At 68.4% G+C, this 57671-nt stretch carries 45 protein-coding genes (1 of these 45 cut by a window edge); 16 read left to right on the forward strand and 29 right to left on the reverse strand.

Features of this window, described 5'->3' with window-relative positions:
• The first annotated feature begins 158 nt into the window (after window positions 1-158).
• Window positions 159-1043 carry a LysR substrate-binding domain-containing protein gene (locus ACUTAG_RS02540; protein WP_024069525.1) on the forward strand — a complete coding sequence of 295 codons (885 nt, stop codon included), beginning with the start codon at window positions 159-161 and terminating at the stop codon, window positions 1041-1043.
• A 65-nt stretch (window positions 1044-1108) separates the two neighbouring features.
• On the opposite strand, the gene ACUTAG_RS02545 is transcribed toward ACUTAG_RS02540, so the two are convergent.
• Together ACUTAG_RS02545 and ACUTAG_RS02550 are read right to left on the reverse strand one after the other, a co-directional pair.
• Window positions 1109-1330: a hypothetical protein gene (locus ACUTAG_RS02545; protein ID WP_006383972.1), complete on the reverse strand. Its 222-nt coding sequence runs from the start codon at window positions 1328-1330 to the stop codon at window positions 1109-1111.
• A 176-nt stretch (window positions 1331-1506) separates the two neighbouring features.
• A complete protein-coding gene (locus ACUTAG_RS02550; protein ID WP_446649971.1) occupies window positions 1507-2136 on the reverse strand; it encodes a TetR/AcrR family transcriptional regulator in 630 nt (209 codons plus the stop codon).
• A 132-nt stretch (window positions 2137-2268) separates the two neighbouring features.
• Here ACUTAG_RS02550 and ACUTAG_RS02555 point away from each other — a divergent pair, with 132 nt between their 5' ends.
• Window positions 2269-3552, forward strand: a complete 1284-nt coding sequence (locus ACUTAG_RS02555; protein WP_026384476.1) for an MFS transporter — start codon at window positions 2269-2271, stop codon at window positions 3550-3552.
• Between the two features lie 70 nt (window positions 3553-3622).
• Here ACUTAG_RS02555 and ACUTAG_RS02560 read toward each other — a convergent pair whose 3' ends face one another.
• The 13 genes from ACUTAG_RS02560 to clpS form a co-directional block, all read right to left on the reverse strand.
• On the reverse strand, window positions 3623-4360 hold the full coding sequence (locus tag ACUTAG_RS02560; RefSeq protein ID WP_006383976.1) for an ABC transporter ATP-binding protein: 738 nt from the start codon (window positions 4358-4360) through the stop codon (window positions 3623-3625).
• Entirely contained in the window at window positions 4357-5157 is an 801-nt protein-coding gene (locus ACUTAG_RS02565) for an ABC transporter ATP-binding protein (RefSeq protein ID WP_148318171.1), read from the reverse strand. The genes ACUTAG_RS02560 and ACUTAG_RS02565 overlap by 4 nt, the downstream gene beginning before the upstream one ends.
• Window positions 5154-6242 (reverse strand): ABC transporter permease subunit, encoded by a 1089-nt coding sequence (locus tag ACUTAG_RS02570; protein ID WP_006383978.1) that lies wholly within the window; start codon window positions 6240-6242, stop codon window positions 5154-5156. The genes ACUTAG_RS02565 and ACUTAG_RS02570 overlap by 4 nt, the downstream gene beginning before the upstream one ends.
• Complete coding sequence (locus ACUTAG_RS02575) at window positions 6239-7168, reverse strand: branched-chain amino acid ABC transporter permease (protein WP_006383979.1); 930 nt, start codon at window positions 7166-7168, stop codon at window positions 6239-6241. Before ACUTAG_RS02575 ends, ACUTAG_RS02570 begins: the two co-directional genes overlap by 4 nt.
• A 162-nt stretch (window positions 7169-7330) precedes the next feature.
• The gene (locus ACUTAG_RS02580; protein ID WP_006383980.1) at window positions 7331-8476 is read right to left on the reverse strand and encodes a branched-chain amino acid ABC transporter substrate-binding protein; all 1146 of its coding nucleotides are present in this window, start codon (window positions 8474-8476) and stop codon (window positions 7331-7333) included.
• Between the two features lie 187 nt (window positions 8477-8663).
• The gene (putA, locus tag ACUTAG_RS02585; protein ID WP_148318173.1) at window positions 8664-12485 is read right to left on the reverse strand and encodes a trifunctional transcriptional regulator/proline dehydrogenase/L-glutamate gamma-semialdehyde dehydrogenase; all 3822 of its coding nucleotides are present in this window, start codon (window positions 12483-12485) and stop codon (window positions 8664-8666) included.
• 169 nt (window positions 12486-12654) lie between these two features.
• A complete protein-coding gene (locus ACUTAG_RS02590; protein WP_148318175.1) occupies window positions 12655-13347 on the reverse strand; it encodes a PqiC family protein in 693 nt (230 codons plus the stop codon).
• 4 nt (window positions 13348-13351) lie between these two features.
• Window positions 13352-15016: a PqiB family protein gene (locus tag ACUTAG_RS02595; RefSeq protein ID WP_020928439.1), complete on the reverse strand. Its 1665-nt coding sequence runs from the start codon at window positions 15014-15016 to the stop codon at window positions 13352-13354.
• 56 nt (window positions 15017-15072) lie between these two features.
• On the reverse strand, window positions 15073-16389 hold the full coding sequence (locus ACUTAG_RS02600; protein WP_148318177.1) for a paraquat-inducible protein A: 1317 nt from the start codon (window positions 16387-16389) through the stop codon (window positions 15073-15075).
• 4 nt (window positions 16390-16393) lie between these two features.
• Window positions 16394-18703, reverse strand: a complete 2310-nt coding sequence (gene clpA, locus ACUTAG_RS02605) for an ATP-dependent Clp protease ATP-binding subunit ClpA (protein ID WP_446649972.1) — start codon at window positions 18701-18703, stop codon at window positions 16394-16396.
• Between the two features lie 55 nt (window positions 18704-18758).
• Entirely contained in the window at window positions 18759-20981 is a 2223-nt protein-coding gene (gene pbpC / locus ACUTAG_RS02610; RefSeq protein WP_102964892.1) for a penicillin-binding protein 1C, read from the reverse strand.
• Window positions 20978-26122 (reverse strand): alpha-2-macroglobulin family protein, encoded by a 5145-nt coding sequence (locus tag ACUTAG_RS02615; RefSeq protein WP_262352261.1) that lies wholly within the window; start codon window positions 26120-26122, stop codon window positions 20978-20980. Before ACUTAG_RS02615 ends, pbpC begins: the two co-directional genes overlap by 4 nt.
• A 233-nt stretch (window positions 26123-26355) precedes the next feature.
• Window positions 26356-26670 (reverse strand): ATP-dependent Clp protease adapter ClpS, encoded by a 315-nt coding sequence (gene clpS / locus ACUTAG_RS02620; RefSeq protein ID WP_006383989.1) that lies wholly within the window; start codon window positions 26668-26670, stop codon window positions 26356-26358.
• 226 nt (window positions 26671-26896) lie between these two features.
• On the opposite strand from clpS, the gene ACUTAG_RS02625 reads away from it, so the two are divergent.
• Both ACUTAG_RS02625 and ACUTAG_RS02630 read left to right on the forward strand, forming a co-directional pair.
• Window positions 26897-27142 carry a cold-shock protein gene (locus tag ACUTAG_RS02625; protein ID WP_006220277.1) on the forward strand — a complete coding sequence of 82 codons (246 nt, stop codon included), beginning with the start codon at window positions 26897-26899 and terminating at the stop codon, window positions 27140-27142.
• A gap of 92 nt (window positions 27143-27234) precedes the next feature.
• Window positions 27235-27753, forward strand: a complete 519-nt coding sequence (locus tag ACUTAG_RS02630) for a DUF192 domain-containing protein (protein WP_006383990.1) — start codon at window positions 27235-27237, stop codon at window positions 27751-27753.
• A 117-nt stretch (window positions 27754-27870) separates the two neighbouring features.
• Here the strand turns inward: ACUTAG_RS02630 and pcaF are convergent, their stop codons facing one another.
• From pcaF to xseA, 7 genes are all read right to left on the reverse strand, one after another.
• On the reverse strand, window positions 27871-29076 hold the full coding sequence (pcaF, locus tag ACUTAG_RS02635) for a 3-oxoadipyl-CoA thiolase (protein WP_148318180.1): 1206 nt from the start codon (window positions 29074-29076) through the stop codon (window positions 27871-27873).
• Window positions 29077-29196: 120 nt separating this feature from the next.
• Window positions 29197-30606 (reverse strand): chloride channel protein, encoded by a 1410-nt coding sequence (locus ACUTAG_RS02640; protein WP_058664799.1) that lies wholly within the window; start codon window positions 30604-30606, stop codon window positions 29197-29199.
• A 96-nt stretch (window positions 30607-30702) separates the two neighbouring features.
• On the reverse strand, window positions 30703-32430 hold the full coding sequence (locus tag ACUTAG_RS02645; RefSeq protein ID WP_054482143.1) for a methyl-accepting chemotaxis protein: 1728 nt from the start codon (window positions 32428-32430) through the stop codon (window positions 30703-30705).
• Window positions 32431-32716: 286 nt separating this feature from the next.
• Window positions 32717-33295, reverse strand: coding sequence for a superoxide dismutase [Fe] (sodB, locus tag ACUTAG_RS02650; RefSeq protein WP_006383994.1), 579 nt, complete (start codon window positions 33293-33295; stop codon window positions 32717-32719).
• 129 nt (window positions 33296-33424) lie between these two features.
• Entirely contained in the window at window positions 33425-34075 is a 651-nt protein-coding gene (locus tag ACUTAG_RS02655; RefSeq protein WP_446649973.1) for a hypothetical protein, read from the reverse strand.
• The gene (locus ACUTAG_RS02660) at window positions 34068-36695 is read right to left on the reverse strand and encodes an ankyrin repeat domain-containing protein (RefSeq protein ID WP_446649974.1); all 2628 of its coding nucleotides are present in this window, start codon (window positions 36693-36695) and stop codon (window positions 34068-34070) included. Before ACUTAG_RS02660 ends, ACUTAG_RS02655 begins: the two co-directional genes overlap by 8 nt.
• Window positions 36696-36768: 73 nt before the next feature.
• Complete coding sequence (gene xseA / locus ACUTAG_RS02665; RefSeq protein ID WP_038503967.1) at window positions 36769-38133, reverse strand: exodeoxyribonuclease VII large subunit; 1365 nt, start codon at window positions 38131-38133, stop codon at window positions 36769-36771.
• Between the two features lie 356 nt (window positions 38134-38489).
• Here xseA and ACUTAG_RS02670 point away from each other — a divergent pair, with 356 nt between their 5' ends.
• From ACUTAG_RS02670 to lpxK, 3 genes are read left to right on the forward strand one after another with little or no spacing between them, the layout of a single operon-like run.
• Complete coding sequence (locus ACUTAG_RS02670; RefSeq protein ID WP_020928454.1) at window positions 38490-39107, forward strand: MotA/TolQ/ExbB proton channel family protein; 618 nt, start codon at window positions 38490-38492, stop codon at window positions 39105-39107.
• Window positions 39104-39517 carry an ExbD/TolR family protein gene (locus tag ACUTAG_RS02675; RefSeq protein ID WP_006383999.1) on the forward strand — a complete coding sequence of 138 codons (414 nt, stop codon included), beginning with the start codon at window positions 39104-39106 and terminating at the stop codon, window positions 39515-39517. The genes ACUTAG_RS02670 and ACUTAG_RS02675 overlap by 4 nt, the downstream gene beginning before the upstream one ends.
• Window positions 39514-40563 carry a tetraacyldisaccharide 4'-kinase gene (gene lpxK / locus ACUTAG_RS02680; RefSeq protein WP_047991204.1) on the forward strand — a complete coding sequence of 350 codons (1050 nt, stop codon included), beginning with the start codon at window positions 39514-39516 and terminating at the stop codon, window positions 40561-40563. Before ACUTAG_RS02675 ends, lpxK begins: the two co-directional genes overlap by 4 nt.
• Here the strand turns inward: lpxK and ACUTAG_RS02685 are convergent.
• Window positions 40560-42797, reverse strand: coding sequence for an IgaA/UmoB family intracellular growth attenuator (locus tag ACUTAG_RS02685; RefSeq protein ID WP_058664803.1), 2238 nt, complete (start codon window positions 42795-42797; stop codon window positions 40560-40562). The genes lpxK and ACUTAG_RS02685 overlap by 4 nt on opposite strands.
• Window positions 42798-42992: 195 nt before the next feature.
• On the opposite strand from ACUTAG_RS02685, the gene ACUTAG_RS02690 reads away from it, so the two are divergent.
• The 7 genes from ACUTAG_RS02690 (at window position 42993) to rpsT (ending at window position 49077) form a co-directional block, all read left to right on the forward strand.
• Window positions 42993-43175, forward strand: coding sequence for a Trm112 family protein (locus ACUTAG_RS02690; RefSeq protein WP_006384001.1), 183 nt, complete (start codon window positions 42993-42995; stop codon window positions 43173-43175).
• Window positions 43176-43187: 12 nt separating this feature from the next.
• The gene (kdsB, locus tag ACUTAG_RS02695) at window positions 43188-43952 is read left to right on the forward strand and encodes a 3-deoxy-manno-octulosonate cytidylyltransferase (RefSeq protein ID WP_020928457.1); all 765 of its coding nucleotides are present in this window, start codon (window positions 43188-43190) and stop codon (window positions 43950-43952) included.
• 92 nt (window positions 43953-44044) lie between these two features.
• A complete protein-coding gene (gene adk / locus ACUTAG_RS02700; protein ID WP_020928458.1) occupies window positions 44045-44701 on the forward strand; it encodes an adenylate kinase in 657 nt (218 codons plus the stop codon).
• Between the two features lie 132 nt (window positions 44702-44833).
• Entirely contained in the window at window positions 44834-45592 is a 759-nt protein-coding gene (locus ACUTAG_RS02705) for a 3-hydroxyacyl-CoA dehydrogenase (RefSeq protein WP_148318184.1), read from the forward strand.
• Between the two features lie 112 nt (window positions 45593-45704).
• Window positions 45705-47264, forward strand: coding sequence for a murein biosynthesis integral membrane protein MurJ (gene murJ, locus ACUTAG_RS02710; protein ID WP_148318186.1), 1560 nt, complete (start codon window positions 45705-45707; stop codon window positions 47262-47264).
• A 199-nt stretch (window positions 47265-47463) separates the two neighbouring features.
• A complete protein-coding gene (locus ACUTAG_RS02715; RefSeq protein ID WP_058664804.1) occupies window positions 47464-48435 on the forward strand; it encodes a FecR domain-containing protein in 972 nt (323 codons plus the stop codon).
• Window positions 48436-48813: 378 nt separating this feature from the next.
• Window positions 48814-49077, forward strand: coding sequence for a 30S ribosomal protein S20 (gene rpsT / locus ACUTAG_RS02720; protein WP_006396042.1), 264 nt, complete (start codon window positions 48814-48816; stop codon window positions 49075-49077).
• A 201-nt stretch (window positions 49078-49278) separates the two neighbouring features.
• On the opposite strand, the gene ACUTAG_RS02725 is transcribed toward rpsT, so the two are convergent.
• Entirely contained in the window at window positions 49279-50193 is a 915-nt protein-coding gene (locus tag ACUTAG_RS02725) for a LysR family transcriptional regulator (protein WP_026384464.1), read from the reverse strand.
• 118 nt (window positions 50194-50311) lie between these two features.
• Between ACUTAG_RS02725 and lysA the strand changes: the two genes are divergently transcribed.
• Entirely contained in the window at window positions 50312-51541 is a 1230-nt protein-coding gene (gene lysA, locus ACUTAG_RS02730; RefSeq protein ID WP_148318188.1) for a diaminopimelate decarboxylase, read from the forward strand.
• Between the two features lie 48 nt (window positions 51542-51589).
• On the opposite strand, the gene garL is transcribed toward lysA, so the two are convergent.
• The 5 genes from garL to ACUTAG_RS02755 all read right to left on the reverse strand — a co-directional run bounded on the left by garL (window position 51590) and on the right by ACUTAG_RS02755 (window position 56461).
• Window positions 51590-52357 (reverse strand): 2-dehydro-3-deoxyglucarate aldolase, encoded by a 768-nt coding sequence (garL, locus tag ACUTAG_RS02735; protein WP_020928461.1) that lies wholly within the window; start codon window positions 52355-52357, stop codon window positions 51590-51592.
• A 66-nt stretch (window positions 52358-52423) separates the two neighbouring features.
• Entirely contained in the window at window positions 52424-53419 is a 996-nt protein-coding gene (locus tag ACUTAG_RS02740) for a Bug family tripartite tricarboxylate transporter substrate binding protein (RefSeq protein WP_054505427.1), read from the reverse strand.
• 115 nt (window positions 53420-53534) lie between these two features.
• Entirely contained in the window at window positions 53535-54641 is a 1107-nt protein-coding gene (locus ACUTAG_RS02745; RefSeq protein ID WP_148318190.1) for an Ldh family oxidoreductase, read from the reverse strand.
• Window positions 54642-54697: 56 nt separating this feature from the next.
• Window positions 54698-55411 carry a FadR/GntR family transcriptional regulator gene (locus ACUTAG_RS02750; RefSeq protein WP_148318314.1) on the reverse strand — a complete coding sequence of 238 codons (714 nt, stop codon included), beginning with the start codon at window positions 55409-55411 and terminating at the stop codon, window positions 54698-54700.
• A 120-nt stretch (window positions 55412-55531) separates the two neighbouring features.
• The gene (locus ACUTAG_RS02755) at window positions 55532-56461 is read right to left on the reverse strand and encodes a dihydrodipicolinate synthase family protein (RefSeq protein ID WP_054445285.1); all 930 of its coding nucleotides are present in this window, start codon (window positions 56459-56461) and stop codon (window positions 55532-55534) included.
• Window positions 56462-56690: 229 nt separating this feature from the next.
• Here ACUTAG_RS02755 and ACUTAG_RS02760 point away from each other — a divergent pair, with 229 nt between their 5' ends.
• Window positions 56691-57671 carry the 5' portion of a tripartite tricarboxylate transporter substrate binding protein gene (locus ACUTAG_RS02760; protein WP_020928466.1) on the forward strand. It continues 21 nt past the right edge of the window, so 981 of the gene's 1002 nt are visible here — the first part of the coding sequence; its start codon is at window positions 56691-56693; the stop codon falls past the right edge of the window.

Consider the following 57671-nt stretch of genomic DNA (forward strand, 5'->3'; position numbering starts at 1 on the left):
CAGGCTGCCGGACACGGGTTGCAGGGGTCATCAAAGCGATCCTCTCGGTTTAGTTTTCGTGGCGTCGGAAATTCAAACCGACCGCGCCATGATGGCAACAAGCTCCTATAATCAGAAGCGATGATTTCTGCCCTCATTCTTTAGAAAAACTAAACTCGATGTCCTCCGTCCCGCTCCAGACCCTGCGCACCTTCGTCGAAGTCGGCCAACGCGGCAGCATCAAGGCCGCGGCCCAGGCGCTGCACGTCACCCCGGGCGCGATCAGCCAGCAGATCCGCCTGCTGGAAGACCGCGTCGGCCTGGCGCTGTTCACCCGCGAACGCCAGGGCCTGCGCCTGACGCCGGCCGGCGCCACGCTGCATCCCGCCCTGTTGCAGGCCTTCGCGCAGATCGACCAGGCCATGGCGGCGCTGGAGGCCAGCAAGGGGCAACACACGCTGACCATCAGCACGGTCGCCACCTTCGCCGCCTCGTGGCTGGTGCCGCGGCTGGGCGCGTTCAAGCAATTGCATCCGGGAATCGAGATCCGCGTGGAGGCGACCTCGGCATTGACCGACCTGCGCCGCGACCGGGTCGATGTCGCCCTGCGCCACGGCCTGGGCGACTACCCCGGACTGGAAAGCGTGCGCCTGATGGCGCCGGTGCTGGTGCCCGTGGCCAGTCCGCAACTGGTCGCGCCGGGCGCGATCCGCGAACCCGCCGACTGCCTGGATTACCCGCTATTGCATGACTCGGACCGCGCCGACTGGCCGCTGTGGCTGGCGGCCAGCGGCGTGGCGGCGGATGCCCGCGCCGAACGCGGCAATGCCTTCGAGGATGACTTCCTGCTGATCCGCGCGGCGGAGTCCGGCCAGGGGCTGGCCCTGGTGCCGCAGCAGTACGCGCAGCAGGAGATCGCCGCCGGCCGGCTGGCGCAGGTGCTGGACAAGCCGTGGCCGGCGCGATTCGCCTACTACGCCGTCACCGTGCCGGGCGCGGCCGAACGGCCGGAAGTCAGGGCCTTCCTGGATTGGATCATCGACGCCGCGGCGGGCACGGCCTGAAGGCTGTCGGGCATAAAAAAACGCCAGCGAAAGCTGGCGTTTTTCTCCTGGCGCGGATGCGCCGCTCAACGGTGGGCGGAAATCACAGGATGCTGGCGGCGGCCGGCGTCCATGTCGTGCAGCACTTCACCGATGGCGCCACCGAACCGGCGCATGCGCAGCTTGAGCCGGCGCCAGCCCGAGCGCGAGAACGGCCCGGACAGGGTTTCCGCCTTGATGGCCTCGCGGATCAAGGACTGCTCCAGCGCATCCGACATGCGGGCATTTTTCAACGCGGTATCGCTCATGATTCTCTCCTTGAGAAAGCGCGATGGGGAACAACGCGAATTCATCTTAGATCCGTGGTTGCTGCGTTGCAATAAAATCGCCTAGCATTATTTTTGGCGTTGCGAAATGGGTACAAACACCACCAAATCGGTGCATCGGGCACCGTATCCGGCACTATTATTGTGCATCGCAGCAATCAACGGCGGCCGAGGTGGGCGTCGATCATCAGGTCCGCCATGTCCGCCACCCGGCCAGCCGGCCCGCCTTCGCCGAACAACTGGCTCGACACGAAGGCGCCTTCGATCAGGAGCAGCAAGCCGTCGCCCAGGGCCTGGGCATCGGGCGCGCCCATTTCGGCCGCCATCGCGGTCAGGCGCCGGCGCAGTTCCAGCTTGTGCGCGACGGCGACTTCCCGCGCCGGGTGGCCGGCCTCCGGATACTCGACCGCCGCGTTGGTCAGGCCGCAGCCCCGATAGCCGCTTTGCACCGCCCGCACACTCAGGCCCGACAGGTAAGCGCGCAGTTGCGCCTGCGGATCGCCCGGGTGGGCATCGCAGGCGGCGTTAAAGCGCGCCCAGAATTCGGCGTCGTAGTCGCGCAGATAGGCCGCCGCCAGCTCGTCCTTGGACGAGAAGCTGCGATACAGGCTGGGCTTGGTGACGCCGGCCTGGTTGACGATGGCGTCCACCCCCACCGCGCGGATGCCGTCGCGGTAGAACATCTCGCGCGCCGTCTGGCGGATGCGGTCGGCCGCCAGGGGAGGCTTGGCGGTGGGTGTGGCGGCAGATTTGGCGTCGTTGCCGCCCGCGGGGGATTTGCTGGCCATTCGAAAACTCCTTGCTGAGACCGGCCGTCATACGCCGGCAGCCCTGAAAACCGGCCGTCAGAAAATATCGCTTGACGGCGTTACTGACCGGTACGTACCATTCGCAAACCCAATTACGTACCGGTCAGTAACATGAGTATAGCCCACCCTCCCATCCCCTTCCGCCGCGCGGGACAGAAGTACGCTTTCGTGGTCGTCGGCGTGATCTTCCTGGCGCTCCTGGTCTCGGCCGGCCTGCGCGCATCTCCCAGCGTGCTGCTGGTGCCGCTGGAGCAGAGCTTTGGCTGGAATCGCAGCACCACTTCGTTCTCGGCCGCCGTCGGCATCTTCCTGTATGGACTGGTGGGGCCGTTCGCGGCAGCCGCGATGGAACGCTTCGGCGTGCGCCGCGTGCTGATCGCGGCGCTGTCGGTGATGTCCCTCTCCACCGCCGCCAGCGCCTACATGACCCAGCCGTGGCACCTGCTGCTGACCTGGGGCGTGTTCTCCGGCGTCGGCTCGGGCGCGGTCGCCGTGGTCATGGGCGCCACGGTGGTCAACCGCTGGTTCACGAAGCATCGCGGCCTGATGATGGGCTTGCTGACCGCCAGCACCGCCACCGGCACACTGATCTTCCTGCCCATCCTCGCGGCGCTGGCGTCGTCCGGCGACTGGACCCGGGTGGTCTGGACCGTGGCGGGCGCCGCCGCCGCGCTGGTGCCGGTGGCCTGGTGGCTGGTGCCCGACCGCCCCGCCAGCGTCGGCCTGGTTCCTTTCGGCAGCGACCCGCATGAACCGCCCGCGCCCGCCACGCCGCGCACCGGCATGATCGCCGCCACCTTCGGCGCCCTGTCCCGCGCCGCCCGCACCCGCACCTTCTGGTTCCTGTTCGCCACCTTCTTCATCTGCGGCTTCACCACCAATGGGCTGGTCGGCACGCACCTGATCGCGCTGTGCGGCGACCATGGCATGCCCGAAGTGCAGGCGGCGGGGCTGCTGGCGATCATGGGCATCTTCGACCTGTTCGGCACCACCGCCTCCGGCTGGCTGACTGACCGCTACGATCCGCGCAAGCTGCTGTTCGTCTACTACGGGCTGCGCGGACTGGCGCTGATCTATCTGCCCTATTCCGACTTCTCGTTCTACGGCCTGGCGATCTTCGCGGTGTTCTTCGGCCTGGACTGGATCGCCACCGTGCCGCCCACGCTGCGCCTGGCCACTGAAGCCTTCGGCGACCGCGAGGCGCCCATCGTGTTCGGCTGGATCGTTGCCGGCCACCAGTTGGGCGCGGCCAGCGCGGCCTGGATGGCGGGCGTGGTGCGCGAGTCGCAAGGCAGCTACCTGATGGCCTTCGTCGCGGCCGGCGCCACCGGCCTTATCGCCGCCGTCATCGCCCTGCTGATCGGGCGCGAGCGGGTCGTGGCGCAACCCGCGTAGCCCGCCAGCGCGGCACAAAAAAAGCCCGGCCGCCAGGCCGGGCTTTTTTTGTGCGGCAAGCGGAACGCGGCTACGCCTCTTCCACTTCCCCCAGGTACGCGGCGCGCACCTTGGGATCGTGCAGCATGTCGGCCGCAGGACCGGACAGCGTGATCTCGCCGGATTCCATCACGTAGCCGCGGTGGCTGTTCTCCAGCGCCAGGCGCGCGTTCTGCTCGATCAAGAGGATCGTGACGCCTTCGCTGGCGATGGTGCGCACCACCTCGAAGACCTTCTCGACCATCAGCGGCGCCAGACCCATCGAGGGTTCGTCCAGCAACAACAGCTTCGGACGCGCGATCATCGCGCGGCCCATGGCCACCATCTGCTGCTCGCCGCCCGAGAGCGTGCCGGCCGCCTGCTTGCGGCGTTCGGCCAGGCGCGGGAACAGCGTGAACACGCGGTCGGTGTCCTGCCGCACCTGCGCGGCGTCGCGCCGGATGTAGGCGCCCATCGCCAGGTTTTCCTCGATGGTGAGCTGGCCGAAGATGCCGCGTCCCTCGGGCACCATCACCAAGCCCTGGCGCACCAGCTCGTGCGACTTCTGGCCGCCGATGGACTGGCCGCCGTAGACCACTTCGCCGCCGGCCAGCGGCACCAGGCCGCAGATGGCGCGCAGCGTCGTGCTCTTACCGGCGCCGTTGGCGCCGATCAGGCACACCAGTTCGCCTTCGTCCACGCGCAGGTCGATGCCGCGCACCGCGCGGATGCCGCCGTACGCGACCTGCAGGCCGCGCAGTTCCAGTAGGGGTTTGCTTGCCGTCGTCATGCCGGGCGCTCCTGATGAATCAGCGGATCCTGGGCGGCGCCCGCGCCCAGATACGCTTCAATGACCTTGGGGTCGCGCTGCACCTGGGCGGGTCTGCCCATGGCCAGCACCTTGCCGTATTCCAGCACCAGCACGCGATCGCACAGGCCCATGACCAGCTTCATGTCGTGCTCGATCAGCAGCACCGTGACGCCATCGTCGCGGATCTTCTCGATCAGCTTGCGCAGCACCACGGTTTCCGAGGCGTTCATGCCGGCGGCCGGCTCGTCCAGCGCCAGCAGCTTGGGATCGGTGGCCAAGGCGCGCGCGATTTCCAGGCGGCGCTGGTCGCCATAGGGAAGCGAACGCGCCACGTCGTTGGCGCGGTGGCCGATGCCGACGTAGTCCAGCAGCTCCTGGGCGCGGGCCTCGATGGCCGCTTCCTCGGCGCGCGTGCCGCGGGTGCGGAACACGGCGCCCAGCACGCCGGCGCGGGTGCGCATGTGGCGGCCGATCATGACGTTCTCGATCGCGCTCAGGTTGGCGAACAGACGGATGTTCTGGAAGGTACGCGCCAGGCCGGCGTGCGCCACCTCGTGCGGTTTCTTGCCCGACATCGAGGCGCCGTTGAAGGTGCAGCTGCCGTCTTCCGGGATGTACAGGCCCGTAAGCACGTTGAACAGCGTGGTCTTGCCGGCGCCGTTGGGGCCGATCAGGCCGTAGATCTCGCCCTGCTCGATGTCGAAACTGACGTCCGACAGGGCCTGCAGGCCGCCGAAGCGTTTGCCCAGTCCCTGGGCTTGCAGCAGTTTGCTCATGCCGCGCCTCCCTGCGTCTTGGTGGCCAGCTCGCGCTTGCGCACGGCCGACGGCCACAGGCCGGCGGGACGGAACAGCATCACGCACACCATCGCCAGGCCGAACAGCAGCATGCGGATGCCCTCGGGATCCAGCACCACCGCGCCGAACACCATCTGCTGCACCGGCTCGACCACGGCGCGCAGGAATTCCGGCAACGCGGCCAGGATCAGCGCGCCCAGGATCACGCCCGGGATGTGGCCCATGCCGCCCAGCACCACCATGCACAGGATGGAAATGGACTCCATCAGCGAGAAGCTCTCGGGGCTGACGAAACCCTGCATCGACGCGAACAGCGCGCCCGCCACGCCGCCGAACGAGGCGCCCATGGCGAAGGCCAGCAGCTTGATGTTGCGGGTGTTGATGCCCATGGCCTTGGCGGCGATCTCGTCTTCGCGGATGGCTTCCCAGGCGCGGCCGATGCGCGAGTTCTGCAGCCGCACGCACACCAGGATGATGATCAGCGTCAGCGCCAGCAGCAGGTAGTAGTACTTCTCCGGCCCGGTCACGCGGATGCCCAGCAGGCTCTCGGTGCGGCCAAAGGCGAACTCGCCCACCTTGAAGGTGTCGATGCGGTTGATGCCCTGCGGGCCGTTGGTGATGTTGACCGGCGCGTTCAGGTTGTTCAGGAAGATGCGGATGATCTCGCCGAAGCCCAGCGTCACGATGGCCAGGTAGTCGCCGCGCAATTTCAGCGTCGGCGCCCCCAGCAGCACCCCGAACAGGCACGCCACCGCCAGCGCGATCGGCAGGATCGCCCAGAACGGCAGGTGCAGCCCGAAGTGCGGCGAAGCCAGCAGCGCCCAGGTGTAGGCGCCCACCGCGTAGAACGCGATGTAGCCCAGGTCCAGCAGGCCGGCAAAGCCCACCACGATGTTCAGGCCCAGCGACAGCATCACGTACAGCAGCGCGAAGTTCAGGATGCGGACCCAGCTCTGGCCGGCCATGCCGATCACGAACGGCAGCACCGCCAGCACGATGCCGATCAGCGCGATGCCGATCAGGTTGCGGGTCGACAGCCCGCTGTTTTTCAGGGTGGTGCTCATGCGCGGTCCCCCACACGCTCGCCCAGCAGGCCGGACGGACGGAAAATCAGCACCAGCACCAGCACGAAGAACGCGAACACGTCCTGGTAGTGGCTGCCCAGGAAGCCGCCGGTCAGGTCGCCGATGTAGCCGGCGCCCAGCGATTCGATGATGCCCAGCAGCAGGCCGCCCGCCATGGCGCCGACCAGGTTGCCGATGCCGCCCAGCACCGCGGCCGTGAAGGCCTTCAGGCCCAGCATGAAGCCCATGGTGTACTGCGACACGCCGTAGTAGGTGGCGACCATCATGCCGGCCACCGCGGCCAGCGCCGAGCCGATCAGGAACGCCGCTGAGATCACGGTGTTGATGTTCACGCCCATCAGGCCGGCCACTTCGCGGTTCTGCGCGGTGGCGCGCATGGCGGTGCCCAGGCGCGTCTTGTGCACCACGGCCAGCAACCCGCCCATGATGAGCGCGGCGATCGCGACGATGGCGATCTGCAGCGTGCTCATGCGGGCGCCGAAGATCTCGAACACCTGCGGCGTCAGCACCTGCGGGAAGTTCAGATAGTTGCGGCCCCAGCCCATCATCGCCACGTTCTGCAGGATGATGGACACGCCGATGGCGGTGATCAGGGCGGCCAGGCGCGGCGCGCGGCGCAGCGGCCGGTAGGCCACGCGCTCGGCGGTCCAGCCCACGGCCATGCACAGCGGCACGGACACCAGCAGGCCCAGGCCCAGCACCATGAAGGCGGACGCGGACGGGTCGCCGCCGACCAGCGAGATGGCGATCGTGGTGGCCGCCATCGCGCCGATCATGACGACGTCGCCATGCGCGAAGTTGATCAGCCCGATGATGCCGTACACCATGGTGTAGCCAAGGGCGACCAGGGCGTACACGCTGCCGAGCGTGACGCCGTTAATCAGTTGTTGAATGAAGATATCCATAGGGGCCGTGGAAATAAGCCTGGAAAAATCGCGCGAGGATCGGATGCGGCGCGGCCCCGGGGGCCGCCTTCGCGCAAATCGCCGCCGCGCCGGGCGGCGCGCGCGGGGTCAATCAAGATGGCCAGGCGCGGCGGCGCCGCGTCCTGGCCGGGTCAGGCAGCCTTAGTTGGCCTGGCTGACCATCGTTTCAACCATCTCCCACTTGCCATTCTTGACTTCGTAGATGGTGACCGAGATTTCCTTCAGGTCGCCGTTCTTGTCGTAGGCGATGTGCTCGCTGGTGGCGCCCTTGCGGTTCAGCTTGGCCAGTTCCGGCAGGTACTTCTCGGGCTTGGCCGAACCGGCCGCTTCGATCGCCGCGATCATGTTCCAGGCGCCGTCATAGGCGTACGGCGCGTAGACGCCGGGGGCCTTCTTGAAGCGGGCCTGGTAGCGCTGCTCGAAGTCCTTGCCCGCGGCCATCTTGTCCAGCGGCACGCCGGCCAGCGAGGCGTAGGTGCCGTCGGCGGCGTCGCCGGCCAGCTTGATGAAGGTGTCGCTGCGGGTCATTTCACCCGAGACCAGCGGCGCCTTCAGGCCGAGCGTGGCCAACTGGCGCTTCATCGGGCCGGACTGCGCGTCCAGGCCGCCGTAGAAGATGGCGTCGGGCGCCGAGCCCTTGATGTTGGTCAGGATGGCCGTGAAGTCGTTGGCCTTGTCGGTCGTGTACTCGCGGCGCACCACCTGGCCGCCGGCGGCCTTGACGGCCTTCTCGACCTCGTCGGCCAGGCCCTGGCCGTAGGCGGTACGGTCGTCGATGATGGCGACCTTCTTGGCCTTCAGGCTCTGCACCATGAACTTGCCGACCGCGGCGCCCTGCTGGGTGTCGCTGGTCATCATGCGGAAGGTGGTTTCGTAGCCCTGCTTGGTGTACTCGGGCGAGGTCGCCATGGCGATCTGCGGCAGGCCGGCTTCGTGGTAGACGCGCGAAGCGGGAATCGTGGTGCCCGAGTTGAAGTGGCCCAGGATGCCGACGACGTTCTCGTCGACCAGCTGCTGCGCCACCTGCACGCCCACGCGCGGGTCGGCCTGGTCGTCGCGCGACACCAGCACGAACTTGGCGGGCTGGCCGTCGACCTTCACGCCCTTCTTGTTGGCTTCTTCCAGCGCCAGGTTCAGGCCGTTCTGCATGTCCTCGCCATAGTGCGACTGGGGACCGGTCAGGGGCGCGGCAAAGCCGAACTTGACGTCGGCGGCCTGCGCGGCCGCGGCCATGCCGACGGCGGCGATGCTGGCGGCGACAAGCTTCAAAGTGGTGCGAAACTTCATTGGAATCCTCCGGTATGTCGGATGTGGCTTTGTTATACCTGGGCTTTTGGGCCAGGTGATCTATTTGAGTGCGATTGCCGGGTTGCCACAATCGAACTTCAGGTGCGACCGGATTTTGCTTCCAGTGCAACCTCGCTAGATATTGGAGATAACCCTTGGTTTCCCAAGGGTTACCCCTCGGTCACGCTCAGCCGATGGTCATGAGGCTGGCGTTGCCGCCGGCCGCGGCCGTATTGACGCTGATGGAACGTTCGGTAAGCAGGCGTTCCGGCACATACGCGGCGCCGGCCGCCAACGCGTCCGAGGTCAGCCCATGCACCGCCAGGATCGCGCCCGGACGCTGCGCGATGCGCTGGTTCAGGGCGCGCAGCGTGTCGCCGTCGCCCTCGAACAGCACCGCGTGGTAGTCGGCCTGGTCGACCTCGGCATCGGCCAGGATACCCGCCTGGCCCTGCTGCTCGGCATCCAGCGTGGCCAGCAGCGCCTGCGCCGCCGGCGTGTCGGCGAACCAGGCGTGGTTGCCCGTCAGGCGCGCCGCGGCCCACTGGGCGCGCGCGCCGGCCTCGGTGGCCGCCACGCAGTAGACCGCGCCGCGCGGTTCCACCATATAGGTGTTGGTCTCGCCCGTGGGACCCGGCAGCGCGATGCGCTGCGGCAGCGGCGCCGCCGCGTCCAGCGCCGGCGGCAGGCCCTCGGGCCGCGTGCCCAGCAGGCGGTACATATACAGCGGGCCGCCGGCCTTGGGGCCGGTGCCCGACAGGCACTCGCCGCCGAACGGCTGCACGCCGACCACCGCGCCGACGATGTTGCGGTTGACGTAGACGTTGCCGGCGTGGACCTGGCCGGTCACGTGGGCGATGGTCTCGTCGATGCGGGTATGCACGCCGAAGGTCAGGCCATAGCCGGTGCCGTTGATGGCGTCCAGCAGCCCGTCCAGCTCGTCGCGGGCGTAGCGCACCACGTGCAGCACCGGGCCGAACACCTCGCGCGTCAGCTCGCTGATGTGGTCGATCTCGATGATGGTGGGCGCCACGAACGTGCCGTGGCGGCATTCGCCATTCAGTTCCACCTGGTCCACGCGGTGGCCCGCCGTGCGCATCGCATCGATGTGGCGCTGGATATTGTTGCGCGCCTCCGTATCGATGACCGGACCGACGTCGACCGACAGGCGGTCCGGATTGCCCACGCTGAGCTCGCGCATCGCGCCGCGCAGCATGGTCAGGACGTGATCGGCATTGTCTTCCTGCACGCATAGCACGCGCAGCGCCGAACAGCGCTGGCCGGCCGAATCGAATGCGGAGCTGAGCACGTCGAACACCACCTGCTCGGCCAGCGCCGACGAGTCGACCACCATGGCGTTCTGGCCGCCGGTCTCGGCGATCAGCGGAATGGTGTGGCCGTCGTCGTCCAGCCGATCAGCCAGCGTGCGCGCGATGATGCGCGCCACGTCGGTCGAGCCGGTGAACATCACGCCGCGCACGCCGGGACTGGCCACCAGTTGCGCGCCCACGGTTTCACCGCGGCCCGGCAGCAGTTGCACCGCGCCGCCCGGCACGCCGGCGGCGCGCAGGATCGCCACCGCCTGCGCCGCGATCAGCGGCGTCTGCTCGGCGGGCTTGGCCAGCACGGTGTTGCCGGCGGCCAGCGCGGCCGCGACCTGGCCGGTGAAGATGGCCAGCGGGAAATTCCAGGGGCTGATGCACAGCACCGTGCCCAGCGGGCGGTGCGTGTCGTTGCTGAATTCGCGGTCGGCCTGGTCGGCGTAGTAGCGCAGGAAGTCCACCGCCTCGCGCACTTCGGCGATGGCGTTGGGCAGCGACTTGCCGGCCTCGCGCACGATCAGGCCCAGCAGGGTCTGCATCTGCTCTTCCAGCAACTGGGCGGCGCGGCGCAGGCATTGCGCGCGCTCGGCCACCGGGGTCGACTGCCAGATGGGCGCGGCATTGGCCGCGGCGCGCAGGGCGGCCTCGGCTTCCTCGCCATTGGCCTCGATGACATGGCCGACCACGTCGCGCAGGTTGGCGGGGTTGCGCACCTCGATGGCGCGCGCCGCGTCCCAGGCGCCGTCGCCCTCGCCCAGCATGGGCGCGGCGCGCCAGGGCGTGGCGGCGCTGGCCAGCAGCGCGGCCGACAGCGAGCCCAGGCGGTGTTCGTTGCTCAGGTCCAGGCCCGCGGAGTTGGCGCGCGCGCCCTGTTGCGGATTGCCGTAAAGCTCGCGCGGCAACGGAATCTTCTCGTGCGGCGCGCCCAGCGGCACGATGCGCGAGGCGGCCTCGACCGGATCGGCCACCAGGGTCTCGACCGGAATGCTCTCGTCGCCGATCAGGTTGACGAACGAGGTATTGGCGCCGTTTTCCAGCAGGCGGCGCACCAGGTAGGCCAGCAGCGTTTCGTGCGTGCCGACCGGGGCGTAGATGCGGCACGGACGGTTCAGCTTGCCCTGGGCCAGCGGCCCGACCACTTCGTCATACAGCGGTTCGCCCATGCCGTGCAGGCATTGGAATTCATACTGGCCCGGGTAGTAGTTCTGGCCGGCCAGCTGGTAGATCGCCGACAGCGTGTAGGCGTTGTGGGTGGCGAACTGCGGATACACGGCTTCCGGCGCGCCCAGCAGCTTGCGGGCGCAGGCCAGGTAGGCCACGTCGGTGTAGACCTTGCGGGTGTAGACCGGATAGCCCTCCAGGCCGTCGACCTGGGCGCGCTTGATCTCGCTGTCCCAGTAGGCCCCCTTGACCAGGCGCACCATCACGCGGTGGCGGCTGCGGCGCGCCAGGTCGATGACGTAGTCGATGACGAACGGCGCGCGCTTCTGGTAGGCCTGGATCACGAAGCCGATGCCGTTCCAGCCTTCCAGCTCGGGCGTGAAGCACAGCGCCTCCAGCAGATCCAGCGAGATCTCCAGGCGGTCGGCTTCTTCGGCATCGATGTTCAGGCCGATGTCGTAGCTGCGCGCCAGGATGGTCAGCGCCTTCACGCGCGGCAGCAGCTCGGCCATGACGCGTTCGCGCTGGGCGCGCGAATAGCGCGGATGCAGCGCCGACAGCTTGATGGAGATGCCGGGGCCTTCGTAGATGCCGCGGCCGGCGGCGGCCTTGCCGATGGCGTGGATGGCCTGTTCGTACGAGGCGTAATAGCGCTCGGCGTCCTCGGCCGTGGTGGCCGCTTCGCCCAGCATGTCGTATGAATAGCGGAAGCCGCGGCCTTCCATCTTGCGGTTGTTGGCCAGCGCTTCGGAAATGGTCTGGCCCGACACGAACTGCTCGCCCATCATGCGCATGGCGATGTTCACGCCCTTGCGCACCAGCGGCTCGCCGCCCTTGCCGATCAGGCGCGTAAGCGCCTTGGACAGCGACTGCTCGCTGCTCACGGCCACCAGCTTGCCGGTGATCATCAGGCCCCAGGTGGCGGCGTTGACGAACAATGATTGCGAGCCGCCCATGTGCGACTTCCAGTCGCCGCGCGCGACCTTGTCGCGGATCAGCGCATCGCGCGTGGCGCGGTCGGGAATGCGCAGCAGCGCCTCGGCCAGGCACATCAGCGCCACGCCCTCCTGGCTGGATAGCGAGAATTCCTGGATCAGGCCTTCGACCCCGCCGCCGGTGCGCTTGCCGCGCAGCTTCTTGACCAGGTCAGTGGCCATCGCATGCACTTTTTCCAGGTTCGGCATGCGCGCCTGGCCCAGCAGCAGCGGCACGCATTCCGGCTCGGGGCGGCGGTAGGCGGCGGTAATGGCCGCGCGCAGCACCGATTGCGGCTGCACGTCCTGGCCGAATTCGTAGAACGGCGGCGTGGCGGCGGCCTGGTGTTCGCCCCCCTCGTCATCGCCTCCCTCTTCCCCGCCCAGATGGGACATCTCGGCGGGCAGGTGGCCGCGCTCGATCTTGTCCAGGTAGGCGAGAATCGCCTGCTTGTGCAGCCAGTGCGGCGTGCAGTTGAGTTTGTGCGCGGCGGCCTTCAGGCGATCGCGTAGCGCGTCATCGACCTTGACGCCGAGGGTGGTGCTGGCCATAAGAGATTGCTTCCTGTCGCATGGCAGAGGTCACACCGGGCACGCGAAAGGGGCCCGGCATCGGTAGGACCGTATGCTAGTCAGGTTGCAACCTGGTTTGTATTAAGGTTAACCCTAGGGGTTAACCGTTTGAGATCACGGCAGGTTTTGGCGCCCTGCCCGTCCCCGTTTATGACTTGTCCACATCGGGCAGCGGCGAGCAGCCCAGCATCTGTACCGCGCCGCCGCTATCCGGCGTCTGCCCGCGCATGGCGGACGCCATGGCGCCCGCCAGCGCGGCCACCGCGCGCTGCTGCGCGGAGACCAGCGCCGGTATGCCGGCCTGCGTCACGGTTTCGGTGACGACGCTGCGGCACAGCAGACCCTGGCCCTTGAGGTTTACCGGCCGCACCCGCCAGGTTGCGTCCAGTTGCGCCATGCTGCCCGACACCAGGTCAAACCGCTGCACGTCGGTCTGGACCCGCCACACCGGCGCGGCCGGGCCGGGCTTGACCACCTGCACGTCCAGCGCGCCCAGGTCGTGCTTGAGCGCGTCGGACAGCGCGCCGCGAATCTCGTCACCCAAGGGCGAACTCCAGCGCTCGGAATACATCGCCGCCACGCTGCCGTCGCCCGTGCGCACCATCAATTGCGGCTGATCCGCCTGCGACGCGACGTTGACACCCTGCACTTCCAGCAGGAACGGCGCGGCCGCGCGGGGCACGGCCGGGGGCTTCGGCGCCGGCCCTTGCAGCGTGTAGTAATGCACGGGCGGCGATGAGGCGCAGGCGGCCAGCAGCAGCGGCAGGGCCAGCAACGCCAGGCCGCGGCCAAACGCGCCGGAACGGGAAGTCGGGAGGGGGCGGAAACGGAGTCGGGTCATGGGTTCAGTTCCTGACGGGGCCGGCGCCGGGGATCGGGTCCTGGCCGCGGCCGCGCAGCAGCGATTCGGGATTCGATTGCAGGAAGTCGGCCAGCGCCCGCAGCGAACGGGCGGCGCGGCTCAATTCCTGCATGGCCTTCTCGGCGTTGACCGGCAGCGAGGCATCCGAGGCCAGGAGCGCATTGAGGTTGGCCATGGAGTCGCGCGCCTGCTTGAGCACGCCCTGGGCCTCGGGCGCGACCTGCTTGTCCAGGCGGTTCATCAGCTTGGAGGTGCTGGCCAGCGTGGTGCGCAGGTCCTCGCCGATCTTGTCGAACGGAATCTTGTCGATCTTGGCGACGATGTTGCTGACCTGCTGCTGCAATTGGTCGAGCTGGCCCGGCACGGTCGGGATCATGGCCGGCGTGGTCATCTTGAATTCCACCGGCTTGACGTTGGGGAACTCGTCCAGCACCACGTACAGCTGGCCGGTCAGCAGGTTGGCGGTACGCAACTGGGCGCGCAGGCCATGCTTGATCATGATGCCCAGCAGGCGTCCGCCGGCCTCGTCGCCGTCCTTGATGGCGTGCTCGCGCACCTCGTCGTAGACCCGGCCCAGGCGTTCCGGATACAGCGTGGCGTCCACCAGCGCGAAGAAACGCTTGCTGACGGGATCGAAATCCATGTTGATCTGGGTGACGTTGCCCAGCGTGATGCCCGAGAAGTCGATCGCCGCGCCCACCGCCAGGCCGCGGATCGACTGATCAAAGCGCATGCGTATCGGGAAGGCTTCGCCGTCCGGGTTGGCCTTGGCCGCCGCCTCGGTGGCATACAGCTCGAAGTGCGTATCGGCCGCCGCCGGGGTGTTGGCATCGCGCGCGCTGTAGACCGGCTCGAACGCCACGCCGCCCACCGCCATCGACACCAGCGACTGGGTACGCACCTTCAGGCCTTCGGCGTTGACGCTGAAGTCCACGCCGCTGGCATTCCAGAAACGGGTGCCATTGGTCACGAACTTGTCGTTGGGCGCGTCGACGAATACCTCGACATTGACGGCGTTGCCGGTCTTGTCGAGTTCGTAGCCGATCACGCGGCCCACGTTGATGCGACGGAAATACACCGGCGAACCGATGTCCAGCGACCCCAGGTCCGCCGCCTTGAGCTTGAAGCGCTTGCCGGCGCGGTCATGCGTCACGGCGGGCGGGGTTTCCAGGCCGACGAAATGCAGCTTGGTCGCCTTCTTGGACGAGTCCTTGCCCTCGACCGCATCGACGCCGATGTAGGCGCCGGACAACAAGGTGCCCAGGCCCGACACGCCGCTGACGTCCAGGCGCGGGCGCACCACCCAGAAGTTGGTGCCCTCGCGCGCCAGATCGGCCACATCCTTGGACAGCTCGGCCTGCACCACAACCTTGCTGCGATCGGCGTTGAAACCGATGGACCTGACGGTACCGACGTTCACGTCCTTGTAGCGCAGCTGGGTCTTGCCGACTTCCAGCCCCTCGGCCGTATTGAATTCGATCGACAGGTCGGGGCCGGCCTGCATCCAGGTGCGCACCACCAGCGACAGGCCCATCAGCGCCGCGACGACGGGCACCAGCCAGATCCATGAAATCCGGCTCTTGCGCTTGCGCGAGATCGTGGGTGACGCGTACTTCCCTTCACCAGATCCAGGTGCTTGGTCGGACATCGGTTTTTCCTTTTCTTCTTGAACAACGCCAGGCGGCAGACAGCGCCGCGCCGGACTCAGCCCGCTTCCACGCCAGCGGACGCCGGGCGCCGGCCCGCTGCCGGCTCCGTGGCGTCCAACTCACTCACCGCTTCCAGATCCCAACTGCGGCGCAGGTCGAAGCTCATGGCCGACAGCATGGTCAGGATGACCACCACGCCGAAGGCCGCGGCGCCCGCGCCGGCACTGATTTCCATCAGGCCCTGGAAATCGGCCAGGGCCGCCAGCAGGATCACGACGAACACGTCCAGCATCGACCATTGGCCGATGAATTCGACCATCTGGTACAGCCGCGTGCGCGGGCGCAGGTTGGTGGTGCTGCGCCACTGCTCGGTCAACAATAACAGGATCAGCGCCAGCAACTTGGTCAGCGGCACCGCCACGCTGGCGATGAAGACGATCAGCGCGATGTCCCAGGAGCCCATGTCCCACAGTTCCACCACGCCGCCCAGGATGGTGTGGGCGCTGTCGCCCAGCACCGAACTGACTTTCATCACCGGCAGCACGTTGGCGGGAATATAGAACACCACGGCCGCCAGCAACAGGGCCCAGGTGCGATTCAGGTGATCGGGCTTGCGGTAATGGACCACGGCGTGGCAACGCACGCAGTGGTGTTCTTCCTCGGGATCGGCGTCGCGCGGCACGGCCTGCACCTGGCCACAGACATGACAGCCTGTCAGCACCACGTCGGGGCCGGCCTCGGGCACATGCACCGGCACCACCCCGTCGCTTTCGGCGTAGCGCCACAGCACGTGCGGCGTCAGGCGGCCCAGCATGGTCAGGAAGATAGTGAGCACGCCGAAGGCGAACAGGCCGACGCCGGGCGAAACGGCCGCCATGCCGGCCAGCTTGACCACCGCCACCAGCACGCCGAGCAGGAACACCGGCACCATGCACCATGGCCGCAACAGGCCCAGCAATCGCATCGCGCCCCGGAACGCCGCCGGCTCGACGCCGCGCGACAGCGGGCCCAGCACCCACAGCAACACCGCCAGCTGCACCAGCGGCAGCACGAAGCCCGCCAGCCCGGTCATGATGGCCACGGTGTAATGCCCCTGGCGCCAGGTGATGTCGATGGCATCAAGCAGCGAGGCCTGCTGCACCATGCCCTGCACCGACATTGAGGCGACCGGATAGGCATTGGCCACGCCGAAGATGATCAGCGCGGCGATGGCAAGCGCCAGCCAATTGGACAAAGTAAGCCCGCTGTAGCGCCACAGGGTGGCACCGCAGCGGGCGCAATTGGCGGTCTCGCCAGGTTCGAGCTGATGTCGGCGATAGATGCTTGCGCAGTGCTCGCACTCGATCAGCGGCTGGCTCTCCGCGCTACTCATGGGCCTATTCGACGAGCTCGACTTCCTGCTTGTCGGGCGCGGCCGACGGCGGCTTGCCGTGGTCGTCGAAGTCCAGCGTGACCTTGCCGGCCTCGTCCAGGTCCACGGTGACGGTGCCGCCATCGACGAGCTTGCCGAACAGCAGCTCGTCGGCCAACGCGCGCCGGATGGTGTCCTGGATCAGGCGCTGCATCGGCCGCGCACCCATCAGCGGGTCGAAGCCTTCCTTGGCCAGGTGCTCGCGCAGGGCCGTGGTGAACACGGCTTCGACGCGGCGCTCGTGCAGTTGGTCTTCGAGCTGCATCAGGAACTTGTCGACCACGCGCAGGATGATCTCGCGATCCAGCGGCGCGAACGGGATGATCGCATCCAGCCGGTTGCGGAACTCGGGCGTGAACATGCGGCGGATTTCCGCCATTTCGTCGCCCACCACGCGCGAATTGGCAAAACCGATGGACGGACGGTTCAAGGTCTCGGCGCCCGCGTTGGTCGTCATGATGAGGATGACGTTGCGGAAGTCCGCCTTGCGGCCGTTGTTGTCCGTCAGCGTGCCATGGTCCATGACCTGCAGCAGGATGTTGAAGACGTCCGGATGGGCCTTTTCGATTTCATCGAGCAGCAGCACGCAATGCGGCTGCTTGGTGATGGCCTCGGTCAAGAGACCGCCCTGGTCGAAGCCGACGTATCCCGGCGGCGCGCCGATCAGGCGCGACACCGCATGGCGTTCCATGTACTCGGACATGTCGAAGCGCAGCAGCTCCACGCCCAGCGTGAAGGCCAGCTGGCGCGCGACTTCGGTCTTGCCCACGCCGGTGGGGCCGGAGAACAGGAAGGCGCCGATCGGCTTTTCCGGCTTGCCCAGGCCCGAGCGCGCCATCTTGATGGCGGCCGACAGCGCCTCGATGGCGTTGTCCTGGCCGAACACCACGGTCTTGAGGTCGCGGTCGAGCGTGGCGAGCTTGCTGCGGTCGTCGTTGGAGACGGACTGCGGCGGAATACGCGCGATCTTGGAAACGATGTTCTCGATGTCGACCTTGCCGATCACCTTCTTCTGGCGCGAACGCGGCAACAGGCGCTGCGCGGCGCCGGCCTCGTCGATCACGTCGATGGCCTTGTCCGGCAGGTGGCGGTCGTTGATGAAACGCGCCGACAGCTCGGCGGCGGCGGACAGCGCCGCGGCCGAGTAGCGCACGTTGTGGTGTTCCTCGAAGCGGCTCTTCAGGCCGCGCAGGATCTGCACGGTCTGCTCGACGCTGGGCTCGGCCACGTCGATCTTCTGGAAGCGGCGCGACAGCGCGTGGTCTTTCTCGAAGACCCCGCGGTATTCCGTATACGTGGTGGCGCCGATGCACTTGAGCTGACCCGAGGACAGGGCCGGCTTGAGCAGGTTGGACGCGTCCAGCGTGCCGCCCGACGCCGAGCCGGCGCCGACCAGCGTGTGGATTTCGTCGATGAACAGGATGGCGTCGGGATTGCCGCGGATCTGCTTGAGCACGCCCTTCAGGCGTTGCTCGAAATCGCCGCGGTACTTGGTGCCCGCCAGCAGCGCGCCCATGTCCAGCGCGAACACTTGGGCCGCCTGCAGGATCTCGGGGACCTCGCCGCGCGTGATGCGCCAGGCCAGGCCCTCGGCGATCGCGGTCTTGCCCACGCCGGCCTCGCCGACCAGCAGCGGGTTGTTCTTGCGGCGGCGGCACAACACCTGGATCACGCGTTCGACTTCGTGCTCGCGCCCGATCAGCGGATCGATGCGCCCGGCCAACGCCGCGGCGTTCAGGTCGGTCGCATACTGGTCCAGCGGCGACTGGCGCGATTCGCCCTGTTCTTCACCATTGGTTTGCTGCTCTTTCTGCACGGCGGCGGACTCCACCTGTGGCTGTTTGGTAATGCCATGCGACAGGAAATTCACCACGTCCAGCCGCGTCACGCCCTGCTGTTGCAGGTAGTACACGGCGTGCGAATCCTTTTCGCCGAAAATGGCCACGAGCACGTTCGCGCCGGTGACCGGCTTCTTGCCGGTGCCGCCCGCGGACACGTGCATGATCGCGCGCTGGATGACGCGCTGGAAACCCAGCGTGGGCTGGGTGTCGACTTCCGCGCCGCTGGGGATCACCGGCGTGTTTTCCGAAACGAACTGACGCAGGTTGCGGCGCAGGTCATCCAGGTTGGCGGCGCAGGCGCGCAACACTTCGACGGCGGAAGCGTTATCGAGCAGCGCGAGCAACAGGTGCTCGACGGTAATAAATTCGTGCCGGGCCGAACGGGCCTCGACAAAAGCCATATGCAGGCTGACTTCAAGCTCTTGGGAAATCACGCTTCCTCCGTAACGCATCGAAGCGGGCAAATACACGATTCATATTCTATGCCGATCAGGGCGTAACGCCAGCGATTTCAAAAACCACGCTGTCATGACGGCCTTGCGCGTCCATGACGGTAAGCGTATACCGTCCGTCCCGCGTCAGCACCAGATTAAACGGACGACCCGACGCGGCATGACCCACCACGCGACCATCGAGCATCCACCAAACTTCGCCTTCGGCGCCCTGCACATCCACATCCACCGCTACCTGCGCGCTGCCAGGCACCGGCCGCAATACCGACCCGGTGGCCACGCCCCCCAGGCGCAACGGCCCTTGGGTGGCATCGGCATAGCCGGCGAACGACGGCGGCACCGTGTCATTCAAGGCCCAGGCCGCGCGCTGCTCGGGGCATTCGCCCGACGGCACGCTGCCCAGCCGGTAACCCAGCGGCCAGCAGGTCACGACCGGCTGCACCGTGGCGGGCCGCACGCGCACATGCTGGGCGCCTTCCGGCAGGGCCGCGACGATATCCTGCAGTAGCGGCGCCGCCACATTCGCCCCGAAAAATCCGGGGTTGGGGGTGCCGTCCGGCCGGCCTACCCACACGCCGATCGTCCAGCTGTCGGTCACACCGACCGCCCAGGCATCCCGGAATCCGAAACTCGTCCCGGTTTTCCAGGCCAGTTGCCGCGCCGGGCTGCCCGACTGATAAAAGGGCCGGTCCGGGTGGCCGCCGCCTTCCAGGATGTCACGCACGATCCAGGCCGCGCCAGCACTCATCATACGGGACTCGACCCGGGGCTGCTCCGGCCGCAGGCGCGCTCTCCCGGAAATGCCGCCACGGGCCAGGGCCCGATAAGCGCCCACCAGTTCTTCCAATGTGGTGCCGCCCCCGCCCAAAATCAAGCTCAGATTCGGTTCGGCCCCGGCCGGCAAACGTAACCAGACCCCGCCCGTCAGCATAACCGAGGCGAAACGGGTCGGCCCGACGCGGTCCAGCAGGTCCACGGCCGGCACGTTGAGCGAGCGCTGCAGCGCCTGCGCCACACTGACCGGCCCCGAAAAGGACGCCTGGAAATTGCCCGGCGCGTAGCCGCCGAACGACAACGGCGCGTCGATCAGCAGGCTTTCCGAGTGGATCAGGCCGTCGTCCAGCGCCTGCGCGTACAGGAATGGCTTGAGGGTCGAGCCGGGCGAACGCACGCCGCGCACCATATCCACGTGGGCGTAGCGGGAATCATCGGAAAAATCGGCGGAACCGGCGTAGGCCTTGACCTCCAGCGTGTCGTTGTCCATCACCAGCACCGCCATCGAAACCTTGGGCGGGAGGTTGTCGACCCGATCCAACAACATGCGCTCGACCGCGGCCTGCATGTCCGCATCCAGCGTCGAGGTCAGCAGCGGCGGACGGCTGCCGGGACGGCGCGAACCCGCCTGCGGCCGGCCGGCCTCCTGCAACAGGCGCTGCGCCGCCAGCGGCGCCAGCCAGCGGGCCCGCAGCGGCGGCGCCACTACCTGCTCGATCTTGGCGTCGGCGACCTCGGCCGGCGTCCAGCGGCCCAGCTCCACCATGCGGTCCAGGACCTTGTCGCGCGCCGCCTGCGCGGCCTGGGGATGGCGGTCCGGCCGCAGCCGCGACGGCGCCTGCGGCAAGGCGGTCAGCATGGCGGCCTCGGCCGGACTGAGGTCGCGCGCCGGCTTGCCCAGCCACAGGCGCGACCCCATTTCCACGCCCTCGACGATGCCGCCCATGGGCGCGTGGGTCAGGTACAGCGACAGGATCTCGTCCTTGCTGTAGTGCATTTCCAGCTGCACCGCGCGCCAGGCCTGGCGCAGCTTGGCGCTCATCGAGCGCGACGGCTTGCCGGCCAGTTGCGGGTCGATCAGGCGCGCCACCTGCATCGTCAGGGTCGAACCGCCCGAAACGATGCGGCGGTTGGTGGCCCATTGCCAGCCGGCGCGCGCCAGCGACACCGGGTTGACGCCGGGGTGCCAGTAGAACCAGCGGTCCTCGTAGGTCAGCAGCGTATCGAGATAGTGCGGCGACACCTGGTCAGGCTTGACCGGGTAGCGCCAGATGCCGTCGCGGCTGGGATAGTTGCGCAGCGGCGTGCCGTCGGCGGCGACCACCACGGCCGCGCCGCCGGAGTCGATGGCCGGCAAGGGATAGAGGCGGTCGAGCACGAATAACAACGCGGCCAGCGCTGACAACACGCTGGCCGCGAAGAGTCCGCGCCGCCGCCAGCGGCGGGCGCGCGAGGCGCCCGCCGGCGGGGTGGCGGCGGTGTTCAAGGACGCTGCTTGGCGCTGCGATCGCGGATCTCGACCGTGCTCCATTGCTCGCCTACGCCACGGATCTCGGGCCGGTACATGTCTTCGGCCACGGTCGACGGCACCGCGTAGCGGCCCGGCGTCACGACCCGCACCAGGTAGAACACGTCCACCTTGCCGCGCCCCAGCGAAACCGCCGCAACATAACGATCATCGCGGAATTCGCGGTGCTTGATGTTGGGGTCGGCCATTGCGTCGGCCACGCGGCGCCCGCCGATGCTCCAGTCCTGCATCTCGGGGCTTTGCGACAGGTTCAGGTTCTCGACCTCGAAGCCGGCGGGCACGCGGTCCACCAGCAGGCCATCCGGGATGTTCTGATTGGCGCTGGCCTGGACCCACACCACCAGCATGTCGCCGGTCTGCAGCGTGCCGCCATCCCACGGCTTGCCGTCGGGACGGTACCAGCCGCGCTTGAGCTGGATCACGTCGTTGCGCGGCGCGGGCACCGTGGTCGGGCTGCCCTGGATGTCGTACTCGATGAAGAGCGACTGGCTGCCGGTGTTGAGCAACTGCGTGCCGGCCAGCTCGGCCGCGCTCAGCGACACGGTGCGGTCGGACCTGCCGCCTTCCAGCTCCTTGCGCACGCCGTTGACGGTCAGCGCGGCCTGCCACGGGGTCGACTTGTCGCCGCCGGCGGCGCGCGCGGCCAGCAGCAGGGCCATCTGTTCCTGCGTCGACAGGTACGAACGGTTGCCCATGCGCGCGGCCAGCTGCGTCATCAGGTTCTCGACGCGGTCGTGGCGCAGCTCGTACTGGTTGGCCAGCGCGTACGCCAGCGCGTAGTCGCGCACGGCGCTGCCGTAGTCGCCGAGCCAGTCGTCGTAGTAGCTGTTGGCGCGGCGGGTGATGCCGTATTCGCGCGTCATGGCCAGGTCGAGCGCGCTCTTCATGCGCCCTTCGTCGCCCATCAGCTTGAACGCGGCGGCCAGCTGGATCAGGGGCAGCGGCGAACGCGCGCGGTCCTGGTAGTTGTCGAACAGCTGGCGCACCGTCGACAGCGGCGCCTTCTTGTCACGCGCCAGCGCCAGGGCGGCCGTGGCCAGGCCGGCGAAGCGGCGATGGTCTTCGCGCAGCACGCTCAGCCCGCTGCTGTCCAGGCGGCCCGACTCGAAGTCGCGCTTCAGGTTGGCCGACCAGGTGCCGAACGAACCGCTGCTCTGCTGCACCTGCTCCAGCAGCCACTGGCGCGAACGGTCCAGCGAGGCCTCGGGGATGGTGAAGCCCTTGTCGCGCGCATCCTGCAGGAAGCCCACGGCGTAGGCCGTCAGCCACACGTCGCGCGCCGACGAGCTGCTCCACAGGTTGTAGGAGCCGACGGCGTTGCGCATGCCGGACAGGCGGCCGATGGCGCCAGCCACCTTGGCTTCGCGCTCGGCCTGGGTGCGCGGCTTGAGGCCGAACTGCTTGGCCGCTTCTTCGTCGATCAGCACCCACGGCAGGGTCGCGCTGATGGTCTGCTCGGTGCAACCATAGGGATAGTTGAGCAGGCCTTCGACCACGCGGTTGACGTTGATCGGCGGACGGTTCGAGACCGTCATGCTGACCGTGGTGGAGTCCGGATAGTAGGACGCCACCCACGACGCCTGCGGCGTGTTCGATTCGCCGGGGTTCAGGCGCAGACGGCGCACCTGGCGCTCGGCCGCGTAGGCCGGCTGCACCTGCAGCACCGATTCGCGCACGATGTGGATCGGCTTGGCGCCGCCCTGCCCGTCCACCGTCAGGCGCATCAGGCCCAGGCCATACGAGCCGGTGGTGCTGGCGGTGAAGCGCAGCGTGGTGCGTTGCTTGTCCTTGAGCGTCACGGTGCGGGTGCCGTCGACGATGCCGACCGGATCCAGCGCCTCCAGCTTGACCGTCACCTTCTGGTCGGAGCCGCTCAGATTGGTCACGTCCAGCGCGATGGCGGCCTGGTCGCCCGGGGTGATGAAGCGCGGCGTGTTCAGCTCGGCCACGATCGGCGCCGCCACCACCATTTCGGTGTCGGTGCTGCCGTAGTTGTCGGCGGTGAACGCGACGGCCATCAGGCGCAGCGTGCCGTTGAAGTCGGGCAGGTCCAGCGGGATGTCGGCCTCGCCCTTGTCGTTGAGCTTGACCGGACCCGAGAACAGATCGACCAGCTTGACCTTCTTGGGCAGGCTCTTGCTGTCGCCGCGCATGGCGGCATCGCCGCCCCACTTCAGCTTGCCCTTGGTGCCGTCCATCTTCTCGATCAGCTTGCCGTACATGTCCAGCAGTTCGGGCGCGTAGCGGTGCTTGCCGAAGAAGAAGTCCAGCGGATCGGGCGTGCGGTACTGGTTGATGTTGAGGATGCCGACGTCGACCGCCGACAGCGTCACCATGGCCTGCTTGCCCTGCGCGCCATCGACCTTCACGCGGACCGTGGTCTTGGTCTCGGGTTCGGTCTTGGCGGCGGCGCTCAGCTTGACGTCGAGCTTGCGGTCGGCGCTGGCGATCGGCAGGAACGTCAGGCCCAGCGCGCGCGCCGGCGTCACGCGGTCGCCTTCGCTGCCGGGGCGGAACACCGCCGCGGCCACGTACAGGTCATGGCGCTTCCAGCTCTTGTCGATCGGGATTTCCACTTGCGTGCCGGTCGCCTTCACGGCCACCCAGGTCGACCACAGCATGCGGTCGCCTTCGACGGTGATCAGGGCCTGGCCGTCGTGCGGCGGCGTCAGGGTCAGCTTGACGCTGTCGCCCGGCTTGGCGGGCACGCCTTCCAGCTTCATCTGGACGCGATCGGGGCGGTTGCCCATGGCGTCGGCGTCCTGGGCGTCCCAGCCCGCGTAGAAGCGGTAGCGCAGGGTTTCGCCGGTCTCGGGATCGGCGATTTCCAGGCGGTAGCGGCCCCACTTGACCGGCACCGTGAACTGGCTGCGGTCCTTCAGCGCGATCTCGCGCGAGTCCAGCAGTTCCTCGGTTTCGGTGTAGCCGCTGTTCCAGCCGCGCTGGTCGTCGAAGCGCCAGTAGTACTGGCGTTCCTCGCGGTACAGGCGCATCTGGGCCTGCGCCAGCGGCGCGATCTTGCCCTGCGCGTCCACGCGCAGCACTTCGAAGGCGGCCGGGGCGCCTTCGCGCGCGACATCGCTGTCGAACTGCGGACGCACGGCGATCAGCTTGTCGGCGGGCCAGACGCTGCGCTCGATCGAGCGCACCACCGGGCGGCCGCCCGATTCCAGCAGGCTGGCCGAGACCCGCACCTTCATCGGCGAATGGGTGCCTTCGGTGCGCGGTTCGACCTCCAGTTGCGCGGCGCCGGTCGAATCCAGCGCCGCTTCCGGCAGTTCCTCGAAATGGCGGCGCGAATCATCGTCCACGTCGCCGAAAATGAAGCCGGGCCATTGCTGCGGCAACGCGTAGCGGTCGCGCTTGACCTGGAAGCTGGACAGCAGGCGGTTGCCGGCGGCCGGCGCGCCATACAGATAGTCGCCCTGCACGTCGACGGTCAGGGTGTCGTCCGGCGACAACACGTCCTGGTCGGAGGTCAGCGCCATCTTCATGCGTTCGGGCAGGAATTCCTCGACCTGGAACTTCCAGGAGGCATCCGGCGCGCGCGAAGCGGGATCGACGCGCAATTCCAGCATCCAGGCGCCGGTCTGGGCGTCCGGCGGCAGATCGATGGCGCGTTCGACGTAGCCCTGCAGGTCCTTGGCGGGCTGCCACAGATTGGTCGAGACCACGCGGCCGTCGGGGCGCTTGAGGGTTGCTGTCAGCGGCGACGGCGGCATCACGCGGCCGTCGAGGTCGCGCGGCAGCACCGACACGTGGAAGGTTTCACCGGGGCGATAGAGGTTGCGGCCGGCGTAGACGAACAGGTTGTTGGGGCGGGAGATATGCCCGCCGGTATCGAATTCGGACAGGTCCAGCGCCGGTTCGGCCAGCGCCAGCACGGTCATTTCCTTGTCGCGCGAGGCGCGGATGACGCGGGCGTTGGTGAAGCTGCCGTCAAAGCGCACGTGGCCCTGGCCGTCGGCCTGGGCCTTGGCCAGCACCTTGCCGGCGCCGTCCACCAGTTCGAACAGCGCGCCGGAGATCGCCTGGCCGCTCTTGAGCGACACCGAGTAGGCCTCGATGCGATCGCTGTAGCGGCGCGCGTGCAGGCCGATGTCGCTGACATAAAAATAGGTGACCTGGTATTCATAGCGGAAACGGCCGGGCTGGCTCATCACCGCGACGTAGATGCCGGGTTCCTGCAATTCCTTGATGCCTTCGACCGGCAGGAAGGTGACGTGGCGGCGGTTCGGCTTGTCGTCCGTCAGGAAGCGGCCCTGGTAGACGCTGGTGGTCAGCGTATTCAGGCGGTCCAGGTCCCAGTTGCTGACCGAGCCCTTCAGGCTGCGGTTGCCGGCATAGCGCCAATCATCTTCGTCGTAGCCGCCGGATTCCTCTTCATCCGACGAGGCCGTGCTGCGGCCGATGCCCAGCACCGACTCGAACAGTTCCGGCACGCGCTCGGGCGCGACGCGCAGGAATTGCACGTCGACTTCGGGCATGTTGACGGTTGCCACCGGCAGGCCGCCGTTCTGGCCGGCCGGCAGCACCACGCCGCGGCTGGCGAAATAGAACGAAGGCGGCATGGCGTCGGTCACCACGTCGCAGTGCGAGCCGGTGGCCAGCGCGACCTTGTCGCCCTGACCCGGCAGGCCCGCGCGCACCGAAACCGAATACGAGCGTTGCGGCTGGACGTAGGGGAAATAGACCATGCGCGGATTGGAGCCGACCACCCAGTTGCCCTGGACGATCTTGCCCTTGGGCGCGGCGTCGCCCGGCTGGACGGAGCTCGGCTGCTGGCCGTTGGCGCTGCGCTCGGTGTCCTGGTCGGGCTTGCCCGAAGCGGCGCCCGTGTCGGTGACCTGCAGGAACTTGCTCAGGTCGGCCTTGGCCTCGACCGGCTGCGTGAAGGTGACCGCCAGCGCCAGCGAATCGTTGTACTGGCGCGGCTGGCAATTGAGCACCGCGAAGGCGTCGGCGGTGCCGACCGTGGCCGTGGCCGGCAGGGCCTCGGGCTGGGCGGCGCCGCCCGTCGCGGCGGGCGTGGCCGTGGTCGCCGCCGGCGTAGCCGTCTGCGGCGTTGCGGGCGCGGACGGTTGGTCGCCCTTGCCCATCCACCATCCCACCCCGATGGCGCCGGCCACCACGATCGCGCCAGCTACCGCCAGCCAGGTCTTGCTGTTCTTTCCACTCACGGCAAACCTCCCCGCCTACTCGAATGCAATGCTCCTTTGCGGCGGAGCTGCCGACCTGATAATGCCGCGCGCTTCTCGGTGCGCGGTTCCTGCTTTTTTGCAACCCTGTACAGCAGAACGCCGCCTGTCGTGGCGGCGCTGTTCCTGCGAGTTCAGACCGGTTCCATCACGCACTGCAAGGGATGCTGGCGGGCCCGCGCATACTGCGCCACCTGGGCGATCCGGGTGGCGGCGAGGTCGCGCGGATAGACGCCGCAAACGCCGCGGCCTTCGTGATGCACCTGCAACATGATGCGCGTGGCCTCTTCATGATTCTTATTGAAGAACTTCTGCAGCACCTTCACGACGAACTCCATCGGGGTGTAGTCGTCATTGAGCAACAGGACCTGATACATCGGGGGCGGCGCGGCGCGGGCCGGTGCCTTTTCGACGGCCAAATCGTGCTGGGTATCCAAGGTAGAACTCATAGGGCGGCTATTCTATTTAATCAGGGGACGGCTTGCATGTAACTTACGCAAAATTACACGTAGAAATGCGTAGTTTCCATACTTGACTCCGCAAAGAAAAGCGGCGCATTATCCACGCATTCTGGGGTTTTCAACTCATCGAAAATCTGCCAGGAAGCCGGAGGGGGGACAGGGGTCTAGGCCGCGATGCCCTTCTGTCAACATACGATTCAATGAGGCAGTCCGCATGTCTGATACGACCGCAACCGCCGTCCAAGGGGACAATCCCAAATCGACGGGTACCGTCAAATGGTTCAACGATGCAAAGGGGTTCGGCTTCATTACGCCCGACGACGGCGGTGAAGATCTGTTCGCCCACTTCTCGTCCATCCAGATGAATGGTTTTAAAACCCTGAAAGAAGGCCAGAAAGTGGCTTTCGAGATAATCCAGGGGCCCAAAGGCAAACAGGCGCTCAATATCACCGCTGCCTGAGTTACCCTTTACAGCGCAACGGTAAGGTTGCGCCATTATCAGGCGGGGCTTTCGGGCCCCGCCTTGTTATTTTCTTATTACTGCGTCGGGTTATGCTGAAGAATGCTGCTTTGTTTCATGTCGGTCGTACGTTGTTCAAGACGGCGTTCATTAAAGCGGCATCGCGCAGGACGGCAACGGCACTGCTGAGCGCCGCCGCGCTGGCCCTGCCGCTGGCGGCCGGCGCCCAGGTCCCGTCGGGTCCGCAGGCGCCGCTGCCCACCACGCAACTGGCGGCCGGTATCCATATTATCCGCGCAGAAGTCGCCAACACGGAAGCCACCCGCCGCGATGGCCTCATGTTCCGCAAGGAACTGCCCGGCAACGACGGCATGCTGTTCGTGTTCGAACAGCCCGACGTGCAGTGCTTCTGGATGCGCAATACCCTGCTGCCCCTGTCGATCGCTTTTATCGCCGACGACGGCACGATCGTCAACATCGAAGACATGGCCCCGCAGACCGACGACGCCCATTGTTCCAAGAAACCGGTGCGCTACGCGCTGGAAATGGCGCAGGGCTGGTACGAGGCGCACGGCATCAAGTCTGGCCGCAAAATCGACGGCCTGCCCTGAGACGGCCGCCGCGAGACATGCAAAAAGGGAGCCCGCGGGCTCCCTTTTTGCATATCCGCCCGGCGCGCCGGACAGCTTGCGCCGGCGGACGCGGCCCGGGCGGGGGCCGCCGCAAAATCAGACGCGTTCGATGATCAGGGCGATGCCCTGGCCCACGCCGATGCACATGGTGCAAAGCGCATAGCGGCCGCCGGTGCGATGCAACTGGTTGATCGCGGTGGCGGCCAGGCGCGCGCCGCTGGCGCCCAGCGGATGGCCCAGGGCGATGGCGCCACCATTGGGATTGACGCGCGGATCGTTGTCGGCGATGCCCAGCTGGCGCAGCACGGCCAGGCCCTGGGCGGCGAACGCCTCGTTCAGTTCGATCACGTCCATCTGGTCCAGCGTCAGGCCGGTCTGGGCCAGCACCTTGCGGGTGGCGGGCGCCGGACCGATGCCCATGATGCGCGGCGCGACGCCGGCGGTGGCCATGCCGACGACGCGGGCGCGCGGGGTCAGGCCGTGGCGGGCAGCGCCCTTTTCGTCGGCCAGCAGCAGCGCGGCGGCGCCGTCGTTGACACCCGAGGCGTTGCCGGCCGTGACCGTGCCGCCCTCGCGCACCACGCCCTTGAGCTTGGCCAGCGCCTCGATGCTGGTCTCGCGCGGGTGTTCATCCTTGGCGACGATGATCGGATCGCCCTTCTTCTGGGCGATCGAGACCGGCACGATTTCGGCGTCGAAGAAGCCTTCCTGCTGGGCGCGGGCCGTCTTCTGCTGGCTGGCCAGCGCGAACAGGTCCTGGTCTTCGCGGTTGATCTTGAAATCGTCGGCGACGTTCTCGGCGGTTTCCGGCATGGAATCGACGCCGTACTGGGCCTTCATCAGCTTGTTGATGAAGCGCCAGCCGATGGTGGTGTCGTAGATGGCGGCGTTGCGCGAGAAGGCGCTGTCGGCCTTGCCCATGACGAACGGCGCGCGGCTCATGCTTTCGACGCCGCCGGCCAGCATCAGGCCGGCTTCGCCGGCGCGGATGGCACGCGCGGCGCTGCCGATGGCGTCCAGGCCCGAACCGCACAGGCGGTTGACGGTGGCGCCAGGCACTTCGACCGGCAGGCCGGCCAGCAGCGTGGCCATGCGGGCGACGTTGCGGTTGTCTTCGCCGGCCTGGTTGGCGCAGCCCATGATGGCATCGTCGAGCTCTTCCCAGCGCACGCCAGGGTTGCGCGCCACCAGCGCCTTGATGGCGACGGCCGCGAGGTCGTCGGGGCGCACGGAAGCCAGCGCGCCGCCATAGCGGCCGAAGGGGGTGCGGATCGCGTCACAGATAAAGGCATGCACGGTCATGGGATGCTCGGATTGAAGTGGAAAAATGGAATGCGGTCGATCTTAACGCAGTGGTTTTCGCGCCAAGTTGGTGCATTCCCCGGATGTCCGCTGCACGGACGGTGTCCAGCAGCTGTTCACTCACCGTACGGCCGACGTGCCCGTGCGCGCCGCGCGGCCCGCCTCGACGATGGCCTGGCGCCGAAAGCGCCCGGCGGCCAGGTGATAGAACGGCTGCGGGCAGAACTGGCGCGACACGCCCGAGGCCAGCAGCGAGCCGACCAGCAGCCAGAACAGCATCGGCTGGCTGCCGGTCATCTCCATGACCACCACGCTTGCCGTGAGCGGCGCCTGGGTGGCGGCGGCCAGGAATGCGGCCATCGACACCAGCACCAGCACGCGCTGGTCCACGCCCTCGCCGGCCAGCTCCCAGATGTGATGGCCAATGCCCGCGCCGGTGGTGAGCGCGGGGGTGAAGATGCCGCCCGGAATGCCGGCCCAATACGACGCCACGGTGGCGGCCAGCTTGGCCAGGCCGAAGCCGGCGGGCAGCGCGTGCTGGGTTTCGCCCGACAGCAGGTCGGCCGCCGCGCCGTAGCCGGTGCCGTAGACGCTGCCGGCCGTGGCCAGCCCGATCAGCGCCAGGGCCAGGCCCATGGCGAAGGCGGTCCAGATGGGGTGCGCGCGGATCCAGGCGCGCCACGACGCGGGCGCCATCGCCGCCGGCCCCTTGCCCAGCAGGCGCGCGAAGATGCCGCCCAGCGCGCCGTTGAGCGCGGCGCAGATCAGTACCCACCACAGCATGCCGTGGGCCAGCGGCGCGCCGGCAAAGGTGCCGAAATAGGGGTTGTTGCCTTGCACGGCGACCACCAGGAAGCCGGCGGCCAGCACGCCGATCAGCACCAGCCGCTGCCAGCGCAGCACGGTGCCGCGCCCCAATTCCTCGATGGCGAAGATGACGCCGGCCAGCGGCGCATTGAACGCCGCGGCCAGTCCCCCGGCCGCGCCTGCCGCCAGCAATTCGTTGGCATGGAAGCCGCGCAGCTGCAGGCCGCGGCGTTTCCAGAAGTCGCCCCAGGCCAGCATCACGGCTGCGCCGACCTGCACCGACGGCCCTTCGCGTCCGATCGAGGCGCCGGCCAGCATGCCGCAGAAAGCCAGCGGGATCTTCCACAGCACCTGCGCCAGCGACACCAGGCTGCGCTGGCTTGGCCCGGGCGGCAGCGACAAGGCGCCGATGACCTGCGGAATGCCGCTGCCCGCGGCATTGGGCGCGAACCGCAGCGTGGCCCAGCGCAAGGCGGCCAGCGCGCAAGGCAGCACCAGCAAGGCCAGCCAGCCAGCACGGCCGACCCATTCGCGATTCCACTCCAACGCCATGTCGGCCAGATAGGCGAAGCCCAGCGACACCAGCGCCACCAATGCCGCGCCGCCAAGCAACAGGGCCATCGGCAGGCTCTTGCGCGACAGACGGTTGGTTTGGCGCAGCTTGCGGCGCAGGAGATGGCGCGAGCTGGTGGCGACGCGGCGCAAAGGTGTGGGCAGGGACATGAGCGAAGCCAGGCGGCAGGACAAGGCTGAACCGGAAGTGGCTACACCTTACCATCGCCGCCTGACGGCCAGCCCACAAACCGCGGCATCCGCGCTTCAGAACGACGACCAGTCGTCCTCGTCCGGGCTGTGCTTGAGCGCCGGGCGCGCCACCACCGGTTCTTGGCGCGGCGCCACCGGCGCCGGATGCGGCGTGGCGCGGCCGGCCTGGATCAGGCGGGCCTGCGGCTCCGCGCCCATCGTCACCACGCCGGCATCGATCTTGAAGCGGCGCACCTGTTGCGACAGCCGGCCCGCCTGATCCTGCATGCTGCCGGCCGCGGCGGCCGCCTGCTCCACCAGCGCGGCATTCTGCTGGGTCACGGTGTCCATCTGCGCCACGGCCTGGTTGACCTGGCCGATGCCCGTCGATTGCTCGGCCGAGGCGCTGGCGATTTCGTGCACCAGGATCGCCGCCTGGCGCACGCTGTCGACCACTTCGCGCATGGTGCTGCCGGCTTCGTCGGCCTGGCGCGTGCCGCCTTCGACGCGATGGACGGATTCGTCGATCAGGGCCTTGATTTCCTTGGCGGCCACGGCGGAACGCTGTGCCAGGGTGCGCACTTCGCCCGCCACCACGGCGAAACCGCGGCCCTGCTCGCCGGCGCGCGCGGCCTCGACCGCGGCGTTCAGCGCCAGGATGTTGGTCTGGAAAGCGATGCCGTCGATCACGCTGGTGATATCGGCGATGCGGCGCGAGCTTTCGGAGATGGCGCTCATGGTCTGCACCACCACGTCGACCACCTCGCCGCCACGGATCGCCACCGCGGAGGCCTGGGTGACCAGCTTCTCGGCTTCGCCGGCATTGCTGGCGTTCTGCTGCACGGTGCTGGTGAGTTGTTCCATGGAAGCCGCGGTCTGTTCCAGCGACGCGGCCTGTTCCTCGGTGCGCTGCGACAGGTCGGCGTTGCCCTGCGCGATCTGCGACGAGGCCGAGGCGATGCTTTCGCAGCCGTCGCGCACGTCGCGCACGATGCGCGACAGGCTCTCGTTCATGGCCTTGAGCGCGGCCATCAGGTCGCCGGTCTCGTCGCGCGAAGTGACCTGGATGTTGCTGCTGAGGTCACCGTTGGCGACGCGACGCGCGGCGTCCACCGCCAGCCCCAGGGGCCGCGTGATACCGCGCGTCACCAGCCAGCCGAGCAGCAGGCCGAGGGCCACGCCGGCCAGCGACAGCAGGATCATGATGAGACGGGTGCTGCGGTACAGATCGGTCACTTCCTGCACGGCGCGGTCGGCGGCCTCTTCCTTGGCCTGCGCCAACTCGCTCATCAGGCTTTCGGCCTTGCCCGACGACGCCGCCGCGCGCTTGGTGATGTTGGCAATGCCGGGATCGACCTGCGCCAGCGGCTGGGCCTGCGCGGCGTTGAAGAATTCGATGGCCTCGCGTTTCCAGACTTCCTCGGCTTCGGTGAACTGCGCCAGCAGCCGCTTGCCGTTGTCGCGGATGAAGGACTGCGCGGCCTTTGCCCGCAGACGTTCCAGGTTTTGGACATCGCGATCGAATTCGGCGAGCAGCGCCTGGCGTTCTTCCTGGGTCGTGGCCGCCAGGTAGCTCTTGCGGGCGCGGCCCGCGGCGATCAGGCTGATGTTGGCCTCCTTGATGTCGGACAGTCCGCGGAATTCGATCTGGGCGATCTGATCATTCATGTCGTTGATACGGGCCAGCCCCCACACCCCGAACGCGCCAATGATGCCGCCCAGCAACGCCACCAGCAGGAACGCCCCCGACAGGCGCACGCCGATGCGCGCGCCGATATGCAATCTCGAAAAAAACCGCAACATGCTTGCCTTCCCGTCAGACACCACGGTACCGGGCGGCCATGCCGCGGTCCTTGGCCCCATGGCTCAGCCGCAGACTGCCATCAACAATAGCGGCTGCCTTTCCCCGGGTTAGGCCGGAGGAACGGGAGATTCATTCTCATTTTCGACAAAATGGATTCGACAATATACAAAATTTGACCATGTAATACAGAATTACTACGGCGTTTCCACGGCCCGGAAAACAAAAAGGCCCCTCGCGATGCGAGGGGCCTCGGCCTTGGCGATGCGCGACGGGCGCGCAGCGGAATCAGGCGAAATTCTTGGCCGCGAAGTCCCAGTTCACCAGGGCCCAGAAGTTTTCCAGGTACTTGGGACGGGCATTGCGGTAGTCGATGTAGTACGCGTGTTCCCAGACATCACAGGTCAGCAGCGGCTTGTCGGCCGTGGTCAGCGGGGTGGCGGCGTTGCTGGTGTTGACGATGTCGACCGAGCCGTCGGCCTTCTTGACCAGCCAGGTCCAGCCCGAACCGAAGTTGCCGGCGGCCGACTTGTTGAAGGCTTCCTTGAAGGCGTCGAAGCTGCCCCACTTGGCGTTGATGGCGTCGGCCAGCTTGCCGGTCGGCGCGCCGCCGGCCTTGGGAGCCAGGCTGTTCCAGTAGAAGGTGTGGTTCCAGATCTGCGCGGCGTTGTTGAAGATGCCACCCGAGGACTTCTTGACGATGTCTTCCAGCGACAGGTTCTCGAACTCGGTGCCCGGGATCAGGTTGTTCAGGTTCGTGACGTAGGTCTGGTGGTGCTTGCCGTAGTGGAACTCCAGCGTCTCTTTCGAGATGTGCGGAGCCAGCGCGTCCAGTTCGTAAGGCAGGGGGGGAAGAGTATGTGCCATGTGTCGGTTCCTTCTGTTGAGTGCACGATCAAGCCGTTCAATTGTATCGGCAACTCTACGAGGATACCGCGTTAACCCCGCGGCGACGCGGGGTTAACAGGTATGTGTTTATGACCGTGCGCGTAAACGCTACTCTTTCTCATAGCGCAGTTCGCGCCCGCCCTGCGCGGCCACCAGCGCGCCATCGGCGCGCAATGCCAATGTCATATGCAACGGCGTGCGACTGGCGGATTCTGGCAATTCCAGATCGATGCGCAAGGCACGCGCCGTGATATCGGACTTGCTCACATCCACGCTGTGCCAGCGCGCGCCGGAGGGCAAGGGCACGAACACGGCCAGGGCCTTCAGGTCACCCGGCGCGATCGGCGCGCTGACGCCATCGGCCCCTTCCGACTGCTTGGGCGTGCCGGCGTAATCGGCGCTGGCCGAGGACATGGCCACGTCGACCTTCACGGGCCGCCCCTGGTAATACACGCGCACCGTCAATTGGTCGCCATCGGCCGCGCGCGCATCCGCGCCGACCTTGCCGATCGCCGAAAACGGCTGGATCGGCGGCGTGTCCAGGATCACCTGCCTGCCATCGCTGCGCCAGGTGCCGCTGGCCTGGATGTCCGTGGCGCCGTAGCTCATCAGGTAATCGAAGCTGCCGTCGGCCGACAGCAGCAGCTCGCTGCCCACTTCACGCACGCCGCGCAGATAGTAATGGCCGGGGATACGCGCGGCCGACTTGGCCGTCGCCTTGCCGGCGGCCCGCGCGCGCGGGCAGGTCTGTTCAAGCACGACGCCGGCCGCCTGCAACACGGCCGCGAAGTCCGGCGCCGCCTGGCATGCCAGCGTCTGATTGAAAGACTGCCCCGACGGCGCGGCCGCGCCGTCGAAGCGCGCCTGGTGCCGCGCCAGCAACGCCAGCATCCGTGGCTGGCCGCTGGCCAGCGCCAACCAGGCGGGGCTGCGTCCCTGCGCATCGGCCGCATCCGCGCTGGCGCCCGTGGCCAGCAGGGCTTCGGCCAGGTCGGCGCGGCCCAGCTCGATGGCCGCGCCCAGCGGCGTGGCGCCGCGCTCGCCTTGCGGCGCGTCCAGGTCCGCGCCCATTTCCTTCACGCGCCGCAATACGTCGACCACGGTGTCGCGTCGCGCGACCGCCAGTTGCCGGTCGCGCAGCAACGCCGACAGCAGGCGTTGCGGCAGCCCCCCCTTCCTGGCGCGCGCAATCTTCGCGCGCGCCGCGATAGCCGGCCGCCTGCAGTTGCGCGAAATAGCCCGGCCGGTCCAGCAGGACATATTCGCCGCCCGGCGGCAGGCACGCGGCCTCGGCGGATTGCCCGCTGCCTTGCGCCACGCGCGCCACCCGCGCCATGTCGCCGGAGAGCAGCGCCGCATTCAACAAGGCGTGGGGCGTCGGGGCGCGAGGCAGGCGCGGATCGTCCATCCTGGCGCCGGCGCGCAGCAGGCGCTCGAGCATCGCATCGTCGCCACCGGCAATGGCCCAGTACAAGGCGCTGCGACCGTCCGGCGCGATGCCCAGCGGGTCGGCGCCCCTGGCCAGCAGCAGGTCGACCATCGCGGCCTGGCCCGAAATCACCGCCGCCAGCAACGGCGGCACGCCCTTGCCGTCGAACGCATCGTTCGACGTGGCGGCGGCGGGCGCCGGATTGACGGGCACGCCGGCTTCGATCAGGTACGTGGCCATTGCCACATCGCGATTCTCCAGCGCCTGGCGTATGGCGTCCGCATCGAGCGTCTTCAGGTCCAGCCCGGCATCGGCCAGCAGCCGCAACATGGCGGCGCCCTGCCTGCCGGGCTGGCGCAGGGCCAGCGCCAGCGGCGAATGCGCGGAGTCGGCCAGCAGAGCCTGCAAGGCCTCGCGCGGCGTGGCCGCGAGCAGTTCGCGCAGCAGCGCCGCGTTGTCCGCCTCGATGGCGCGCTCGATGGCCGATTTGCGCTCATACCCTTGCCGCCACGCGGCCGGATTCGCGCCGCCGGCCAGCAGCGCGCGCGCCGCGTCGGTCTGGCCGGCGCGCACGGCGTCCGCCAGCGGCGTGTCGCCCTGCGCGTCGCCGGCGTCGCCGTCGACCGGCGCGCCCAATGCCAGCAGGCGTTGCAGCGTCGCCGTGTCGCCCTTGGCCGCGGCCAGGTTCATGATGGGCTGTTCCTCGGCCTGCATCCTGACGAAGACGGCGGGATCGGCGCCGTTGCGCGGGCCGCGCTGGTCGAACGGCATGCCCGAGCGCAACAGCGGCGCGGCGATGTCGCCATGGCCCGCCACGACCGCGGCCTGCGCGGCGTCCAGCCAAAGATCCAGGTCGCCGGTGGCGCCGTAGGCTTTGTCCGGGGTGGTGCGCGGGCCCATTTCGGCCAGCGCCGCGGTCGCGCCGGCGTTGCCTGTGTAGGCGGCCAGCGCCAGCGGGCTGGCGCCATCGTCGTAGGCCGGCCGGGTGCCGGTGGCGGCCAGGGCCCGCACCACCTCGGCGCCCTCGGTCAGTTCTACCAGCGGCCCCCACGCGAGATAATCCGCGGCCTTGCGCGGCTGGCCGTCCGCGTCCTTGAATGCGCGCCGCGTGGCGTCATCGGCCTGTTCGTCGATGGCGGCAAACGGCCGCGCCGCGCCGGCCTTGAGCAGCGCCAGCACCATGCGGGTGGTTTCCTGGCGATCGGGCAGCCTGGGCAGGTAGGTCATGCGCACCGCGAATTCGAAGTCGCGGTTGAGCAGGAATTCCAGCGGGGTCTTGTTCTCGTCGCCACGCTGGTCGGGCCGCGCGCCGGCGGCCAGCAGCATGTCCATCATCTCGGGCGAGCCATACAGCAGCGCCAGTTGCAGCGACGGGCGGCGCGATTCGTAGGTGATGTCGTCGAGCGCCGGCCTGGTGGCCAGCAGGGCCTGGAGCATGCGCGTGCGCGCTGGCAGCGCGTCGCGATAGGCCTGGCGCAAGCGCGCGGCCTCTTGCGCCGGCATGTCCCAATACACATGTTTGCCGCGCTTGCCCGCAGGCGTCAACAGCGCGTGCAGGAGCGGCACGCCGTCAAGGGCATAGTCGCCCGGCCGCTCCACCTTGCCCAACGCGGCGCTGAACGCGGCTTCGTCGCTGGCGGCCACCGCGCTGAACAGGGCGCGGGTGTCGGATGTTTCGGCCGCGCGGTAGTCGCGATAGGGCGAGGTGCAATCGCAATCGGCCTTGGACGCCGGCCCGGTGGCGGGCGCGGCGGGCGGCGGTGGCGGATCCAGCGGGATATCGGATGCCGAGGCGTCCGCGGCGCGCGTCGCGGCCTTTGCGGTCGCGGTTACGGCGCCTTCGGCCCGCGCCGGTTGCGCCGCCACGATGGAGATGGCGAGCAGAGCCGCCCACAGGACCGCTCGCCGAGCAACGGGGCGCGCCGCGCGCGCCGACTTGCGTGTGTTCAACCGCATTGTTCCACCTCGCCGGCCGGCCATTGCGCGGGCCGAGTTGACCTTGCACCGCCCTGCCGCCCCGGCGTCAGGGCTCCCGCGTTTCGCGGACCTCTTTGACCTCGACGCGGGCGCCGCCCTGCGCGAAGCTCAGGTCCAGGCCCTGTCCCGCCGCCAAACCGGCCGCATCGCGCACGATGCGGCCGTCGGCGTCGCGGGCGATGGCGTAGCCGCGCGCCAGCGTATTGCCGGGATCGAGCGCGCGCAGTTGCGCGCCGGCCGCGGCCAGCTGGTCACGCCGACGCGCCAGCAGGCGCGCGTGCGCCTGGCCCAATTGACGCGTCACGGCGGCCAACCGTTCGGCGCCGCGCCGGACGTCGGGCACGCGGTGAGCCAGGCGCTGCGCCAGCAGATTGACGCGGGCGCCGCGGCGGGCCTGCGGACCGGCCCAGGCCGAGGCCAGGCGGTAGCTCAGGCTGTTCAGGCGTTCGCGCTGGTGCTCCAGGCGCTGGGCCGGCGACACCAGTTGCGCGGCGGCGCGGTCCAGCCGCTGCGCCGCCCGCTCCAGTCGACGCTGTTGGCCGCGCGCCAGGGTCTCGGCCGCATACATGACGCGACCGAGCAGTTCCGAACGCGGCACGCAGGCCAGCTCGGCGGCCGCGGTCGGGGTCGGCGCGCGCACGTCGGCGACGAAGTCGGCGATGGTGAAGTCGGTTTCATGGCCGACGCCGCTGATGGTGGTGATGGCGCTGGCGTCGATCTCGCGCGCCAGGGCCTCGTCATTGAAGCTCCAGAGATCCTCGATGCTGCCGCCGCCGCGCACCAGCAGCAGCGTGTCGACCTCGCAACGGGCGTTCGCCAGGCGGATCTGCGCCGCCAGCCGGCCGGCGGCGTCGGCGCCCTGCACCGGCGCCGGATAGATGATGACGGGCACCTGCGGCGCGCGCCGGGCCAGCGCCGACAGCACGTCGCGCAGCGCGGCGGCGTGCAGCGAGGTGACCACGCCGATGGCGCGTGGCAGCGGCACCGGTTCGCGCTTGCGGGCGGGATCGAACAGGCCTTCCGCGTTGAGCTGCTCCTTCAGGCGCAGGAAGGCCTCGTAGAGGTTGCCGATACCGGCGCGGCGCATGGCGTCGACCTGCAGTTGGTAGTCGCCGCGCGGCTCGTACAGCGACACCCTGACCCTGATTTCAACCTGGTCGCCGGCGCGCGGCACGAAACCCACCGCGCTGGCGCGCCCCCGGAACATGACGGCCCGCACCGCGGCGCGGCTGTCCTTGAGCGTGAAGTACCAATGCCCGGAAGCCGCCTGCGTGAAGTTCGAAATCTCGCCGCGCACCCACAGCGCCGGGATGCTGCGCTCCAACAACTGCCCCACAGCTTGGTTCAGCTGGGCAACTGTCAGGATATCCCGCGTGAATACGTTGTTTGTGACTGCAAGTTCAATTGTCATAAGGCTTTCCGATGCGTACCTGTCCACAGGGCATACGTAGCGGGCCGCAATGATACCGCGTCCGGGCATTTTTGCCGCGGCTGGCCCGAAAGCCAGCAAATTCGACCTAAGGATATGATTTTTATGGAATTTTTACCCAACACAGGCTGCTCGAAATAAGCGCAAACAAGCGCAAGCCCTGTGCCCGCAAGCCTTCCGGCGAAGTTTTGCACAGAATTATCCACAAATTCTGTGGATAGCTTGGCGGCCGGCCGCCCTTGCCACATCCCCGCCGCGCCGTTACAGTTTCGGCTTGATCAGATGCCGACGCGCGGCCCCCTTTCGCGCCCTTCGGCCCTCCCCTGGAGTTGACCGTTTTGCTTTCCATCTTGCGCGAGGCCGGCTGGCCGATCTGGCCCTTGCTGGCGACTTCCGTGCTGGGCCTGGCGCTGATCTTCGAGCGCTTCCTGTCCCTGCGCCGCAGCCAGGTCATGCCACGCGGCCTGAACGAGCAGGTGGCCGAGATGCTGCGCAACCGCCAGGACAGCCCCGACGCCCTGAACCGCCTGGAACGCAATTCCCCGCTGGGCCGCGTGCTGGCCGAGGTCATGCGCCACCGCCACCTGCCGCGCGAGGAGCTGCGCAGCGTGGTCGAGGACACCGGCCGCGCCGTCGCCCATGACCTGAGCCGCTACATCCCGGCCATCGGCACCATCGCCGTGGTGGCGCCGCTGATGGGCCTGTTCGGCACCGTGGTCGGCATGATCGAGATATTCGGCTCGTACACGCCGGAAGGCGGCGATCCGGCGCAGCTGGCGCGCGGCATCTCCATCGCGTTGTACAACACCGGCTTCGGCATCCTCATCGCCATTCCCGCCATGATCGCCCACCGCTACCTGCGCGGCCGGGTCGAGGGCTACCTGAACACCATGGAAATCGCCGCGGCGCGCCTGGCGCGCGCCGTCTCGCCCGCCTCGCGCGAGGACCGCCCATGAATTTCCGTGGCGCCCGGGGCGACCGCGACGAGCTGGACATCAACCTGATCCCGCTCATCGACGTCCTGCTGGTCATTCTGATCTTCCTGGCGGCCACCACCTCGTTCGCCCGCTACACCCAGTTGAAGGTCACGCTGCCGCAGGCGTCGGCCGAGCAGGAAACCCCGCCGGCCCTGGAAGTGGCCATCAGCCAGGACGGGCGCTACGCCCTCAACGGCACCCTGATCGACGTGTCCACGCCGCCCGAGATCGCCGACCTGCTGCGCCAGGCCGCCGCCGGCAAGACCGAACCGCTGGTGATCATCAACGCCGATGCCCAGGCCACTCACCAGTCCGTGATCAACGTGATGGAAGCAGCCCGCCTGGCCGGCATCGGCCGCGTCAACTTCGCTGCCCAGACCGCCCGGTGAGCGCGCCGTCCCCCAAGGCCTCGCTGCTTGCGCGCCAATGGCAGCACGGCGGCTGGCTCTCCACCCTGCTGCGGCCGCTGGCCGCGCTGACCGCCCGCGTCGTGGCGCGCAAGCGCGCCGATTATCGCGACGGCCGCAAGCCGGCCTACCGCGCGCCCGTGCCGGTCGTGGTGATCGGCAACATCTACGTCGGCGGCACCGGCAAGACTCCGATGGTCATCGCCACCGTGGAGGGCCTGCGCGCCCGCGGCTACACGCCGGGCGTGGTCAGCCGCGGCTACGGCGTGAAGCTGGGGCCCCAGGCGCGGGTCGGCCAGGGCGAGCTGGACGCGGCCCGGTTCGGCGATGAACCCGCGCTGATCGCGCGCGTCACCGGCGCGCCCATCTCGGTACACCCGCGCCGCGCGCTGGCGGCGCAGGCGCTGCTGCAGGCGCATCCGCGGGTGGACGTGATCGTCTCCGACGATGGCCTGCAGCACCTGGCGTTGGCGCGGGATGTGGAAATCGTGGTGCAGGACCGGCGCGGCATCGGCAATGGCCGGCTGCTGCCCGCCGGTCCCCTGCGCGAACCGGCCTCCCGGCTGCGTGAAGTGGACGCGGTGATCACCAATATCGGCGTGCCCGACGGCCGCGCGGCGGCGTCGACCGGCATGGGGCCGCGCCAGGTCGACATGTGGCTGGAGCCTGGAGAGGCGCGCCAGATCGAGGGCGGCGCGCGCCGGCCGCTGGCCACCTTCGCCGGCCAGCCGGACGTGGCAGCGGCCGCCGGCATCGGCAATCCCGAACGCTTCTTCAGCACCCTGCGCTCGCAGGGCATCACACTGGCGGCGACGTTGCCGCTGCCCGACCACCACGACTACGCCAGTTCACCGTTCCAGGCGCTGGCCGCGCAGGCCATCCTGGTCACGTCCAAGGACGCGATCAAGTGCGCCGCGTTGCACGATGCGCGCCTGTGGGAAGTGCCGGTGCGGGCCGGTTTTTCCGACCCGCAACTGTTCGATTGGCTGGCGCAGGCGCTGCGCCAGCGCGCCCCGCGCCGCTCCTAGAAGAAGGCGGGCCGCGCTGCGGTCGGACGCTGCGCGTATTCCGCCAGGCCGCGCTTGCGGGCCGCCGCCGCGCGCAGCCGCAGCACCGCCAGGGGCACGTGCACGGCCACCAGCAGCAGTGCCAACGCCAGCCATAGCACGCGCGCCAGCGACGGCCACGGATCGTCCAGCGAACGCTGCGCATCGATGTCGACGACAGTGGCGCCGGACGCCTCGCGCCCGACCGCGGTGACCACGCCGCCTGCCTGGAACGGCCGGGCCCCATCGGCCGCCAGCATCGCGGTCTGATGGACCCACGACTGCAACAGATCAGGCATGTCGTCGCGCGGCGGCAATTGCGGCAGATCGGCGTAGCGGCCCGGCCACACTTGCAGGACCACACCGCCGCGCTGGCGCGCCATCAGGTCATTGCCCGCGCGCGCCAGGGCCTCGCGCACCTGCGGCTCCATGCTGCTCCTGGCCAGGCCGCGCAGCAGGTTGGCGGCGCGTGTGATGATGACGCCGTCATCGGCATTGCCCCGCTGCTTCAGGGCCCCGCCCTGTGCCAGCCGCAGCAGTGCCAGCCAGCTGTCCGGCTCGTCGCGCGCCAGCATCAGGCTGTCGACCGTCTCGGCCTTGAGGCGATCGCACTCGGCGATGGCCTGGCCGGTGGCGGCCTCGCAGGCCAGCTCGATCGTCAGCACCAGGTCGGTCACGCGGTTCACGGTCACCGCCGACACATTGCGGGCGTTGTAGGCGGCCAGCGGATTGCCGGCCATGCTGCCGTAGATCCGGTTGCGGACCAGCAGGTCCATCATCGGATTGGGCCGGGTCTTGAGGAAACCGCCGGAATACAGCGCCAGCGCGGCCGGCGCCACCCGCAGCTCGTCGGCCTGGATCGCATCGCCCTGCCAACGGATCCGCTCGCAGTCGAAGCGCACCTCGTCCTGACGGTACGCATCGGGCTGGAACTGGCAGCGGCCCATGCCCTTCAAGGCCACCACGTCTCCGGGCGCGGGCGGATCCTGGGCCAGCGCCGCGGCCGTGTCGTAGACCCGCGGCTGCGCGCCGCGCGCCCAGGCCGACGCCAGCGCGATGTCGCCGCGCAGATCGCCGCCGCCGATCAGGCCCAGCGCCGCGCCGGCAATCAGGCCGGCGAGCGCCAGCGTCACATGCCGGCCCCAGGCCACCCGCGGGAACAGGCGCTGCTCTTCATCGACGGAAAAGCGATTGCCCAGGCGCAGCACCGCATAGTCTTCCACCCGCAGGTCCACGTCGACGCGGCCGTCGTCCGGCAACTCCAGGTTGGCGCGCCAATGGTCGGGCAGCGACACCGGCACCTTGTCGCCCAGGAACAACCGGGTCGACACCGCCTGCGCGTTGGCCGGATTGGTCAGCACGATCGCGTTCAGTTCGCCGCGCACCCGGTTCACCTTCTGCGCCGCGCCCAGCGGGCGGCGGCGCCAGGTCAGCCAGACCGCCAGCAGCGCGGGCGCGGCGGCCGAGGCCAGCCACGCCATGCCGCCGCCCGCCGCGGCGACGCCCAGGCAGACGAACGCGGCCAGCCACAGCATGGCGGGCCAGAAAGCGATGCCGGCCGGACGGCGCCAGGCGATTTCGGCGGGCGTTTCCTCGCGCTGGCTCAGGATCTCGACCCGCATGGCCTCGGCGAACTCGCGCTCGGCCTGGGCGTCTGGCGCCTGGCCCGCGCCATCCGCGGTGACGTCCTCGGCATCGACCACGTTCTGCATCGCCCCCAGCTTGCCGCTGGACCATTGCTGGTTCTGCTTCTGCCGGCGCGCCTCGCGCTCGCGGCCGCCGGCCAGGTCGAATTCGCCGTTCAGCGCCACCACGATGGCGAATTTCTCCGTCATCACGACTTCGGCCTGGTTGTCCTCGCGCAGATAGTCGCGGGCGTCATAAGGCAGCACCACGTCGACGCCGCCCAGGGTGTCGTGCATGGTGGCCGCGCCGTGGCCCGATTCCAGCCCGTGGCGCACGAAGGCGCCGCGCAGCGGGAACACGCCGTCATTCAGCAACGCGACACTTTGGGTGGGCTTGGCGGGCCGCACCAGGAACGGCTGCACCAGCGCCTGCTCCTGCGCGCTCAGCCGCCGCAGCGGCTGGCCTTCCTGCTTGAGTTCGCGCAGCGCGCCCTTGTTGCCGCTGCGGCGCGCCATGTAGGTGATGGCGCTGATGACCGACCAGACCAGGATGATGAGCATCAGGCCGATGCGTATGGTGTTGGAATCCATTGTCCTGTTTTTCCTCTTTCCTCACGTCGCGGCGGATCATAGGCCACTATCCGTCCCGAAATTTCCTTCGGCCGCGTCAAAATATGACAATAATTAACAGAACAAGTAATCCGGCGGCCTGGCGTCCGCCCTTTCCGGCGTGTCGGGCGGCTGCCCGCGGGCTGCCCGCGCCCAAACTGTTTTAGAATCGCGCTCATGGAATCCCGCCTTCTCGACATCCTCGTCTGCCCCCTGTGCAAGGGCCGCCTCGAACACGACCGGACCCAGGCCGAACTGGTCTGCCGCGCCGACCGCCTGGCGTTCCCGCTGCGCGACGGCATTCCCGTCATGCTTGAATCCGAGGCGCGCTCGCTGGACGACGCCCCCGCTTCTTCCTGACCCGTCCCCATCGTGAGCTTCATCGCCCTGATTCCGGCGCGGGCCGCCTCGACCCGCCTGCCCGACAAGCCGCTGGCCGACATCGCCGGCAAGCCGATGGTGGTGCGCACCGCCGAACGCGCCGCGCAGTCCGGCGCCGCGCAGGTCTATGTCGCGACCGACGACGCGCGCGTGCAGCAGGCCGCCCAAGCCCACGGCGTGCGGGCGCTGATGACGCGCGGCGACCATCTCACCGGCACCGACCGGCTGGCCGAGGCGGTCGAACAACTCGGCCTGCCCGACGACGCCATCGTGGTCAACGTGCAGGGTGACGAGCCGCTGATCGAACCCGAACTCATCGACGCCGTGGCCGCGCGCCTGGCCGACAGCCCGCAGGCGGACATCGCCACCTGCGCCTGTCCGCTGGCGGACGTCCAGGCGCTGTTCAATCCCAACGTGGTCAAGCTGGTCTGCGCCACCGACGGCCGCGCGCTGTATTTCTCGCGCGCGCCGATCCCGTGGGCGCGAGATGCGCTGGCCGGCGGCGAGCGCGTGCTGGCCGAGGGGCTGCCGGCCTGGCACCACATCGGCCTGTACGCCTACCGCGTGTCATTCCTGCGCCGCTTCCCCACCCTGCCGCAAGGCGCGCTGGAACGGTTCGAATCGCTGGAACAGTTGCGTGCCATGGAGCACGGCCACGTCATCGTCGTCCACCAGGCGTCGCATCCTCCCGCCGCTGGCGTAGATACCCCGGCCGACCTGGAACGCGTTCGCTTGATCTACAGCAATCGTATATAAGGGTTATTTCGCATGGCGCGGCCCCGCAGAGGCTGTTGCATTGCGGCATAATCGCTCGGATCACAAAAAATAAACCCCATTCAGGAGCACTCATGCGTCTCATCTTGCTCGGACCTCCCGGCGCCGGCAAAGGCACTCAGGCCGCGTTTCTCACCCAGCATTTCGGCATTCCGCAGATCTCCACCGGCGACATGCTGCGCGCGGCGGTCAAGGCCGGCACGCCCCTGGGCATCGAAGCCAAGAAGGTCATGGACGCCGGCGGCCTGGTCTCGGATGAGATCATCATCGGCCTGGTCCAGGATCGCCTGAAGCAGCCCGACTGCGCCAACGGCTACCTGTTCGACGGCTTCCCCCGCACCATCCCGCAGGCCGACGCGCTCAAGAGCGCCGGCGTCAAGCTGGACTACGTGGTCGAGATCGAAGTCCCCGAAGAAGACATCATCGAACGCATGAGCGGGCGCCGCGTGCACCAGCCCAGCGGCCGCAGCTACCACGTGCGCTTCAACCCGCCCAAGGTCGAAGGCAAGGACGACGTCACTGGCGAAGACCTGATCCAGCGCGACGACGATCGCGAGGAAACGGTGCGCAACCGCCTGAACGTGTATCGCCAGCAGACCCGTCCGCTGGTCGACTACTACTCGTCGTGGGCGCAGCAGAGCCCCGCCGACGCGCCGAAATATCGCAAGATCTCCGGCGTCGGCGCGGTCGAGGAAATCAAGTCGCGCCTGTTCGAAGCCGTCAAGAGCTGATCGGCGCTTCGCAGGCCCCAGGCCTTCGGCGCCGGCCGGACGCAACGCGTTCCGGCCCCGGCCCGAAGGCCTTGTCGCATCCGGCGCCCGGCGCGCCGTTTTCATCCCTTGAATTGATCTGGTGGTAGAGACATGGAAATCGCGAACAAGGTATTCATCGTTACCGGCGGCGCATCCGGCCTGGGCGCCGGCACCGTGCGCATGCTGGTGGCCAGCGGCGCCAAGGTGGTCATCGCCGACCTGCAGGACGGTCCCGGCGAGGAACTGGCCAAGGAACTCGGCCAGCGCTACGTGCACTGCGACGTGACGCAAGAGGCCGACGGCCAGCGCGCCGTTGCCGCCGCCAAGGAACTCGGCCCCCTGTTCGGTCTGGTCAACTGCGCCGGCGTGGCCCCCGCCGCCAAGATCGTCGGCAAGAACGGCGCGCATCCGCTGGATCTGTTCCAGAAGGTCGTTTCGATCAACCTGATCGGCAGCTTCAACATGATGCGCCTGGCCGCCGAGGCCATGAGCGGCAACACGCCCGAGCCCACCGGCGAACGCGGCGTGATGATCAACACGGCGTCGGTCGCCGCGTTCGACGGCCAGATCGGCCAGGCGGCCTACGCCGCATCGAAGGCGGGCGTGGCTGGCATGACGCTGCCGATCGCCCGCGACCTGGCCAAGACCGGCATCCGCTGCATGACCATCGCCCCCGGCATCTTCGGCACCCCGATGATCTTCGGCATGCCGCAGGAAGTGCAGGATTCGCTGGCCGCCAGCATCCCCTTCCCCGCCCGCCTGGGCCGCCCGGAGGACTACGCCAAGCTGGTGCACGCCATCATCACCAATGACATGCTGAACGGCGAGACGATCCGCCTGGATGGCGCCATCCGGATGCCCCCGAAGTAATCGCCCGACGCCCCCTCCCCGGAGGGGGCGATGCTTTGGGCGCCGGCGAGCCGGCGCCGCTTCCTTGCAATACCCCGGGCAGGCCCGCCCGTTTTCTTTCGCCGTCACCCCAATGAGCCTGTTCCGTTCCGCGGCCACCGTCAGCAGCTTCACCCTGCTGTCCCGTATTTCCGGGCTGGTCCGCGACATCCTGGTGGCGCGCGCCTTTGGCGCCGGCCCCATCACCGATGCCTTCTGGGTCGCCTTCCGCATTCCCAACCTGTTGCGCCGGCTGTTCGCCGAAGGCGCCTTCGCCCAGGCCTTCGTGCCGATCCTGGGGCATGCCCGCAACAACCGTTCCGAGAGCGAGGTCCGCGCCCTGCTCGACCGCGTGGCCCTGCTGCTGACCGCGGCCCTGATGGCGATCACGCTGATCGGCATCGTGGCCGCGCCGTGGGTGGTGTCGGCCATGGCCAGCGGCCTGCGTGGCGCGGCCCGCGATACCGAATTCGGCGCCGCCGTCTGGATGACGCGGGTGATGTTCCCCTACATCTTCTGCATGTCGCTGATCGCGTTCGCCTCGGGCGTGCTCAACACCTGGCGGCGCTTCGCGGTGCCGGCGTTCACGCCCGTCCTGCTGAACCTGTCCATGATCGGCGCCTGCCTCTGGCTGGCGCCACGCATGGACGTGCCGGTCTACGCCCTGGCGATCGGGGTGATGATAGGCGGCGTGGCGCAACTGGCCGTGCAGTGGGTGGCGCTGGCGCGGCTGGGCCTGACGCCGCGTTTCTCGCTGCGCTTTCGCCAGGCCTGGGCCGACCCGACGGTGCAGCGCATCCTCAAGCAGATGGCGCCGGCCACGCTCGGCGTATCGGTGGCGCAGATCTCGCTGCTGATCAATACCAACATCGCCACCTGGCTCACGCCCGGCAGCGTCACCTGGCTGTCGTTCGCCGACCGCCTGATGGAATTCCCGACCGCGCTGCTGGGCGTGGCGCTGGGCACCGTGCTGCTGCCCAGCCTGTCGGCGGCCCACGCCCGCGACGACCATGGCGGCTACAGCGCCCTGCTGGATTGGGGCCTGCGGCTGGTGCTGCTGCTGGGCCTGCCGGCGGCGGTGGGCATGGCGCTGCTGTCGGACGGCCTGGTGGCCACGCTGTTCCACTACGGCGCGTTTTCGGCGCAGGACGTGCTGCAGACCCGGCTGGCCGTGATTTCCTATTCGGCCGGCCTGATCGGGCTGCTGGCGGTGAAGATCCTGGCGCCCGGCTTCTACGCCAAGCAGGACATCCGCACGCCCGTGAAGATCGCCATCGGCGTGCTGGTCCTGACCCAGTTGATGAACCTGGCGTTGGTGCCGCTGCTGGCCCACGCCGGCCTGGCGCTCGCCATCGGCCTGGGCGCCTGCTTGAACGCGCTGGCGCTGCTGATCGGGCTGCGGCGCCGTGGCGTCTACCAGCCCGGCACGGGCTGGGGCCGTTTCGCCCTGCGGCTGATTCCGGCCCTGGCGGCGCTGGCGGCCCTGCTGGTCTACGCCGACGGCCGTATTGACTGGATCGGCCTGCAGGCCCATACCGGATACCGCGCGCTCTGGCTGGGCGGCGTGCTGGCGGCCAGCGGCGCGGTCTACTTCGGCATGTTGTTACTGTTTGGGTTCCGTCCCCGAGATTTCGGACGCCGGGCGGCGGGCTGATTTCGGGCATTCTCGCCACAACCTCCGCAAAAAGCCGGCTACCCGCCGGCTTTTTTTGCATTTGATCCGTCAAGAATTGACAAGGAGGCGGTAATCTTTGGTAAAAAACCTTTATTATTTACAAATTGCCATCGAAAGGATTCCCGCCTGACGCTTTCGCAGGCGGCGTGATGAAGTGAAGTACGCCCAAGGACACCCCATGGCGGACCAAGTAATCAATTGGTTGCTGCTGCTGCGCTCCGGTAAAGCGACAGCGCAGGACTACAACGATTTCCTGGCGTGGCGAGCAGCAGATCCTCTTCATGAGAATGCCTGGCAGCAATTGACCGGCACTCTGACGGGATCGAATTTCGGCCGATTGGGCGACGCCTATCCGGCCGGCTATGCCACGGCGGCCCCGCCACCGTTGATTCCCTCTGCGCCGGCCCCCGCAGCCGTCGGCGTGCCGCCGCGCCGACGCTTCCTGGCCGGCTCGGTGGCGCTCGCCAGCGCGGGCGCCTGCGCCGCCTACGTGGGCAACGCCTTCTACCCCCTGAGCAATGTCGCGGCCGATGCCGCCACGGCCACCGGCGAGCGCCGCCGCTACATTTTGTCCGACGGCAGCCAGCTGCTGCTGGACGCGCGCAGCCGCGTCAACCTCGATTTCACCCCGGCCTACCGCCAGGTGCGCCTGCTGGATGGCGCCGTCACCGTGTCGGTGGCGCCCGATGCGCGCCGTCCCTTCCTGGTGCAGACCGCCGAGGGCACCGTGCGCGCCCTGGGCACCCGCTACATGGTGCGCCAGCAGGCCCAGCGCACGGTGGTGGTGGTGCATGAACACGAAGTCGTGGTGGAAACCATGGCCGGCGCCCACGGCATCGTCCGCGCCGGCACCGGCGCGCGCTTCGACGTCTCGCGCATCGACACGCCACGCGCCGAACTGGTGGCCGAAGCCGCCTGGGAAGCCGGCTGGGTCGACGCCCGCGGCCGCCCGCTGGCCGAAGTCATCGCCGCCCTGCGCCCTTACCGCAGCGGCACGCTGCGCGTCTCCATGGCCGCCGGCGGCCTGCCGGTATCCGGCCACTTCCCGCTGGACGACACCGACGCGGCGCTGGATGCGCTGCAGGACCAGATGCCCATCCACGTGCGGCGCTATACGCCCTGGTTCGTCTCGATCAACGTCGCGGCCTGACCACGGCCACCGACACCGCGCTGTAACGAAAAGCCGCTTCGTTGTATACTCGGTACCGTATTTTTATCCAGTAGGCGCGGCAGGACCGCCGTCAGGCGTCGATGCCCGGGATTTATCCGATGGTTCCATTCCAGGGATTTTTCCCGCGGAGGTTTTCCACGGATACTCCATGGGCAGTTCCATGGATCGATCCCATTGACGCCCATCAGGTCTCAGCCCGGGTACATCACCCGGGTTCTGCAGCCCGAGGGGTTTTCCTCGCAGCGCCCCCCGCCCGGTTGACGGGCGCTCCATCGGCAGACACGGCATTTAAAGCTTGCAATCCCTCGGGGACTTGCTAAAATGTTCGACTTTGCCGAATTCAACTTACATAGCAACATGGCCAATACCGCCCAAGCCCGCAAGCGCGCTCGCCAATCCGTTGAGCGCAACAAGCACAATTCCAGCCTGCGCTCGATGCTGCGCACCGCCATCAAGCGCGTTCGCCAATCCATCGCCGCTGGCGACAAGGCTGCGGCTGGCGAAGTGTTCCAAAAGGCCAGCAGCGTGATCGATCGCGTGGCCGACAAGAACATCATTCACAAGAACAAGGCCGCTCGCCACAAGAGCCGCCTGGCCGCCGCCATCAAGGCGCTGGCCTAAGCCATTCTGCCGCCCCGCCATGCGGGGCGTCATGAATACGGCAAATGAAGAAGGATGCCCGCGGGCATCCTTTTTTGTTGCCTGTTCCTGTTGCCAGTGGCTCGTTGCGCTATTGCCGGCTGCTGCCACCTGCCCATTCCCACCTATTGCCGACTGCCGTTCACGGCCCCCAGCCGCATGGCCCGATGGCGGCAGCGCCCGTCAGTCCTGCCGGGCCGCGAGGCGGGCGCGGATCTGCTCGGCCTCGTCGCGCAGGGTGGCGGTGAAGGCATCCACCAGCGGGTTCTTGGGCCGGTGCTCCGGAAACACCAGGTTGACCCGGAACGGGAACGATCGCCGCAATGGCCGGATATGCAGGCCGCGGCCGATGAAATCCAGCGCCGTCAATGGATTGACGATGGCCAGGCCCAGCCCCTGGCGCACGAAGGCGCATACCGAGACCGCCGTCGGCGTCTCGATGATCGCGCGCCGCAGCACGCCTTCGGCCGCGAAGGCCTCGTCGATCTGAATGCGGTAGGGGTCACTTGACGACAGGCTGACGAACGGTTCGCCGGCGAAATCGGCCAGTTCCAGCGCCGGCCGCGCCAACAAGCGATGGCCATCGGGCAGCACGCAGACCTCGTCCACCTCCAGCAATAACGCCAGCCGGGTGCCGGCCGGCTCCAACTCGTGCTCGGTCAGGCCCAGGTCGTAGCGCTGGGCCGTGAGCCATTCCTCCAGGAACGGCGATTCCTGCGCCTCCAGCGCCAGGCTCACGCCCGGATGGGCCTGGCTGAAGCGCCGGAAGGCCCCCGGCAGCAGCGAATGCGAAAACGCCGGCAACGCGATTACCGCCAGTTGCCCGTCCTGGAAGGCGCGCAGGCGCGCCGCGGTGGATGCCACCCGCTCCAGCCCGGCGTATGACTGCCGCACCTCGTCGTACAGCGCCAGCGCGGGCATGGTGGGCCGCAGGCGGCCGCGCACCCGCTCGAACAGGGCGAAGCCGATGGTCTGCTCCATGCGCGCCAGTTCGCGGCTGACGGTGGGCTGCGAGGTGAACAACAGGTCGGCGGCCTTGGTCACGCTGCCGGCGATCATGAGGGCGCGGAAGACTTCGACGTGACGATGGGTCAGCATGCCCTATCCATATCAGGAATGAATCGATGTGGAAAATATAAGCATTTTACTGGATGACCTGGCTGGGGCATGATGCCGGCCTGATTTCCCTTTCCCCCCGCTACAAGGTTCACCCGCGATGGCTTTCGATCCGCGCCAGCTCACTCAACTCGCCGCCGAGCACGGCACCCCGCTGTGGGTCTACGATGCCGCCGTCATCCGCGAGCGCATCGCCCAGCTGCGCCGCTTCGACGTCATCCGCTACGCGCAGAAGGCCTGCTCCAACCTGCACATCCTGCGCCTGATGCGCGCCGAGGGCGTGATGGTGGACGCGGTGTCGCTGGGCGAGATCGAGCGCAGCCTGGCCGCCGGCTTCGAGCCCGCGGGCGAGCCGGCCGGCGTGGTGTTCACGGCCGACCTGATTGACCACGCCACCCTGGCCACCGTCGTCAAGCACGGCATCACCGTCAACGCCGGCTCGCTCGACATGCTCGAACGCGTCGGCCAGAACGCGCCGGGGCACCGCGTGTGGCTGCGCATCAACCCGGGCTTCGGCCACGGCCACAGCAACAAGACCAACACCGGCGGCCCGCAGAGCAAGCACGGCATCTGGATCGACGACGTCGCCGCTGCCGTCGCCATCGTGCGCCGCTACGGCCTGAAGCTGGTCGGCATCCACATGCATATCGGCTCGGGCGTGGACTACGGCCACCTGTCCAGCGTGTGCGACGCGATGGTCGACGTGGTCGCTTCGTTGGACCACGACATCGAGGCCATCTCGGCCGGCGGCGGCCTGTCGATTCCGTATCGCGAAGGCGAGCCGCGCATCGACTGCGACCACTACTTCGAGCAATGGGACGCGGCCCGCAAGCGCATCGAACAGCGCCTGGGCCACGCGGTGCGCCTGGAGATCGAACCGGGCCGCTTCCTGGTGGCCGAGGCCGGCGCGCTGGTGGCCGAAGTGCATGCGATCAACCGCCGCCCCGAGCGCGACTTCGCGCTGGTGGACGCCGGCTTCAACGACCTGATGCGCCCGGCCATGTACGGCAGCTACCACCGCATCTCGGTGCACGCGCCGGACGGCGCCACGCCGCCCACGGCCGAGACCCGCATCGCCGTGGCCGGCCCGCTGTGCGAATCGGGCGACGTGTTCACGCAGGACGCGGGCGGCGTGGTGTCGGACCAGTCGCTGCCGCGGCCGCGCATCGGTGATTTCCTGGTGTTCCACAACGCCGGCGCCTACGGCGCGTCGATGTCCTCGAACTACAACACCCGGCCGCTGGCGGCCGAAGTGCTGCTGGACCGCAACGAGGCGCGCCTGATCCGCCGCCGCCAGACGGTCGCCGACCTGCTGGCGCTGGAGCAATAAGGCAAGGCGCGGCCGTGGCGAACGCGACGGCCGCACGATCAGGCAGGATCAGGTGGGAAAGGCTTCGCGCAAGGCGAAGGTGGCCTGCTTGAACACGCCCAGATCGGTGCCGACCGCGACGAAGTGCATGCCCATGTCCAGGTAGCGGCGCGCATCGGCCTGCACCGGCGCAAGGATGCCCACCGCCTTGCCCTGCGCGGTGACGCGCTGGTACAGGTGGCGAATCGCTTCCTGCACTTCCGGGTGGCCCGGATTGCCCAGGTGGCCCAGGGCCGCGGCCAGGTCCGACGGGCCGATGAAGACCCCATCCACGCCCTCGACCGCGGCGATTTCGTCGACCGCCTCGATGCCCGGACGGCTCTCGATCTGCAGCAGCACGCAGATGTTGTCGTTGATGGTCTTGAGGTAATCCGGCACGGTGCCGTAGCGGTTGCTGCGCTGCATGCCGGCCACGCCGCGGATGCCCTGCGGCGGATAGCGGGTCGCGGCCACCGCGCGGCGCGCGTCGTCCTCGGATTCGATGAAGGGGATCAGCAGGTTGTAGAAGCCGATGTCGAGCAGGCGCTTGATCTCGACCGGATCATTCCAGGTCGGCCGGCCGATGGCGGCGCTGGCGCTGCCCTGCAGGGCCTGCAACTGCTGCAGGAACATCGGCACGGTGTTGGGTGAATGCTCGCCATCCAGCAGCAGCCAGTCGAAGTCGGCCAGGCCCGCCAGCTCGGCGGTGACGTGGCTGGACATGCACATCCAGAAACCGATCAGGCGTTCGCGCGCCAGGATGCGTTGGCGAAAGCGGTTGGGCAAGGGTGAAGTCATCGCTGCGTGTTTCCCATCGAATGAACCCCGGGCGCTCGGCGCGCGGGGTGTGTTGATACCGATTCCTCAGTCCATGCGGGCGCCGGAGGCCTTGGCCGCCGCGCCCCACTTGGTGATTTCGGATTGGACGAAGGCCGAGAACGCCTTGGGGTCGTCGCCCACCACCACGAAGCCTACGCTTTCCAGCTTCTGCCGGATATCCGGTGAAGCCAGGGCCTTGACGGTGGCCTGGTTCAGGCGCTGGATGATGGCCGTCGGCGTCTTGGCGGGCGCGGACAGGCCGAACCACGATTCGGCGGCAAAGCCCGGATAGCCCGATTCCGCCACCGTGGGCGTGTCCGGATAGGCCGGGTTGCGCTGGGCGCTGGCCACCGCCAGGGCGCGCAGCTTGCCCGACTTGACCTGCGGCAGCAGCGAGTCCTGGTTCAGGAACATCACCGACACGCGCCCGCCGATCATGTCGGTGATGGCGGCGGCGCCGCCCTTGTAGGGCACGTGCACCAGGTCGAGCTTGGCGGCCTGCTTGAGCATTTCCATGGCCAGGTGGCCGGACGACCCGTTGCCCGAGCTGGCGTGGGTGTACTTGCCGGGACTGGCGCGCACCAGCTTGATGAAGTCGGCGAAGTTGGTGGCCGGGAAATCCATGTTGGCCACCAGCACGTTGGGCCCGGTGGCCAGCAGCGAGATATGGGCGAAGTCGCTGTCGCGGTACGGCATGCTCTGGTAGAGCGAATAGCTGATGGCGTTCGAGCCCACGCCCGACAGCAGCAGCGTGTAGCCGTCGGGCTCGGCCTTGGCGACCACGTCGGAACCGATGTTGCCGTTGGCGCCGCCCTTGTTCTCGACCACCACGCTCTGGCCCAGTTCCCTGGACAGTTCGGCGGCCAGCAGGCGCCCGACCGCGTCGGTGCTGCCGCCCGCGGGGAACGGCACGATCAGCTTGACCGGCCGCGTCGGCCAGTCCTGCGCCAGCAGCAGGCCCGGCGCCAGCGCGGCGGCCGCGCCCAATGCGATGGCGGCCAGTCCCAGCCGGCGGCGCGCCGGCGATGTCTTGTGTTGCATGGTTGTCTCCTTGTCGTGTTTTTCTAATGCTTGCCGCCCGGTGGGCCGGGTCGGTGGATCACCGCGCGGTCGTTGCCGCGCGGCGGGGAAAACGTCATGCGACCGGACGGCGCATTCAGTCCAGCAGATAAGGCACCGAAGCGCGCTGGCAGATCTCGCGCAGGCGCACGGCCAGCGCGGGCGGGATCGGGATGCCGTCGATCCGGCGGCGCGCGCGCTCGGCGGCCTCGGGCTCGCCGGCCACCAGCACCGGCTCGTCGGGCCGCGCCGGCGGGGTGTCGTGCAGCGTGTCGATCAGGTCGTCCATGTCCGATTCAAATGAGCCGCTGGCGCGGAACGCGTCGGGATTGAGCGCCAGGAAGAAATGGCCGACGTCGTCCGGCTCGCCCGGCCGCCGGGTGACGTTGCGGCGCGCCGCCAGCGCGCTGCCGCTGAGCGTGCCGCCCAGGATCTGCGCCATCATCGCCAGGCCGTAGCCCTTGTGGCTGCTCATGGCCGGCGTGCCGCCCAGCGGCGTCAGCCCGCCTTCGGGATGCTTGAAGATGAACTGCATGGCGGTATCGGCCGCGGTGACCGGCTCGCCCCGCCCGTCCACCGCCCAGCCCGGCGGCAGCGGCTTGCCGAGGAAGTCGTACACCTTGACCTTGTTGGCCGCCACGGTGGTGGTGGCCATGTCGAGCACGAACGGCTCGTTGTGCGCGGCCGGCGCGCCGAAAGCGATGGGATTGGTGCCCAGCATCGGCATGGCGCCGCGCGTGGGCACCATGATGACGCCGTTGGCGCTGCTGGTGACCAGCCCGACCACGCCGCGTTCGACCGCGATGCGCGCATAGACGCCGGCCGCGCCGAAGTGGTGGGAATTGCACACCGACACCGCGCCCACGCCGTGTTCCAGCGCCTTGTCGACGGCCAGGTTCATGGCCTGCGCCGACACCGGGTAGCCCAGGCCGCCCATGCCGTCCAGCAATGCGCTGGCGCCGCCGTCGCGCACCAGGCGCGGCCGCGCGTCGAGCCTGAGCGTGCCCGCGCGCAGCTTTTCCTCGTATGAAGGCAGCATCGAGATGCCGTGCGAATCGATGCCCAGCAGATCCGTCTCGGCCATCAGGCCGGCGGTGATGGCGGCCAGGTCGGGCGCCATGCCCCAGGCCTGCAACACGATCAGAATCTGTTCTCGCACCTGCCCCGCCGATGCCGCTATCCCTGCCGTACCATTGCCTTGCACTCGATGTCTCCTGCTGTGTCGTCGCGGTGAAGTCCGTGGGGCGGCGCGCGGGCCGGTCAATCGCGTTCGCGGTCGACCAGCCGGTGGCGGGCCTGGCCCAGGTGGAATTGCATGGCGACCCGGGCGCGCTCGCCGTCCTGGGCGCGGATCGCGTCCAGGATGGTGGCGTGCTCGTCCAGGACGCGCTGGGCGCGCTGGCGCGACCCGGTGCGGGTCAGGTTGAGCGTCAGGCGCATGAAGCCGTTGATGGACTCGTGGATGCTTTCCAGCACCCCGAGATAGAAGTCGTTGCCGGTGGCCTCGGTGATGCTGGCGTGGAACGCCAGGTCGGCCTCGGCCGACATCTGGCCGCGCGCCAGGCTGTCGGCGAAGGCGGCATGCGCGGCCTCGATCTTGTGCAACTGCTCGTCGGTGCGGCGCAGCGCCGCCAGCCGCGCGGCATCGCCTTCGAGCGCCACGCGCAGTTCCTGTGCGCGCAGGTAGGCGCCGACGTTGCCCACGTCGCTGAAGGCGGTCAGGCGCGGCGCCGGCTGGTGGCTGACGAAGGTGCCCAGGCCCTGGTGCGCGGTGATGAGGCCGTCGGCGCGCAGGCGCAGCAGCGCTTCGCGCACCACCGGCCGCGATACGCCGAAGCGTTCGCAGATCTCGTTCTCGGAAGGCAGCTTGTCGCCGACGTTCAGATTGCCGGCGACGATCTGCTCGAAGATCTGCCCGTACAACTGGTCGGCCAGCCGGACGCGGTGGCCGCGTTCCAGCACCAGCACGCCCATGGCGTCCGGCTCGGCGGACGCGGGCGGCGCGGATGGGGGCGATGCTTTGGGTCGGGCCACGAAATCTCCTGGGGCGTATCGGCAGCGCTCATCGTACCGTCAATGCCGCGCGCGCGGCCATCAGGCCGCCACGGCGTCGCGGTCCCAGGCGGCCAGCGCGCGCGCCACCGGCGCCACCCGTTCGCGCTCGGCGCTGGAGATGCCGGTCAGCAGCGGCAGCATCGGCCCCATGTCGGCCACGCCGGACAGGGTCACGGCGTCGTGCAGCACGCGGATCGGGCTGATCGCATCGCGGCAGTCCTCCAGGCCCAGGTAGCTGGCGCGCACCGTTTCGGCTTCGTCATAGCGGCCTTCCTTGAGCAGCTGAAGCAGGCGCATCGAACCACGCGGCGCAACGCAGACCGAGCCCGAGGTGAAGCTCTTCAGCCCGAAGTCGCGGTAGTGGACGATGGCCGGACGTTCGCCAATGCCGCTGACCACGCGGTTGCTGTCCACGCTTTGCAGCAACGCCGACAGGTAGGCGTCGCGCGCCGGATTCTCGCGCACCACGGCGTACTTGAACGCGACGATGCGGCCTTCCTCGACCAGGCGCGCCGCCGTTGCCGGCGCCAGGTAATCGGCCGACTTGATGTAGACCACGGCGGGCTTGCCCAGCGCATCGGTGAAGCGGCGCACGCCATCGGCCAGGCCGGCATCGGTGTAGGGAAACGACATGGGCAGCAGCATGGCCGTCGGAAAGGCGCGGCTGCGCAGGGTTGCCGCCTGATCCATCATCTTGCCGAAATCCGGACCGACCGACGGCAGGATCCAGGTGTCCGGCCCGGCCAGCGACGCCAGCAGGTCGACGATGCGCGCGTACTCGCCCACGCCGACGTTGTAGAAGTTGGCATTGCCGCCGTACATCACGTTGCGCACCCCGCCCGCCTCCAGGTGCCGCAGCAGGGCCTGGTTGGCGGCTTCGTTCAGGGACAGGTCCGCATGGCGCGCCAGCGGCGGCACCGCGATGACGGAACGCTGCAGGTCCTGGACGGTGACCGGGGAGGTTTTCATGGCGGGTCTCCTGGTGGATTCCGCGGCGGAATCCAGTTGTTAGATGAGTGGCTTCCAAAAAGTATACTTGGTTGACAAGTAGACCCTCAATACCTATATTCGTTTTACAAGTCATCGGCATCACGACGGCAGGGCGCGACAGACGCCGGCAGCACTCAAGCGGGCTCCGGCCCGGCAGGAACACCCCACAAACGATGCGCGGCCACGCGCACACGAGGAGACGATTTCCATGCTTGCAGCCCCTTTGCGCGGCCGCCTGGCCCTTGCCGCCTGCCTGGCCGCCGCAGCCCTGCTGCCGTGCGCGGCAGGCGCCAGCGCCGATTACCCGGCGCGCGACGTCAGGATCGTCGTGCCCTTCCCGGCCGGCGGCACCGCCGACATTGCCGCGCGCGTGGTGGCCGCCGAACTGGGCAAGGCCTGGGGCAAGGCGGTGGTGGTGGACAACAAGGCGGGCGCGGGCGGCAACGTCGGCACCGCCGAAGCCGCTCGCGCCACGCCCGACGGCTACACCCTGTTGATGGGCACCGTCAGCACCCATGCCATCAACCAGTCCGTTTACGCCAAGCTGCCCTACGACCCGGTCAAGGACTTCACGCCGGTCACGCTGGTGATCCCGGTGCCCAACGTGCTCGAACTGAATCCCGGTTTCGCCGACAAGCACGGCATCCGCAACGTGGCGGACCTGATCAAGTACCTGAAGGCCAATCCCGGCAGCGTCAACATGGCCTCGACCGGCAACGGCACCTCGACCCACCTGTCCGGCGAGCTGTTCCAGGCCATGACCGGCACCCGCATGACGCACGTGCCCTACAAGGGCAGCAGCCCGGCGCTGACCGACGTAATGGCGGGCTCGGCCGACCTGATCTTCGACAACCTGCCCTCGTCGATGGGCTTCATCAAGGGCGGCAAGCTGCGGCCGCTGGCGGTCACCACCGCCACGCGCTCGCCGGCGCTGCCGGACGTGCCGACGTTGGCCGAGGCCGGCGTGACGGGCTACGAGGCCTCCAGCTGGTTCGGCCTGCTGGCCCCCGCCGGCACGCCGCGCGAGATCGTCGACAAGATCCAGCGCGATGTCGCCGCGGCGCTGCAGCAGGCGCCGGTACGCGCCCAGCTGCAGGCCCAGGGCGCCACGCCGTCGGGCAACACGCCGGCACAGTTCACCCAGTTCATGGCGCGGGAAACCGTCAAGTGGGCCGCGGTCGTGAAGCAA

Source organism: Achromobacter sp. CSND-B12, assembly GCF_052906545.1.

Bases quoted from the DNA above. Each gene is read 5' to 3' on its own strand.
- ACUTAG_RS02540 (WP_024069525.1), top strand. From the start codon at position 159: ATGTCCTCCGTCCCGCTCCAGACCCTGCGCACCTTCGTCGAAGTCGGC.
- ACUTAG_RS02545 (WP_006383972.1), bottom strand. From the start codon at position 1,330: ATGAGCGATACCGCGTTGAAAAATGCCCGCATGTCGGATGCGCTGGAG.
- ACUTAG_RS02550 (WP_446649971.1), bottom strand. From the start codon at position 2,136: ATGGCCAGCAAATCCCCCGCGGGCGGCAACGACGCCAAATCTGCCGCC.
- ACUTAG_RS02555 (WP_026384476.1), top strand. From the start codon at position 2,269: ATGAGTATAGCCCACCCTCCCATCCCCTTCCGCCGCGCGGGACAGAAG.
- ACUTAG_RS02560 (WP_006383976.1), bottom strand. From the start codon at position 4,360: ATGACGACGGCAAGCAAACCCCTACTGGAACTGCGCGGCCTGCAGGTC.
- ACUTAG_RS02565 (WP_148318171.1), bottom strand. From the start codon at position 5,157: ATGAGCAAACTGCTGCAAGCCCAGGGACTGGGCAAACGCTTCGGCGGC.
- ACUTAG_RS02570 (WP_006383978.1), bottom strand. From the start codon at position 6,242: ATGAGCACCACCCTGAAAAACAGCGGGCTGTCGACCCGCAACCTGATC.
- ACUTAG_RS02575 (WP_006383979.1), bottom strand. From the start codon at position 7,168: ATGGATATCTTCATTCAACAACTGATTAACGGCGTCACGCTCGGCAGC.
- ACUTAG_RS02580 (WP_006383980.1), bottom strand. From the start codon at position 8,476: ATGAAGTTTCGCACCACTTTGAAGCTTGTCGCCGCCAGCATCGCCGCC.
- putA (WP_148318173.1), bottom strand. From the start codon at position 12,485: ATGGCCAGCACCACCCTCGGCGTCAAGGTCGATGACGCGCTACGCGAT.
- ACUTAG_RS02590 (WP_148318175.1), bottom strand. From the start codon at position 13,347: ATGACCCGACTCCGTTTCCGCCCCCTCCCGACTTCCCGTTCCGGCGCG.
- ACUTAG_RS02595 (WP_020928439.1), bottom strand. From the start codon at position 15,016: ATGTCCGACCAAGCACCTGGATCTGGTGAAGGGAAGTACGCGTCACCC.
- ACUTAG_RS02600 (WP_148318177.1), bottom strand. From the start codon at position 16,389: ATGAGTAGCGCGGAGAGCCAGCCGCTGATCGAGTGCGAGCACTGCGCA.
- ACUTAG_RS02615 (WP_262352261.1), bottom strand. From the start codon at position 26,122: ATGGGCAAGGGCGACCAACCGTCCGCGCCCGCAACGCCGCAGACGGCT.
- clpS (WP_006383989.1), bottom strand. From the start codon at position 26,670: ATGAGTTCTACCTTGGATACCCAGCACGATTTGGCCGTCGAAAAGGCA.
- ACUTAG_RS02625 (WP_006220277.1), top strand. From the start codon at position 26,897: ATGTCTGATACGACCGCAACCGCCGTCCAAGGGGACAATCCCAAATCG.
- ACUTAG_RS02630 (WP_006383990.1), top strand. From the start codon at position 27,235: ATGCTGAAGAATGCTGCTTTGTTTCATGTCGGTCGTACGTTGTTCAAG.
- pcaF (WP_148318180.1), bottom strand. From the start codon at position 29,076: ATGACCGTGCATGCCTTTATCTGTGACGCGATCCGCACCCCCTTCGGC.
- ACUTAG_RS02640 (WP_058664799.1), bottom strand. From the start codon at position 30,606: ATGTCCCTGCCCACACCTTTGCGCCGCGTCGCCACCAGCTCGCGCCAT.
- ACUTAG_RS02645 (WP_054482143.1), bottom strand. From the start codon at position 32,430: ATGTTGCGGTTTTTTTCGAGATTGCATATCGGCGCGCGCATCGGCGTG.
- sodB (WP_006383994.1), bottom strand. From the start codon at position 33,295: ATGGCACATACTCTTCCCCCCCTGCCTTACGAACTGGACGCGCTGGCT.
- xseA (WP_038503967.1), bottom strand. From the start codon at position 38,133: ATGACAATTGAACTTGCAGTCACAAACAACGTATTCACGCGGGATATC.
- ACUTAG_RS02675 (WP_006383999.1), top strand. From the start codon at position 39,104: ATGAATTTCCGTGGCGCCCGGGGCGACCGCGACGAGCTGGACATCAAC.
- ACUTAG_RS02685 (WP_058664803.1), bottom strand. From the start codon at position 42,797: ATGGATTCCAACACCATACGCATCGGCCTGATGCTCATCATCCTGGTC.
- ACUTAG_RS02690 (WP_006384001.1), top strand. From the start codon at position 42,993: ATGGAATCCCGCCTTCTCGACATCCTCGTCTGCCCCCTGTGCAAGGGC.
- adk (WP_020928458.1), top strand. From the start codon at position 44,045: ATGCGTCTCATCTTGCTCGGACCTCCCGGCGCCGGCAAAGGCACTCAG.
- ACUTAG_RS02705 (WP_148318184.1), top strand. From the start codon at position 44,834: ATGGAAATCGCGAACAAGGTATTCATCGTTACCGGCGGCGCATCCGGC.
- murJ (WP_148318186.1), top strand. From the start codon at position 45,705: ATGAGCCTGTTCCGTTCCGCGGCCACCGTCAGCAGCTTCACCCTGCTG.
- ACUTAG_RS02715 (WP_058664804.1), top strand. From the start codon at position 47,464: ATGGCGGACCAAGTAATCAATTGGTTGCTGCTGCTGCGCTCCGGTAAA.
- rpsT (WP_006396042.1), top strand. From the start codon at position 48,814: ATGGCCAATACCGCCCAAGCCCGCAAGCGCGCTCGCCAATCCGTTGAG.
- ACUTAG_RS02725 (WP_026384464.1), bottom strand. From the start codon at position 50,193: ATGCTGACCCATCGTCACGTCGAAGTCTTCCGCGCCCTCATGATCGCC.
- lysA (WP_148318188.1), top strand. From the start codon at position 50,312: ATGGCTTTCGATCCGCGCCAGCTCACTCAACTCGCCGCCGAGCACGGC.
- garL (WP_020928461.1), bottom strand. From the start codon at position 52,357: ATGACTTCACCCTTGCCCAACCGCTTTCGCCAACGCATCCTGGCGCGC.
- ACUTAG_RS02740 (WP_054505427.1), bottom strand. From the start codon at position 53,419: ATGCAACACAAGACATCGCCGGCGCGCCGCCGGCTGGGACTGGCCGCC.
- ACUTAG_RS02750 (WP_148318314.1), bottom strand. From the start codon at position 55,411: ATGGGCGTGCTGGTGCTGGAACGCGGCCACCGCGTCCGGCTGGCCGAC.
- ACUTAG_RS02755 (WP_054445285.1), bottom strand. From the start codon at position 56,461: ATGAAAACCTCCCCGGTCACCGTCCAGGACCTGCAGCGTTCCGTCATC.